We start from the raw sequence: 57,104 nt of genomic DNA, 5'->3' as shown, positions 1-57,104 counted from the left end.
GCCCTTGGCGACCTTCTCGGGTGCGATCACCGTGGTGAGTCGAGCCGCCCGCTTGACCTTGTACTCGGCGATGTGGTCGCAGATCCAGTAGTCACCGTCGTTCGCCTTGACGGTGGCGTCGACCCGCCAGACCCCGGCGACCCTGTTGCTGTCGATGTCGTCGCTGTCGGGAATCCACGCGGGGACGATGGTGATGGTGGCCCGGCACACCGAGGTGGTCGAGCTCTTCTTCGTGCAGGACGAGTCGGAGTCCCAGGCCGCGAAGGTGTAGGCGTTCGTCTTGTTGAAGGTGAGGACGTCCGTGAGTTTCTTGACGCCCGAGTTGTCCTTGACGGTGATGTCGATCGGGTAGCGGATCGTCTTCGACGTTCCCACGATGACGTTGCCGCCGCCGTTGACGACGGTCTTCACCACCCGGACGTCGCCCCGCCCCTCCGCGTGCGCTCCGGTCGCCGTCGTCACCACCAGCGCCACCGCCCCGCCGGCCGCGGCCCAGGCCGTTCTGCCTCGCATGATCCTCCCCTTGTCGTGTGCGTGCGAGGAGAGGTTATGTGATCAGCGTCCTCGCCATGCCGCACGGATCCACCGGGGCCGCTGTGAGAGGGCTGTACTCGCGTCGAGCCGGGAGAACACGTGGACGTTGCTGAACACGAACTGAACCATCCCTGGGAAGGCGTTCTTGTCACGCCCGCGCGCGGCAGTGACGTCGGCGTTCTGGTCCTGGCCGGTTCCAGCGGACGTATCGAGCACGAGAGAGCACGCATCCTCGCCCGGCAGGGCGTCATCGCTCTGTCCATCCGTTGGTTCGGCGGACCAGGACAACCCCGGGGAATCTGTGAGATCCCCTTGGAGACCTTCACCGCCGCGGTCGACCTCCTCATCGCGAACGGGGCCCGGCGCGTCGGCATCCTCGGTGTCTCCAAGGGAGCTGAAGCAGCTCTGCTGACGTCCGTGCACGATCCGCGCGTGGACGTTGTCATCGCGGTGTCACCCACCTCGCGAGTCTGGTGCAATGTGGGCCCGGGCACGGATGGGGAGCAGCGCCCGTATCGCTCTTCGTGGACTTGGCAGGGGCAGTCTCTGCCTTTTGTTCCCATGGATGATTCCTGGACCCCCGCCGGCCCGGAAAGCGGTCCGGTCGCCATCCGTGGATGGTACGAAGCCAGCGAGCGGCGTTTCGCTCACCTGCTCCCTCGGGCGCAGATCCCCGTCGACAGAGCGCGGGCCGATCTGGTGCTCGTCGCCGGCGGCGACGACGCGATGTGGCCCTCTCTCCCCTTCGCCGAACAACTGGCGGCACGCCGGCGCTCAGCCGGGACCACCGCCCATCTGATCGCCCGCCAGGACGCCGGCCACCGACCACGCTTTCCCGGCGAGAGCCCGGCGTCGGCCTCCCCGCACTTCCTGTACGGAGGCACGCCAAGAGCGGACGCGCTCCTGGGAGAGGCTGCGTGGCCGCACATCCTCGACAGGCTGGCCATGACAGCTCCCTCCGGTTGGTGACCTGCCTGGGCCTCCCCCGAGGCGGCGAAGTACTCGTCGGCGACGGTCCGGTCCAGGGGCTCGCCCTCGGCCGCGGGCCCGCAGCCCGTGCAGCGGTGTTTCCCCGCGGCCTCGATACGGCATCCGGGCGATCACTCGGGCGTGATCAGCCAGAAGTCGGCAGAGGTGAGGAAGAGTCCTCCAGGGAGGCGCTGGTGCAACACGGCGCTCCGGACCCTGGAGGAGACGATCGTATGAACGGTAGCGGTGACGCTGACGAACATGTACCCGTGCTGATCGCCGGGGGAGCGCTCGTAGGACTGTCCGCATCGTTGTTCCTCGGGCGCCTCGGCATCCGCCACCAGGTCGTCGAACGCCGTACGACGCTGTCGGAGCACCCGCGCGGCCGGCGCACCAACATGCGGACGATGGAACTCTTCCGGACCGCGGGCCTGGAGCCGGCGATCCGCCGGGCGGCGGGAAACCTGTCCCACAACCGGGGCATCCTCCGGGTGGACACGCTGCACGGCGAACACCGCGAGTGGTTGCAGGCGCCGGTCACCGGCAGCCCGCCCGAGCACGGTCTCTGTTCCGCGGTTCGCTGCGACTGCCCCCAGAGCGACCTCGAACCGGTACTGCTGCGGGGCACCAGGGAACTCGGCGGGGACGTACGGTTCGCGACGGAGCTGACGTCGTTCACACAGGACGATCGCGGTGTGACGGCTGTCGTGCGCGAGACGGGATCCGGTGAATCCCGCACGCTGCGCGCGGACTACCTGATCGCCGCCGACGGCCCGCGCAGCACCGTCCGCGAGCGGCTCGGCATCGGGCAGACGGGACCGGGAGTCCTGTTCCACCGCCTCAGCGTCGTGTTCCGCAGCCGGATGTTGCGCGAGATGGTGGGGGAGGACCATTTCGTCCTGTGCTACGTCACCGATCCTGCCGGCCAGGGTGTGCTCCAGCCCGTGGACGACAAGGAGTGCTGGATCTTCCAGCTGCCCTGGTTCCCCGAGAAGGGACAGACGGCCGAGGACTTCACCGACGAACTGTGCACCGAGCACATCCGCGCGGCGGCCGGGATGCGCGACCTGGACATCGAGATCACCAGCAAGGCGCCCTGGTGCGCGGCGGAGCGGCTGGCGGACGGCTACCGCGACGGCAGGGTGTTCCTCGTCGGCGACTCGGCACACGAAATGCCGCCGACCGGAGCCTTCGGCGCCAACGTCGGCATTCAGGACGCACACAACCTCGCGTGGAAGGTCGCCGCCGTCCTGCGTGGCTGGGCGGACCCCCGCCTGCTCGACACCTACGAGGCCGAGCGCCGCCCGCTGGCCCAGGCCATCAGCACACGGTCGACCTCCCAGGCGCGCAGCGACCAGAACTCCGGCTACACCGCCAGGAAATCGGCGGGGTACTCCGAGGTGCCGATCACGGTGGCGCTCGGATACCGCTACACGTCCGCGGCGGTGGCCGGTGCCGGCGGACCCGTCGTCCCCGATCTGCTGCGCCTGTGCGCCGACCCGGGCAGCCGCGCCCCCCACATGCGGGTCGTACGCGGTGGTGAGGCCCTCTCCACCATCGACCTGTACGAGGTCTCCTTCGTCCTGCTCTGCGGGCGCCCGGACTGGGCCGAAGCCGCGCGCGGGACGGCCGGACGGCTGGGTGTGCCGATCGAGGCCTACCTCATGGGCAGGGGAGACGCATTCGACCTCGACACCGGAGAGGGCCCCGACTGGTCGGCCGTACACGGGACGACACCCGACGGCGCGGTCCTCGTGCGCCCGGACGGCTTCGTGGCCTGGCGATCCGACGACGGACCGGCAGCCGACGGACGTGAACTGGACGACGTGATCCGGCGGCTGCTCGGACGGTGAACGACGGCCCAGGTCGGCCGCTTCACGGGAGTGGGCGGCGGCCCATGGGCTCGTCCTGGTGCACCGGCGCCGGCATGCCGGCGACCGGCCACCGCCCTGGGCACGGAAGCGTGGCAGCACCCTGTGCGGCAGGTGAAGAGGTACGGCGTGCGGTTCACGCTGGCCACCGACCTGATGATGATCGCGCTCGGCGCCGCGCCGGCCCGGGACGCCGCGGCCGAACGCGTCCGCAACCCGCTCGGCGAACCCGAGGTGCGGCGCGCGGCAATGCACCGCCGGTCGGTCGTCACCGCCGTGACCGCTCTCACAGCGCTCTCACCAGCCGCGCCGACGTACCGAAGGAGGCGACCCCATGACGCAGGGAGAGCCGACGGCCGGAGACCGTCGATCGGGGTGAGGATCCGCGGGAAGCGATCCACGAAGTCTTCCGCGTCCTCGGAGTCCTCGGACGCGCCCTCGTCTGACCGGCGACGCCTGAACCCGCCCGCCCGATCCTGATCGAACCGGTGCAGGATCTGCCCGGCGTCGGCGGAACGTTCCAGCCTCGGCGAGGCGTGTCCGTGCATAGGGAAACTGAACACAAGAGCCGGCGCGAAGCCGTCACCGGTGTCGCGGGGTTCCTGACGGCGGTACTCGGTGCGCCGGCGGGTTTCGCGGTCTGGCTCCCGCACGGCCGGAAGGGCCTTCTCGGCGCGTTCGAGGGCGAGACCAACCCGGACGTGATCCTGCTGGGCCTGCCGGTCCTGGTGTTCGGCGGGACCGCCGCCGCCCTCGCTGCTCTCCCCGCCGTACGGAGCCGGCGGCGTGCCGCGCCCGGACTGGCGACGGCCGTCGCGGGGCTCGCCGCCCTCGGTTACGGCCTCGACGTCCTGGCCGGTCCGCGGGCGACACGGGACCGCGGGCGCCTTGCCGAGCTCGCGGTGAATCCACCGATCGTTCCAGCGGGATACGAGGAGCCGCCCCCGCAGCTGAGGTGCGTTCTTGCATCGGCTAATCGAACGAACTAGTCTGTCTGATTAAGGAGGTGCGGTCATGGTGACGCAGATCAGGAAGACGAAGTCCGAGGAGCGGATCCTCGCCGCGGCGGCCGAGCTGTTCTACGCGAACGGACTGCGCGGGGTGGGGATAGAGCAGGTCATCGCGGCGTCAGGCGTCGCGAAGTCGACGCTGTACGTGCACTTCCGCACCAAGGAGGAGCTGGTCGCGGCCTACCTGCGCAGGACGGACGACTCCTGGACGGCTCAGTTGCAGGGCGCCGCCGCTCGCGCGGGGGACGACCCGCGCGAGCAGCTCGTCGGGCTGTTCGACGCACTGACGGACGCCTTCGACCGGCACGGCTTTTTCGGATGCCCGTTCGTCAGCGCGGCGGTCGAGGCCGACCTCGACTCGGAGGCCCGGGCCATCACCGTGCAGCACACGCGACGCCGTCAGGCATGGCTGACCGAGGTGAGCGAGAAGGCCGGCGCAGCCACCCCCGAATCGCTGGCCCGGCACATCGGCCTCCTGATAGACGGTGCGCTGGCTTCCGGGCGCCTGCTCCAGGACCGCACCGTCGTGGACGAGGCGAAGTCCGCGGCTCGCCTGCTTGTCGCCGGCCACCTGTGATCGCACACCCGCGCGCGGTGGGACTGCGGCCGTCGGGCACCCGCGGCTTTCCGGGCAGTCCTTTCCGCGTCGCCCCCATATTCACCTGACAAGACGGAAAGAGGCGCAGTCATGCGCGCAGTGGTCCTGCAAGAGTTCGGCACTCCGCTGATCCTGAGCGAGGTCGAAAAGCCCACCGCCGGCCCGGGCCAGGTGCTGGTCAAAGTCGAGGCCAGCGGCGTCAACCCGCTGGACACCAAGATCCGGGCGGGCAAGGCCGCCCATGCCAAGAGCGCGCTGCCCGCCGTGCTCGGCATGGACCTCGCCGGCGTGGTCGAGGAAGTCGGCGCGGGCGTCACCGACTTCGCCCCCGGCGACGAGGTCTACGGCATGACCGGTGGCGTCGGTGGTCTGCAGGGCTCGCTCGCCGAATACGCCTCCGTCGACGCCCGCCTGCTCGCCCGCAAGCCGGCCTCGCTCACCATGCGCGAGGCCGCCGCCCTGCCTCTGGTCTTCATCACGGCCTGGGAGGGACTGGTCGACCGGGCGCGGGTCCACCCGGCGCAGAAGGTCCTCATCCACGGCGGTGCCGGCGGAATCGGCCACGTGGCCGTCCAGATCGCCCGTGCCCGCGGCGCCGAGGTCTTCGCCACCGCGTCGCCCGCGCGGCTGGAGGTCGTCAGGAGCCTGGGGGCGACGCCGATCGACTACACCACCACCGGCGTGGACGAGTACGTCGCCAAGTACACCGCGGGAGAGGGCTTCGACATCGTCTTCGACACCGTCGGCGGTCCGGTGCTCGACGAGTCCTTCACGGCGGCACGCACCTACACCGGACACGTCCTGAGCGCCCTGGGCTGGGGCACCCACAGCATCGCCCCTCTCTCCTTCCGCGGAGCCACCTACTCCGGTGTCTTCACCCTGTTGCCGATGCTGACCGGCCGCGGGCGGGAGCACCATGGAGAGATCATGCGTGAGGCGGCCGCGCTCGCCGACGCGGGGACACTCAAGCCCCGGCTCGATCCCCGGCAGTTCACGCTCGCCACCGTCGCCGACGCCCACGCGGCCGTGGAGAACGGCACCGCCCAGGGCAAGATCGTGGTCGACATCGACTGACGCTCGTCCATGCGCCACCGGCCGACCTGCAGACGCGTCCGACCACGGCCGGCCGACGACGTCGGTACCAAGGGCACGTACACGGCATGCGGTTCGGTCCAGCCGGTGAGTCGGGCGGACGTTGTGGCCGACCGGCACGTCGACGCATCTCCGACGCCGCCCGATGGGCGCTCGTGGCGTACATGCCGAGTATGCAGGTGCGGGTCGCCGTCCGGACATGCAACGCGTCCCGCACACCCAGTTGCGTCCTCCGTCGACAGGCGGCATGAATCCTCTCGGACCGGCCCGCGGGGCGGCTCTGGCGGTGGTCGCCGCCGCTGCCGCCGCAGTGTTCGGCCTCGCGGTGGCCGCTCCCGGCAGCGGCTCAGCCGTGGCGGCGGTCGGCGGGCAGAGCATCCGCCGAACCCGTCGGCCGCCGGGGCCCGGTACCTGCCGTCCAAGGTGGAGTCGCTCGCCGCCAACGAAAACCTCTGGAACTCCACCGTCTTCGTCCTCCACCACCTGCGGCTCGTCGAGACGGTCGCGCGGCCGGGGGACTGTCCGGACGCGGGCCGGTGAAGTGCACGCCGATCAGCAGGTGGCGGCGCCGGACCTCCGGTGACTGCACCGGCGCCCTTCGGTTGCCCGACCGATTGCCGGCCCCGTCCGACCCGCGGTTCGAGGCCTCCACCACGGCGGCGAACCGGGCCGCCCAGACCACCGCCGCGACCCGGCCGATGCCCGGCCCGGCCCAGTCGATGCCCCGGGCAGGAGCACGAGCACGGCCACGGGAACTGCTCCACGGCCTCCGCGACCGCCGGGCGGAGCACGCTTTCGCCCGGCGTTAGGATCACGGGCACGGCATCGCGTGTCGGTCACCGGCCGGGTGAGGCATGGAGGTGCCCGTGAGATTGCCTTGCGGAGGCATTCCACACATGTCAGTCGAGTTGAATCACACCATCGTCCATGCCCGGGACAACCGGGAGTCGGCAGAGTTCCTGGCGCACCTTCTGGGGCTTGAGGTCGGGGCCGAGTGGGGCCCGTTCATTCCCGTGACCACCGGCAACGGGGTCACCCTGGACTTCGCCGCGATCCCGCGGGAGTCGATCGCCGCGCAGCACTACGCGTTCCTCGTGTCCGACGAGGAGTTCGACGCGGCCTTCGAACGCATCCAGCGGGCCGGGATCACGTACTACGCCGATCCGCGTCTGCGGCAGCCTGGAGAGATCAACCACCATCATGGTGGGCGCGGTCTGTACTTCATGGATCCGGCCGGGCACGGCATGGAGATCATCACGCGGCCCTACGGCAGCCACGAGCAGTCACCGACGGCCTCGTGAGGCGGTGGTGGGCCAGGGCGCGCCCTGGCCCACCCGCTCCGGGGCCGACCGGACGTCAGCCGGTGAAGCGGACCAGCAGCACGGCGATGTCGTCGGCGCGCGGATTGCACGACGCGTCCCCGAGCAGCCTGTCCGTGAGGACTTCGATGTCGTCGTCCGGGGACTGTGCGAACCGGACCGCGAGCGCGGTCACGGCATCCCCGATGTCGACGCCGGGCGCCTCGACGAGGCCGTCGGTGTACAGGGCCAGCGCGGTGCCCGCGACCAACGGCATTTCCACGCACGGGTAGTCGGCGTCGGGCACGATGCCCAGCAGCGGTCCGGGCGGGAGCGCGAGGGCCTCGGTACGGCCGTCCGGACGGCGCAGCAGAGGCGGAAGATGGCCGGCCGTCGCGAACAGGACACGGCGTCGGGTGAGGTCGAACTGGAGGCAGAGGCAGCTGGCGAACAGACCGGTGCCGAAGTCGCACATCACCTGGTTGGTGCGGGCCAGCAGATCGTCCGGACCCATGCCCGCGACGGCGTGGGTGTGTACGGCGGTGCGCAGCTGGCCCATGACGGCCGCGGCCTGGACGTTGTGGCCCTGGACGTCGCCGATGACCGCCGTCACGCTGTTGCCTTCGCTGCGGATCAGGTCGTAGAAGTCGCCACCGACGTCCATGCCGAGTCCGGCGGGCAGGTAGCGGGCGGCGACGCTCAGGCCGGGGACCGTGGGCAGGCGTTTCGGCAGCAGACCGGTCTGCAGGGTGCGCGCGAGGTCGTCCTTGGCCTCGTGCAGACAGGCCCGGTCCAGGGCCTGGGCGACCAACCCGGCCATGGAGACCATGAGATGACGCTCCGCGGCAGGGAAGTCCCGGGTGTGGTCGAAGGACAGGACGAGCATTCCCACCGGCCGGCCGCGGATTACCAGTGGCAGGAACGCCCAGGCGTTCCTGGTGCCGTACTGGACCGCGTCCGGGTAGGCCCGCTTGAACTCGGCGAAGCTGCCGAAGAACAGCGGAGTATGACCGGTCAGCGCCTTCGCGGGCGGGTTGTCCGAGCCGAGGGAGTGGCCGTCGAAGAGGGACAGGAAGGCCGTGGTGTAACCGCGTTGGCCGACCACGTGCAGCCGTCCCTCGGACGCCGCCATCAGGATCAGGCCCGCGGCCCCGAAGGCGGGCAGGAGCTGGTTGGCGATGGTCTCCGCGACGTCCTTGACCCGCACGGTCTCCGTGAGCGCCGCCGCGAGGTGCATCAGCTGGTGGTAGGGCCTGACCTCGGTGTGTTCCGCAGGGGAGACGTGAGGGAGCCGGGCGGCCGACTGAGGGTGGGGGAGCGGGGTCATGTGGACGCTGACACCGCTCGCGTCGGGGTAGAGCTCGAAGCGCACACGTGCGTCAGGTGTCCGCCCGGCCGTGAAACGGACGGGCCGGTGGCCGATGACCGCGGCACGGAACCGCTCCTCGAAGGCGCTGTCACCGAGCCACGGCACACGTTCCCACGGCCGCCCGGCCGCCAGGTCCGCCGCCGGTACCCCGAGCAGACCGGCGGCCGCGTCGCCGACGAAGGAGATCCTGCCGTCCAGGTCCAGGGACAGGGCTCCCGGCAGACGGACGACGTAGTCGTAGGCCGCCAGCGCCTCGGCCGCTTCGGGTGGGCCGGGGCGGTCCGAGTCCACGGCCAGCGGACGCGCCCCGGACACCAGTGGATGCCCGCTCCGGCTCGCGCGCTCCAGCAACCGCCCCGCCTCCTGGCAGTACGCCTCGATCGCCGCCGATTCTCCCGCGCTCAGATCGCCGGGGTGCGACGGCGGCCACAGCAGGCAGACCGCACCCCGCACGGTGTCCGCGGCGACCATGGGGGCCGCCGCCACCATGTGCTCCGGCACCATGAGGGCGAGCCGGGGGTAGTGCATCGCCAGCACCTGGGGGTCGCCGACCCAGACCACGCGCCGCTCCCGCGTCGCCTCGGCCGCCGGGATCGACTCCTCCACATGGATCCGCGCCCACGGCGAGGCGACGGTCCAGGACATCCCGTACAGCATCGACAAGTGGAGAACCGGTTCCTCGGTCGGGAGGAGGAACACCATGGCGCTGGACGCGGCGGCGTCCTCGGTCAGGCGCCGCAGCAGCCGGGCCATGTCCGCCCAGTCCCGTTCGGAGCCCGAGGCGGCAGCCCACACCACTACCCTCACCGCCCTTCCTGAACTCAGGCGCGTTCAGGCGTCACACCTGGCCCACCGAGACGACAACATGACGTATACGGACAATAGCCCGATACCTCCGTTCGGTCGCGAAGACTCCGCGACGGCTCGCATGGGATCATGCGGCCATGAGCGGCGACCTGGACGTGAGTGCCCTGGCGATCAACGTCACGATTCCGGAGGGACTCCGCTGGACGGACACCCGCCGCGGTGAGGCGTTCACGCTGACCACGCTCAACGTCCGGCTCCTCCCCGACGGCCGGCTCGCCGCGAAGGCCTACGGCCGCCCGGTCGCCGGCGGCCGGGGCGCGTACGTCTCGTTCCCGGTCCCGGACGAGCCCGGACTGACGGCTCTGATCGCCGAGGCCGCCACCCGGGCCGGAGCGTTGTGGGAGGCGCACCGTGGCCTCGGCTGACCGCGGTGCGCCGGGGTGGTCAGACCGTCGTCCGGGGCGCCAGCATCCTCCTGGCCTCGGCGACCACCGCCGGGTCGGTGACGAAGTGCGTGTCCTGGCCGGCGGAGGAAGTGGAGGCGCCGAGCGGGACCCACGCGGCCCCGCGCCGTGGTTCCGCGCGCTGCTTCGCCGACAGGTGGACGGCGGCCACCCCGGCGGCCGCCAGCGCCGGGATGTCGGCCGGCCGTACCCCGCCGCCCGCCATCACCTGCACACCCGGCGCGGCCTCGACCATGGCTGCCAGACGCGCCAGCCCCTGCCCGGCGGCCGGCGCGCCGCCCGAGGTGAGCACCCGGGTGAGCCCCAGCGCGGGCAGCCTCGCCGCGGTGGCGACGGGGTCCGCGGACAGGTCGACCGCGCGGTGCAGCGTCACCTCGACGGGGCGCCCCGCGTCCTGGGCCGCCGCGGCGAGGCGGGTGACGGCGTCGGTGTCGAGACCGCCGTCGGCGTCAAGCGCGCCCACGACCACTCCGGAGGCACCGGAGGCGATCACGGACCGTACCTCGGCGACCATCAGGGCGACCTCCTCGGCGTCGTAGACGAAGTCGCCCGGACGGCACCGGACCAGTACCTGGACCGGCAGGCCCACGGCGGTGACCGTCTCGACCAGGGCGGCCGACGGGGTCAGGCCGCCCAGCTCCAGGCCGGTGCAGAGCTCGACGCGATCGGCTCCGTGGTTCAGGGCGACCCGGGCGCCCGCCGGTGAGGTGACGGCGATCTCCAGTTCGGGCACGCTGCGGTCGCTCACTCGTCGTTCCCGGTGAGCGGCTGGTCGGAGGCCGGGATGAGACGGGCCGTCAGGTCCGGCGCAGCCATGTCGCGGTCGAAGGGGAACATCGGGCGGCGGATGCGGCGGTGACCGAGGCGCACCAGGTCCTGGTCGACACCGCCGGGGGTGAGGGCCATCTTCCAGCCGACCGACATGTCGAACAGCTCGGGCTCCAGGTAGCCGATCTTGACGATCACGATGTCGGCGGAGCGCGGGTCGAGGCCGAGGTCGGTGAAGTCGTGCTCGTGGTGGTACGGCTTGCGCAGCGCGGTGAGGATCGCGTGCACGCTGCCGACGCGGACGACGACCTCGGTCCCGGCGTCCCGGTCGCCGTGCCGTATCGCGTGGACCACGCCGGTCAGGGTGACGGGTCCCGCGTGCCGGTCGTCGACCTCCGCGCCGGCGGTGACGGTGACCGTCGCCCCGACGCCCGCGGCGACGGCGGTCTCGATCGCGGCGGGTGCGGGCACCGAGGCGTAGATGACGACCGGCCCGTCCTCCTTCTGGAACTCGGGGCGCTCCAGCAGGCGGGTCAGCCCCCAGGTGACGTCGCCGGCGCCGCCCGCGGTCGGGTTGTCACCGGTGTCGCTGATGAAGTAGGGCCGCTGGTCGGAGGCGAGGGCCTCGTCGAGGAGGTCGTCGTAGGTGCCGGTCGGGGCCACGAAGTCGAAGTCGTCGCGGGCGTCCCAGAAGCCGCGGGCGAGGCGCTCGGCACCGGCCGAGACCGCGGCCGTGTCGTCGCCGGTGACGACCACCACCGCGCGGTTGCGGGGTTCGTCCGCCCAGGCGTAGCCCACCCAGATCGCCGCGTCCGTCACACCCGCGGTGGCCTCGACCTCGTCGACCGCCGCGTAGACGCTCTTCGCCGGTTCGATCCGGGTGGAGGTCTGTTCGCCGGCCAGCAGTACGGGGACCGGGACCCACGCCTTGACCGGCCGGGGGCCGCCCGATACCAGGAGGTCGACCAGGTTGCGCACGGCGCGCTCCTTGGTCTCCATGTGGTCCTCGTGCGGGGCCGTCCGGTAACAGGTGATCAGGTCGCTCTGGTGGGCGAGTTCACGGGAGACGTTGCCGTGCAGGTCCATCGAGGTGGAGACGATCACGTCCGGGCCCACGGTGGCGCGGATACGTTCCAGCAGCACGGCCTCGGCGTCGTCGACCCCCTCCACGGTCATGGCGCCGTGGATGTCGTACCAGAGACCGTCCAGCGGGGGGAGCGCGGCGAGGCGTTCGATCAGTTCGCCGGTGAGCGCGGTCCACGCGGCGGCGGTGACGGTGCCGCCCGGCAGCGACTTTCCGACCAGTGCGCCGTGCCATGCGGCGGCCTCGCGCAGCTCCTCGCCCGGGGCGAGGAAGGGGTACCGGTCGAACACCTCGTCGCCGCGCGAGGGATGGAAGGCGGGCGCCTCGGTGCGGGCGGGGGAGAAGGTCGAGGACTCGATGCCGAGGCCGGCGACGGCGATGACGGGGCGGGCGACGGCGGTGCGGGTGTGCGTCATGGCTCCTCGTACGGGGTGGTGCGGAGTGGGCGGTGCTGCGAAGGGGAGGTCTGCGGTGGCCGTCAGCCCCTTCTGGGGGGTAGGGCGGTGTGGAACCGGTCCGTGACGTCGCCACCGGCGTCGCCCAGGGCACGGGCCAGGGCGCGCTGGAGGGCGAAGAGTCCGACGCCGACCAGGCCGGCATCCGCGCCGAGGAGGGCCCGCTCGATGGTGAGGTGTTCGGTGGCCAGCGGGTGGCAGCTCTCGTAGAGCTGGCTGCGCACCGCGGCGACGAACGGCTCCAGCGTGGACAGGATGCCGCCGAGGTAGACGGCGTCCGGGTTGAAGAAGTTGACGTTGGCGGCCAGCACCCGGCCGAGGTGGTCGCCGGCCCGGCGGACGGCGCGGGTGGCCTCCGGATCGGAGTCGGTGGCCAGCTGGACCACGTCCTCGGTGCTGGCCACGTCCACCCCGCGTTCGTGCAGGATGCGCACGAGCGCGGCGCCGGACGCCACGGTCTCCAGGCAGCCGGTGTTGCCGCAGGAGCAGGGGATGTCCGCGCCGCCCTCGATCCGGATGTGGGTGATGTCGCCGGCCGCCCCGGTCGCACCCCGGTAGAGGTGCCCGTCGATGATGACGCCCGCGCCGATCGCCGACCCGATCTTCACCGTGATCGTCCGCCGGTGCTCGGCGGGCCGGACGCTCTGCTCCCCGACGGCCATGCAGTTGGCGTCGTTGTCGACGACGGCCGGGACGCCGAAGCGCTCCTCCAGCCAGGCGGCCACCGGGAACCGGTTCCAGCCGGGCATCCGGGAGGGCAGCACGACGGCGCCGGCGGCCACGTCCACCGGTCCGGGCAGGGAGAGTCCGACGCCCCGGAGCCGGTCGCGTCCCCGCTGCTGGGCGAGGGACTCCAGGTGCTCGGCGAGCCTCGGCAGCGCCGCCTCGGGGCCGTCGGCGATCTCGAAGGGCACGTTGGCGACGTCGCGGACCCCGTTGCCCGGCAGCACCACACCGATCCGGGCGTGCCGCCCGCCGACGTCCGCGGCCACGGCGTACTCGTCGGTGCTGCCGGCCCTGAGCACCCGGCGGGGGCGGCCCCCGGTCGAGGACTGGGTGCCCTCCTCGGCGATGAGCCCGCGCTCGACCAGCTCGGCCACCGTGAGGGAGATGGTGGAAGGGGCCGTGCCGAGGAGCTGCGCCAGCTCGGCGCGGGACGACGCCTGCCCCGACGCGACGAGTTCGAGGACCCGCGTGGCGAGGGCCGCGCCCTTCGGCACGGCGCCCTTGGTGTTCACGCCCTTGCTGCCCTTGCGGTCCCGTGCACTTATTTCAGTCATGTACGAAGTAACTTCCGCGGTGATGGGGTGTGCCGGAGACAGTACGCCCGTTCCGGCACGTGGGGAACGGTTCCGTGAGGGAACCGCGATCATCGACGCAGTGTCAATATCCAATAAATCGGTATAAAACGGGAGTAGTACGCGTCCGATGTGAGCGATTCCGACTTTCTTCGAGATCGCAGTAACTTACTTGTTATTCATTCTTGTTTGTTTGTTCGGCACGTCCGTCGTTGACTGTCGCCATACGCAGCGCCGATCCCGCGGCGCCGGTTTGGGTCCTCCCATGACGTTTGCGGGTCCTTTCACTCTGAGGAGAGCCATGTTCCTTGCTCCCACGGCCGCCGGCCGCCGCTGGGCCCTCGTCGCGGGTGCCGCCGTCATGACCGGCGCGCTGGTCACCGGCTGCTCCGGCGGCGGCACCTCGCCGTCCGGCCCGGCGTCGTCGGACACGATCAACTACGCGCTCCCGGCCAACTTCACGCCGAACTGGATCCTCCCGATCGGCACCGCCGCGCACCTCAACACCAACAACTCCTCCATCTCCCAGGCCGTCTGGGAGCCGCTGATCGCGTACGACGGCTCCACCGGCAAGGTCGGCTGGAACAAGGACAACTCGCTGGCGACCGACGCCAAGTTCGCCGCGGACAGCAAGAGCGTGACGATCACCCTCGGCCAGCGCCACTGGAGCGACGGCAAGCCGATCACCTCCCGCGACGTGGAGTTCTGGTTCAACCTCGTCAAGGCGAACAAGGCGGACTGGGCCAGCTACAGCCCCGGCAAGGCGCCGGACAACTGGACGTCCTTCAAGACGGTCGACGACACGCACTTCACGATCACCTTCGACAAGGCCTACAACCAGCAGTGGATGCTCGCCAACGAGCTGAGCATGATCCGCACGATCCCGCAGCACGCCTGGGACAAGACCAGCGAGTCGGGTGCCGTCTCCGACCTGGACCGCACCGCCGCCGGCGCCAAGCAGGTCTGGACGTACCTCAACAACGCCGCCAAGAAGATATCCGGCTACGCGACCGACCCGCTGTGGAAGACGGTCAGCGGCCCTTACACCATCAAGTCGTTCTCCACCGCGGGCCGGGTCGAACTCACCGCCAACGCCAAGTACGACGGCGGCGGCAAGGCCAACATCAAGAACGTCAACCTGCTGCCGTTCACCACCACCGAGGCCGAGGAGAACGCCCTCCGCGCCGGCACCGTCGACTACGGCTACATCAACGCCTCCGACCTGGGCCAGGAAGCGTCCTTCAAGGCCAAGGGCTACTCCGTGAAGCCGTGGAGCGGCTGGGCGATCACCTACATGCCGTACAACTTCAACAACCCGTCCATGGGACCGGTGTTCAAGCAGCTGTACGCCCGCCAGGCGATCCAGATGTCGGTCGACCAGCCCACCCTCTCCAAGGTGGTCTTCAACGGCAGCGCCGTCTCCACCTACGGGCCGATCCCGCAGGGCCAGGAGTCGTCCTTCGTCTCGGCCGACCAGAAGAACAACCCCTACCCCTTCGACACCGCCAAGGCGAAGAAGCTGCTCACCGACCACGGTTGGACCGAGCAGGGCGGCACGATGGTGTGCAACGCCCCCGGCACCGGTGCGAACCAGTGCGGCGCGGGCGTCGACAAGGGCACCAAGTTCGAGATGCAGGTGCTGTCCCAGTCCGGCTCGACCGTGACCGACAACATGATGAGCGCGCTCCAGTCGTCGTTCGCGAAGACCGGCATCAAGTTCGGCATCAAGACCGCCCCGGTCAACTCCGTGCTGTCGCAGGCCGGTCAGTGCAAGCCCAGCGATGCGAGCTGCTCCTGGCAGCTGTCCTTCTTCGGCACCGCGGGCAGCTGGTACTTCCCCGCCTACCCGAGCGGTGACTCGCTCTTCGCCACCGGCGGCGGCTCCAACTTCGGCAACTACTCCAACGCCGAGGTCGACAAGCTGATCACCCAGACCACGACGTCCTCCTCCGACGAGGCGGTGCAGAACTACAGCGCCGCACTCGCCAAGGACCTCCCCGTGATCTGGCTGCCGGAGCCCGACTACCAGATCTCCGTGGTCCGTGACGGGCTCGGCGGCTTCGCCCAGGACTCGCTCGCCAACTTCCACCCCGCCATGTGGAAGTGGACCAAGTAGGCCCGGTCGGTGCCCGCGCGGGCCGACGGCGGCCGGCCCACGGCCGGCCGCCCGAGGCCCGCGCACACCCCTCGCGCACCCGCGCCGCACCGACGTCCACGTCGCGGTGAGGCCCCTGTCCAGGTGACGCCCCGAGCGCCACAGAGACGAAGCGACCGGAAAACACATGAGCACTTCCTCGTACCTGATCAGACGCGTCCTCCAGGCCGTCGCGGTGATCGTCATCGTGACCGTCGTCGTCTTCGGCCTGCTGCACGCGCTCCCCGGAGGCCCCGCGCGCGGGATCCTCGGTCCCCAGGCCACCGCCCAGCAGATCGCGAGCTTCAACCACGAACAGGGCCTCGACAAGTCCCTGCCCGTGCAGTACTTCCACTACCTCGGCCGGCTGCTGCACGGCGACCTCGGGACCTCCTACACCCTGAACGAGCCGGTCTCCCAGCTCATCGGCGAACGGCTGCCGAAGACCCTGGTCCTCACCCTGCTGTCCGCTCTCGTGGGCCTCGTCCTCGCGATCCCGCTGGGCATGTGGCAGGCCGTGCGCCGCAACAAGGCCACGGACTACGTCATCACCACGCTCAGCTTCATCGCGTACTCCACGCCCGTGTACTTCCTCGGGCTGATCCTGGTACTGGTCTTCAGCCAGGAGCTGGCGTGGTTCCCCTCGCAGGCACCGCAGGGGGAGACCCTGGGGCAGGTGTTCTCCGAACCGCAGGGCCTGGTCCTGCCGGTGTTCGCGGGCGCGGCCTCCATGATCGCCGTGTTCAGCAGGTACATGCGGGCGGCCACCCTGGAGAACCTCTCCGAGGACTACGTCCGCACGGCCAGAGCGGGCGGCTCCCGCTCCCGCGCCATCCTGGCGCGGCATGTGTTCCGTAACTCGCTGACCCCCGTGGTGGCCATGCTCGGCTACTACATCCCCGTGCTCTTCGGCGGCGCGCTGGTCGTCGAGCAGCTGTTCAACTACCCCGGCATGGGGCTGCTGTTCTGGACGGCGGCACAGTCCTCCGACTACCCGGTCCTGCTGGGCTGCGTGCTGGTGATCGCCGTCGCCACCGTCACCGGGACGCTGCTCGCCGACATCGTCCAGCGGATCATCGACCCCCGAGTGAAGGCAGGCCGGGCATGAGCGCCGTCATCCAGCCGGACGCGGTCCCCACGAAGGCCGCAGCTCCGCGTGAGGCCACCGGCACGTGCCTCGCCGTCCGCCGCTTCCTGCGCAACAGGCTGGCCGTCGTGGGCCTCGCCGTCGTGGTCCTCTTCTTCCTGTTCTGCTTCGCCGGTCCGCTGGTGTACTCCACCGACCAGACCCACACCATGCTCGAACAGGTCAACCTCGCCCCCAGCGGCGCCCACTGGCTCGGCACCGACGCCGTCGGCCACGACGAGCTGGGCCGGCTCATGTACGGCGGCAAGGTCTCGCTGATCGTCGGCCTCGCCGCGGGCGTCCTCGCCACCTGCATCGGCACCCTGTGGGGTGCCGCCGCCGGCTACGCGGGCGGCTGGATCGACGCCGTCATGATGCGGATCGTCGACGCCGGCATCGCGATCCCGGCGCTGTTCATCCTGCTGGTGGTCTCCGCGATCACCACACCGGGCCTCGCCGGACTCGTCCTCATCCTCGGCCTGGTGTCCTGGCTGGTGCCCTCCCGGCTGGTCCGCGCCGAGACCCTGACCCTGAAGAACCGGGACTACGTCCTGACCCTGCGCGCCATCGGCGGCACGCACGCCCGGGCGATCCTGCGGCACATCCTGCCCAACTCGGTCTCCACCGTCATCGTCGCCGCCACCTTCCAGGTCGCAGACGCCATCCTGCTGGTCGCCTACGTCTCCTACCTGGGCATGGGAGTCCGGCCGCCGCAGACCGACTGGGGCGGCATGCTCTCCGCCGGCCTCACCGCCGCCTACTCCGGCTACTGGTGGCTGATCCTGCCGCCCGGCCTGGCCATCATCCTGGTGGTGTGGGCGTTCAACGCGATCGGGGACGGACTCCGCGACGCATTCGATGTGAGGGGACGCGGATGAGCGCCACCACCGACGGCTCCGCCGCCCGCACCGCGGCGGCCGAGCCGATCCTCGAACTCGACGGCCTCGGCGTCGTCTTCACCACCGAGACCGGCGACGTACCCGCGGTCAGGGGCGTGTCCCTCCAGGTCAGGCCCGGCGAGACGCTCGCCCTCGTCGGCGAGTCCGGCTCCGGCAAGTCGACCATCGCCCTTGCCGCGATGGGCCTGCTGACCGGCAACGCCCGGGCCACCGGCAGCGCCGTCATCGCCGGCACCCAGATCGTCGGCGCCTCGGAGAACGGTCTCGCGGCGCTGCGCGGCAAGACCGTCTCCATGGTGTTCCAGGAGCCGGCCACCGCACTCGACCCGCTCACCCGCATCGGGAAGCAGATCGCCGAAGTGATCCGCAACCACCGTGAGGTGAGCGCCAAGGACGCGGCCGCCGAAGCCGTCGACCTGCTGCGCCGGGTCGGCATCCCCGAGCCGGAAAGGCGCGCCGGCGCCTACCCGTTCCAGCTCTCCGGCGGACAGCGCCAGCGCGTCGTCATCGCGATGGCCATCGCCAACGAGCCCCGACTGCTCATCGCCGACGAGCCGACCACCGCCCTCGACGTGACCGTGCAGGCCGAGATCCTCGACCTGCTGCGCCGGCTCGCCGTCGAGACCGGCACCGGCGTGCTCCTCGTCACCCACAACATGGGCGTCGTCGCGGACTTCGCGGACCGGGTCGCCGTCATGTACCAGGGCGAGATCGTGGAGACCGGGGCGGTCGAGGACGTCCTGCTGCGCCCCGCCCACGACTACACCCGGCGCCTGCTGGCCGCCGTACCGCGGCTGTCGGTCGCGGAGACGGCCGCCTCGGCGAAGACCGAGCCGGTCACGGCGACGGCTGCCCGGCCGGGCGGCGGGCCGGTGGCCGACGCGGTGGTCGAACTGCGCGACATCAGCGTGGTGTTCGGCCGGGGCAAGACCGCCGTGCACGCCCTCGACGGGGTGTCCTTCCGGGTCGGCCCGGCGCAGACCCTCGGCCTGGTCGGCGAGTCCGGCTCCGGCAAGTCGACCGCCGCACGGGTCGCGCTCGGCCTGATCGGGCCCACCTCCGGAACCGTCTCCCTGTTCGGCACCGACCTGGGCCGCACCCGCGCCCGGGCCCGCCGCGTGCTGCGGGCCGGCATCGGAGTCGTCCTCCAGGATCCGGTGGCCTCCCTCGACGCCCGCATGACCATCGGCGAGTGCATCGCCGAACCCCTGCGCATACACCGCCGCGACCTGACCGCCAAGGACCGCCAGGCCAAGATCGCCGCCGTCCTCGACCAGGTACGGCTGCCCCGCGAGGTCGCGCGCCGCGCGCCGCGCGAACTCTCCGGCGGACAGCGCCAGCGGGTCAGCCTGGCCCGCGCCCTGGTGCTCGAACCCCGGCTGCTGGTCGCGGACGAACCCACCAGCGCGCTCGACGTGAGCGTGCAGGAAGCGGTCCTGGAGGTGATCACCGAACTCCAGGGCGAACTGGGCTTCGCCTGCCTCTTCGTCTCCCACGACCTCGCCGTCGTACAGCACTTCGCCCAGCACGTCGTCGTGATGCGCGCCGGACGTATCGAGGAGCAGGGCTCCACCGGAACGACCCTGCTGCATCCGGAGACCGACTACACCCGCCGTCTGCTGGCCGCCGTGCCGGTGCCCGACCCGGTGGTGCAGCGTGGCCGCAGGACCGAGCGCCTGGCCGCCCTCGCGGCCGGCCGTACGGAGGCCCAGGCGTGACCGGACCCCTTCTCTCCCCCCACACCCCGCAGGACCTCACGATGCGCACCTCCCCCCGGCCGCTGTTCGCCGGTATCGACATCGGCGGCACCACCACCCAGGTGGTGGTCTGCTCGGACGACCTGACGGTCCTCGGCCGGGCGGAGACGGCCACCCCGGCGCGGGAGGGCGGCGCGGCCATGATCGGCGCCGCGCTCGACGCCCTCGCCCCGCTGCTGGCCCGCACGCCGGGCCGTCTGGTGGGCGCCGGAGTCGGCGCCGCCGGGGTGGTGGACTCCGCGAACGGCCGCATCCTGGTCGCCAGCGACTCCTTCCACGGCTGGGCCGGCTTCGCCGTCACCGCCGCCGTCGAGGACGCCCTCGGTGTCCCCGCCTACCTGGACAACGACGTCAACGCCTTCCTCCACGGAGAGGTGAGCGGCGGGGCGGTGCGCGGCGAGACCGACGTGCTCGGCATGACCCTGGGGACCGGCGTCGGCGGCGCCCTGTGGACCAACGGCGCCCTGTACGCGGGACCGCACGGCGCCGCCGGCGAGATCGGGCACATCCCCGGCTTCGGAGACCTGCCCTGCTCGTGCGGTGGCCGCGGCCACCTGGAGACGCTGGCCTCCGGCCGTTCCATCGCGGCCCGCTACGCCGACCGCACCGGGCGTCGGCGTACGGCCCGTGAGGTCGCCGAAGCCGCGGCGAGCGGCGACGAGGACGCCCGTGAGGTGTACCGCGCGGCGGGGGCGGGCATCGCCCGTGCGATCGTGATCACGGCGGGCGTCGCCGACATCACGACGGTGGTCGTCGGGGGCGGCGTCACCCGGGCCTGGCCCTTGCTGGAACCGTTCATCCAGTCCGCTCTCGCCGCCGACCCCCCGGTCAGCGGTCACCCCGTACGCCTGGTCCGGGCCGCACTGGCCTCCGACGCCGTCCCGGTCGGCGCCGCCGCCCGCGTGCGAGGTGAACTGGGCGCGAAGTCGGGGGCGACGACGGCGTAACCGGGCGGGCGGACGGGCCGGCGGGCCGTCACACCCGGGCGTTCGCGGGGGACGGAGGGACCCTGGTGGTCCATCGTGCCCCGGAACCTGCGACCGGTCCGTGGCCGGCCCTGGCGGACCGCGGGTCGTGCCGGAAGCCCAACCCGGCACGACCCGGCCCGGCACGCGGGCCCTGATCGGCTTCCGCACAACGACCGTGCACCAACGCTCAACTTCGGCCAGGACTGGCCTGTTTGAGCCATCGGAAGATCAATATTCTGGCGGGAGAACGCTGACTTCTACCCGAGGAGTTCCGTGTCCGCCGCCCCGCAGGTCCCCGACATCCTTTCGCCCGAGTTCGCCACGGACCCCTATCCCGCCTATGCGGTGATGCGGGAGAGGGAACCGCTCATCTGGCACGAGGCGACCCGGAGTTACGTCATCTCCCGTTACGAGGACGTCGAGCGCGTCTTCAAGGACAAGAACGCGCAGTTCACGACCGACAACTACAACTGGCAGCTGGAGCCGGTCCACGGCAAGACCATCCTGCAGCTCAGCGGCCGCGAGCACGCCACGCGCCGGGCACTCGTCGCACCCGCCTTCCGCGGCAGCGACCTGCAGGAGAAGTTCCTTCCGGTCATCGAGCGCAACTCGCGTGAACTCATCGACACCTTCCGGCACTCCGGCTCCGCCGACATCGTCGGCGACTACGCGACCCGGTTCCCGGTCAACGTCATCGCGGACATGCTGGGCCTGGACAAGGCCGACCACGCCCGGTTCCACAGCTGGTACACCGCAGTGATCGCCTTCCTCGGCAACCTCTCCGGCGACCCCGACGTGACCGCGGCGGGCGAGCGGACCCGGGTGGAGTTCGCCGCATACATGATCCCGGTCATCCGCGAACGGCGCGGCAACCCGGGGGACGACCTGCTGTCCTCCCTGTGCGCCGCCGAGGTCGACGGCGTCCGGATGAGCGACGAGGACATCAAGGCCTTCTGCAGTCTGCTGCTCGCGGCCGGCGGTGAGACCACCGACAAGGCGATCGCCGGCATCCTGGCCAACCTCCTGATGCACCCGGCCCAGTTGGCCGCTGTCCGCGAGGACCGGAGCCTGGTACCCGCGGCCTTCGCGGAGACGCTGCGCTACACCCCGCCGGTGCACATGATCATGCGGCAGGCGGCGACGGACGTCGAGGTCAGTGGTGGCACCATCCCGGCCGGGGCCACCGTGACGTGCCTGATCGGTGCCGCCAACCGGGACGAGCGGCGCTACCGCGAACCCGGCCGGTTCGACATCTTCCGCGACGACCTCACCACGACGTCGGCGTTCTCGGCCGCCGCCGACCACCTGGCCTTCGCGCTCGGCCGCCACTTCTGCGTCGGCGCGCTGCTCGCCAAGGCGGAGGTCGAGACCGGGGTGAACCAGCTGCTGGACGCGATGCCCGACCTCCGTCTCGCCGACGGCTTCGACCCGGTCGAGCAGGGGGTGTTCACCCGCGGACCGCAGTCACTTCCGGTCCGTTTCACCCCGGACGGCGGCTGAGGGCCACGGCCCTCGGCCCGTCCGAGGCGACAGGTCAAGGGCCACCCGGCCGGGGAACGAGGCCGGACTGGACGGCCCTTGCGCCTAGGGGGCGTGCCGGCGCCTGCGGAGTCGCAGCGGTCAGGAAGCGGGACGCCCCGGGGACGGCAGCCCGGCCGCCGAGGTGCGCCCGCTCCCACCGGCGGCCGGCCCCGTGCGCAGTGCCTTCGGATCGCATGCGGCGCACGGCGCGACCGTGCCGGTGTCGCAGGCGTCTGAGGAGGCGTCATGGTGTGTGACGAACACGCCGACCCGTTGACCGGCACCGTCACGGTGACCGTCGGCCGCCCGCGCCGCGAACTCGGCGCTCCCCGGATCATCGTCACCACACCCGGCGTGAGGTACCGGATCGTCGACCCGGCCGCACCACCCGACCGATCTTCGACCACCAGCGGACGAACCTCCACCACGCCGCCGTCGCCGCTCGGGCAGGCCGGTCAGGCGGAGGCTCCGCTGTCGATCACCAGGTCGGAGCCGACGACCGGGCCGGCGAGCGGAGAGGCGAGGTAGAGCACGGCTGCCGCCACCTCCTCGGCCTCGGCGACCCGGCCGAGCGGGTTCTCCTTCTTCACCCGCCTGGCGCGGTCGGCCGGGCTCTCGCCGGGGCGCAGGGACATGGGGGCGTCGGAGGCCCCGGGGCTGACCGCGTTGATGCGGATGTTCTGGTCGATGTGGTCGAGGGCGGCGGCACGGGTGAGCGCGGAGACCGCGGCTTTGGAGGTGATGTAGGCGGCCGCGTTGCGAATGCGGTGGTGTGCGCCCAGGTTCGCGGACACGTTGACGATCGTTCCGCCGCCGTGTTCCTTCATGTAGGCCACCTCGTGCTTCATGGCCAGCCACACGCCGGTCACGTTGGTCCGCAGGACCGCGTCCCAGTCCGCTTCCTCGATGTCAGCGGCGGGTACGCCGCCCCGGAACAGGCCGGCGTTGTTGACCGCGATGTCCAGTCCTCCGGAGCGGGCGACGCTCTCCTGCACGAGGTGTGCGAGCTGCCCCGAGTCGGTGACGTCCGCGGTGACGGCGGCGGCCGAACCGCCGGCGGCTTCGACGAGGGCGACGGTCTCGTCCAGGGAGGCCGCGGTGCGCCCCGCGGCGACCACGTACGCGCCCTCGGCGGCGAAGGCGAGCGCGATCGCGCGGCCCAGACCCGAGCCGGCGCCGGTGACGAGGACGGACTTGCCGTTGAAGCGGTTCATTGCGTGATTCCTTCGGGTGAGGGACGACCCCGTCGTGGAAGAGCGCGTGGGTCGTCGTGCGTGTGACTACTTGGTGCGTGGGTGGTGCAGGAGGGCGAGGGCGGCGAGGGCGACCGCAGTGACGGTCAGGGACGTGGCGTCGCCGCCGACGGTGAGCAGGACGGCGAACAGGACGGTGGGGCCAAGCTCCATCGCGGTGTTGAGGACCCCGCCGGCGAGGCCGCCCTGCTCGGGAGGAACACCTTCGGTGGTGAGGACGGCAGCGCCGGCGAAGGACGCGGCGGCTCCGGCCGGAAGGACCACCAGGCCGGGAAGCAGGCCCAAGACGTAGGGAGTGCGCACGTCGAACCCGGTGACCGCGAGCAGGACCAGCCCGGCGGCGGCCGTGACGAGACCCCAGGCGCCGACGGACCCGGCCCCGTACCGGTGGACGAGCGGTCCGGCCGCGCGTCCCGAGCCGATCAGCGCGAGGGCGAACGGCAGGAAGGCGGCTGAGGTCTCCAGCTGCGACCAGTCCCGGTCCTGCTGCAGGTGCAGCGAGAGGACCACGAACGTCATTCCGGTCCCGCAGGCGCTGAGCGCGGTGGCGGCGAGTCCCAGCGCCCGCGGCCGGTCGCCCAGGAAGCCCGGCGGCAGCAACGGGTCGCGGGATCGGCGCTCGGCGTACCGGAACGTCGCCGTCAGCGCGGCCCCTCCGAGCAGCGGCACCAGGACGTCCGCCGACAGCCAGGACCGGCCGTCGGTGACGAGAAACCCGTAGCCGGCCAGGGTGATCCCGGCGGTGGCGAGTACCGCGCCCGGCAGGTCCAGCGACCTGCCGCGGTTCGGAGCGGTGCCCGGCAGCAGCCTGGGGGCCAGGACGAGGGCGGCCACCGCCACCATGAGCGGTACGGCCAGGGCCCACCGCCACGAGAGCAGCGACGTGAGGACACCCGAGAGCAGGTTGCCCGCGGCCGCGCCGAGTACCGACAGGCCGCCCCACGTCGCCATCGCCCTGCCGTACGCGGCCGGGGTGGGGAAGACCGTCCGCAGGACCGCCATCGCGGCGGGCGCCACGACGGCCGCACCGGCTCCCTGGACGAATCGGGCCGCGAGCAGGACGCCGAGGCCCTGGGCGAGCGGAGCCACGGCGGAGGCCGCGGCGAACAGCAGGAGGCCGGCGGTGAGGGAGCGCCGGCCGCCGAAGCGGTCGGCGAGACGGCCACCGAAGAGTACGAGCCCGGCGAACGACAGCCCGTACGCGGCGCTGAGCAGGATCAGATCCGCCCGGGCCAGGGTGAACTCACGGCCGATCTCGGGCAGCGGCACGGCGATGGCCGAGAGGGTGTAGATCAGCGTCGTCTGGGCGCTGCCGAGAAGAGCGAAGGCACGTCGGTCGCGTACCGCGGAGACGCAGGCGGTGCTGGTGAGGGTCACGACCCCTCCTTGATATTAGACCGAACGGTTCATTATGCGGATGTGCTGACACCTCGATCCGATCCGATCCGGTCCGGCCCCTCCGGTCGCGCGGTCGCCTTTCCCTGGGCCTGGTCTGTGGGCCTGGTCTAGGGCAGGAGGGCCAGCGCCTGTTCGGCCGCGTCCCGCACCCGCGCGGGATCGCTCGACACCTTGCCGACGACCCGCATCCCCTGCATCACGACGAGCAGCAGGTGGGCCAGGGAGCGCGGATCGCGGTCCTCGGGAAGCTCCCCCTGCGCCTGGGCTCGCACGAGCGCGGAGTACAGCACGGTCTCGACGTGGTCCCAGCTGCTCTCCACGCGGCGGGCGGCCGCGGGATCGTGCGGGCCCAGCTCGGCCGCCGTGTTGGTGACCAGGCAGCCGGCCTGCCGGACTTCGGGTGCGGTGGCCTCCGCCGCGAAGCGACGCACCACCGCCCGCACCGCGGGCAGGACGGGGCCCGGCTGGGACAGCTCCTGGAGGATGGCCGGGTCGCGCATCTCGATGTACCGGTCCACCGCCCTGAGGTACAGCTCGTGTTTGCTTCCGAAGGTCGCGTAGATGCTGGCGCGGCCGATCCCGAGGTGCTCGATCAGATCCGTCATCGAGGTCGCCTCGTAGCCGCGCCGCCAGAACAGCTCGAGGGCCGACTGCAGTACGGCGTCCGGATCGAATGCTTTGGTCCTGGCCACGTTCCCAACGTAAGTCAAAATAGATCGATCGGTCAAATATGAGGGACGCCCAGCCGCTGTCTTCCTGGTGATTCCGTACGAATCGGGGCAGTCTTATCAATGTTAATTAAAAAAACCACAACAGTGATAAATTGGGCGGATGCAAGAGCGGGCCGTACGCACCCGGCAACGGGTTCTGAACGCCGCCGCGGAGCTCCTGAGTTCGCAAGGACGTGCGGGGATCTCCACGCGGGCCGTGAGCGCGGCCGCCGGCGTGCAGCCGCCGACCCTGTACCGCCTGTTCGGGGACAAGGACGGGCTCCTCGACGCCCTCGCGGCCTACGGGTTCGCGCAGTACCTGCGGGAGAAGCAGGCACTTGAGGAGACCGACGACCCCGTCGCGGACCTGTGCCGCTCCTGGGACCTGCACGTGGGGTTCGGCCTGTCGCGCCCCGGCTTCTACGTGCTGATGTACGGCGAGGGCCGCTATCGCGGGGGCATGCCGGGCGGGCTCGAGACCGTCGCCATCCTGCGCCGGACCCTCGCCAGGGTGGCCGCGGCCGGCCGGCTCCGCATGAGCGTGGAGCGGGCCACGCAGCTCGTCCATGCCATGGGCCTGGGTGTCGTGCTGTCCCTCATCGCCACGCCGCCTGCCGAACGGGACGAGAGCCTGCCGGCCCGGGCCCGGGAACACGCACTGCGCATGATCACCACCACGGGCACCGTCGGCGAGGAGAGCACCGACGAGGAGCCGGGCTCGGACGTGGCATGCCGGGCCGCGGCGCTGCGCGAGGCGTTGTCCCGGGGCGGCACCACCGCGATGACACCGTCCGAGGGCGCGCTCCTGACGGACTGGCTCGACCGCCTCGCCGACACGGGCCCCGCCGCCCGGTCGGCATTCTGAAGGAGGGAGGGCGCCGATGGCCGGAGCCAGGAACACGATGCCCGGGGCCGGACGGGAAGCCGGGCACTCGGTCGGCACGGCCGTGTCGGTGGTGGACGCGCACGGAGTGGTGGTCGCGTGGAGCCCGGAGACGGAGCGGCTCACCGGCGTCGTCGCCGACGACGCGATCGGGCGATGCGTCGGACGGCTCCTGGCGCACCCGGAGGTGATCCTCGGTTCGCCCGTCTTCACCGACCCGGGCCGCCGGGAGGAGGGGTGGTCCGGGATCGTGGGCCTCCGCCGCGGCGACGGACCGCCGCGGGACGTGTACCTGCGGGTACGCCCCCTCACCGAGCGCGGCGGAGTGGTGCGCTGGCTGGTCACCGCGACCGAGATGACGGCCGTTCCCTCCTGGCCGATGAACGGCGCCGGGGTGCAGGCGCTCCTCACCGGGGCACCGATCGGCATCGCCGTGCGCGACACCGACCTGCGGTGCACCTGGGTCAACGACGCGCTGGCACTGCAGGACGGCATCCCGCGCGAGAAGAGACTCGGACGCCGGCTGACGGAGGTGCTGCCGGGCCCCGAGGCCGAGTCGGTCGAGTCGGTGATGCGGCTGGTCCTGCGGAGCGGGAAGCCGCAGGTCGACCACGAGTACCGCGCGTGGATACCGACGAGGCCACAGCAGGAACACGCGTTCTCGACCTCGTTCTTCCGCCTCGACGACGCCGACGGGCGCACGTTGGGGGTGTGCGCCATGAGCGTCGACGTGACCGACCGGCAGCGGGCCCGCGAACGCCTTGCCGTCCTCAGCGAGGCCAGCACCCGGATCGGCACCACGCTGGAGGTGATGAGAACCGGTCAGGAACTCGCCGACCTCGCGGTGGCCCGCATCGCCGACTACGTCTCCGTGGACCTCGCGGAGTCCATAGCGGAGGGGGAGGACTCCCTGGCCCGGCTCGGCTCGACGAACGGCCGTGTGCCCGCGTTCCGCCGGGCGGGGGTCGCCTCCGTCCACGACGGCGCACCGGAGTCGATCTGGTCGCGCGGGGAAACCGTGTCCGTGCCGTCCCCTTCCCCCTTCACGGAGGTCCTGGCCTCGGGCGAATCACACCTCGAACCGGTGCTGAACACCGCACGGGGCGCCTGGCTCGACGGGGACCAGGAGCGGTTGGACAAAATCGGCAGGTACGGCATGCACTCGCTGATGATCGTGCCGATCCACGCGCGCGGCGCGGTGCTGGGCGTCGCGGTCTTCGTCCGCATGGCCGACTCCGTGCCCTTCGAGAAGGAGGACCTGCGGCTGGCCGAGGAACTCGTCGCCCGTGCCGCCCTGTCCCTCGACAACGCCCGCCGCTACGTCCGCGAACGCACCGCGGCCCTCGCCCTCCAGCGCAACCTGCTGCCGGGCAGGCTGGTCGGCGGGGTGGCCGTCGAGGTGGCGTCCCGCTACGTTCCCGCCGACACGGAACACGGCGTGGGCGGCGACTGGTTCGACGTCATCCCGCTGTCCGGTGCCCGGGTGGCCCTGGTCGTGGGCGACGTGGTAGGCCACGGCATCAACGCCGCGGCGACCATGGGCCGGCTCCGGGCCGCGGTGCACACCCTCGCCAACATGGAGCTGTGCCCGGACGAGTTGCTGGCCCACCTCGACGACACCATTTCCCGCCTCGGCGTGGAGGACGGCGGCATCCCGGACCGCGCCGCCGCGGAGTCCGGAGCCACCTGCCTGTACGCCGTGTACGACCCCGCCACCCGGCGCTGCACGATGGCCCGGGCAGGTCACCCGCCGCCCGTGGTGGTCTCGCCCCAGGGCGGCGTGTCCATCCCCGACCTGCCCGCCGGTCTGCCGCTCGGTGTCGGACCGGCCTCCTTCGAGTCCGTGGAGGTGGAACTGCCCGAGGGCTGCGTCGTCGCGTTCTACACCGACGGGCTGGTGGAGACCCGGGACCAGGACATCGACGCCGGGATACGCCGGCTGGGCACCGCCCTCGCCCGGCCGGACCGCCCGCTGGACGAACTCTGCACCGCCGCGTTCGACACCCTGCCGTCCAGGGCGCTGGACGACGACGCCACGCTGCTCCTGGCGCGGCCCCGTTCGCTCCCGCCGTCGCAGATCGCCATCTGGGACCTGCCGAGCGACCCGGCCGTGGTCGGGCAGGCCCGGGCCCTGGCCACCGCCCAGTTGACCGAATGGGGACTGGAGGGGCTGGTCGCCGCCACGGAACTCATCGTCAGTGAGCTGGTCACCAACGCCGTACGCCACGGCGCCGGTCCCATCACCCTTCGCCTCATACGGCACGAGGTGCTGGTGTGCGAGGTGACGGACACCAGCGACTCGGTCCCCCGGCTGCGCCATGCCCGTCCGACGGACGAGGGCGGCCGGGGTCTCTTCCTCGTCGCGCAGCTCGCCAGCCGGCGGGGCACCCGCAACTCGCCCGCGGGCAAGACGGTCTGGGCCGAACAGGAGATCAACCCGCCCGCCTCCTGAGGGGGTCAGCATCGAACCGCCCCGACCGCCGCGGTCCGGGGCGCCTGGTCTCTCTCCGGCCGGGACACCAGCGCTTGAAGCCCTCCAGCCCGATGACCCGCTGACAGATGCGCTGTTCTGCTAAGGTCCTGGCCATCAGGTGAGCCTTCTCGCTGCGGATGCAGATCCGCCGGGGAGGCTTTTCCCATGTTCGGGGCCCGTCCGCCTCGACGCCGGCGGTCCCGTTGCGGGGTTGTCGCCCTGCCGGATGGCCTCAACGCGCCGCGCACCCCGCACATCGGTACACGTCGGTTCCTTGTTTCTGACCGTGAGAGGAGACCCATGCCATGAGCCAACGCACGAATGCCGCGTCTGCCGCGGGTACTTGGCAGCTCGGTGACCGGACCGTCAACCGCATCGGGTTCGGCGCGATGCGCCTGACCGGTACCGCCCCCTTCGACCGCGGCGTGCCGCGTGACCGTGATCGGTCGATTGGCGTGCTCCGCCGGGCGGTCGAACTCGGGGTGAACCACATCGACACCGCCGCGTTCTACTTCTCGGCGACGCGTTCCGCCAACGAGCTGGTCAACCGGGCGCTGGCGCCGTATCCGGAGGACCTGGTCATCACCACCAAGGTCTGGCCGGGCCGTGATCCCTCGGGCGCCTGGTGGTGGGCCGCCCCGGACCAGTTGCGCGGCCAGGTCGAGGAGAACCTGCGCCAACTCGGCCGAGACCACCTGGACGTGGTGAACCTGCGCGTGCCTCCGAGCCTGCGGACCGGCTCGATCGGCGAGCACTTCGGCGCACTGGCCGAACTGCGGGACGCCGGGCTGGTACGCCACCTCGGCGTCTCCAACGTCACGTCCGGGCAGCTGGCCGAGGCCCGGGCCATCGCCCCGGTCGTCTGCGTGCAGAATCCCTACGGCATCGATGCGCCGGACGAGGACCGGGCACTCCTGCGGCTGTGCGGTGAACTCGGCCTCGCCTTCGTCCCGTTCTTCGCGATCGCGGGCGCCGGGCGCGAGGCGGGTCCGGGTGCCGTCGACCACGAGACGGTGTGCGCCGTCGCACGGGCGCACGGTGTGTCAGCGGCGCAGGTCCGGCTGGCCTGGACCCTGCAGCAGGGTCCGCACGTGCTGGCGATCCCGGGAACCGGTGATCCCGACCACCTCGCACAGAACGTGGCGGCCGGCACGCTTCGGCTCTCGGAAGACGAGATGGCAGGCCTTGCCTCGCTGCGGCCGGCCGGAACGCAGGTGCCGCCCCGCTGATGCCGCCGGGAGGACTTCGCAGCCGCCGTCACTCCGCGGACCACACTCTCCATCACTCTTAGTGAAGCTTTGGGGCGCGCGCCGAGAGCGGCGTGCGCCGATGTGCGCCGGGCGCGCGCGGGCGGCGACCTGGTGTGATGTAGAACACGTCACGGATACGCAGAACTGTTCGCTCGTTCACTCTCACGGGTCCGGCCTGGTCAGAGCGCTACCGAGTGTGACTAGCACTGCTTGTTGAACGTTGCAGCACGCTGACCGGCAGGGACGCTCGGTGATTTTTTCCATGGGCGGTGAGTGATCCGCCCCGCGAATCACTTAGGTGGGTCTCAAGCCCAACGGCCCGTCGGCGCGCACGAGTTGGCGCCGGTCCCAGCCGACCCCGATGGAGAGGAAAAGCCTGCCCATGTGCCGTGCCGCCGGGAGGCCTGCGTGAATCATGACGAGACCCCAGAGGACAGCCCAGCCCCAGACCAGGGTGTGAGGCTGTCACAGGACATGTACCAGCCGCTCGACCTGGCGATCGACTTCGAGGCGTTCTACCTCGGGCACCAGGAGCCGTTCCACGCCTACGCGGAAGTCCACTTCGGGACCCGCGAGCTGGCCGAAGAGGTCATACACGAGGTGTTCCTGCAGATCCACGCCGGCTGGACACAGCTGCTCAGCTCGGGCTCCCTGGAACAGGGCGCCTGGGCGATCATGCGGCGGGCCGTCCACGACCGCCTCGAACGCGAAGGCCGTGCACCCGCGTTCGTCATCAACGGACCCATCGCCCAGGCGCTGGCCCCGGCACTCGCCACGGCCCGGGACAAGCTGCACAAGATGGAGTCGACCAGTGGCCTGTACGAGGCGATCGCGGAACTGCCCAACCGCCAGTTCGAGGTGATCGTACTGCGTTACATCCTCGGCTACCCCACCGCCAAGGTCGCCTGGTACGTCGGCATCGACGAACGCACCGTCGGCCACCACCTGCGCCGCGGCAAGGAACGCCTGCGCCTGAAGCTCGGCCTGCCCGACGAACGCAAAAGGCCCCATCAGAAAGGGGAACGGCCGTGACCACCACTCTCGACGCCCTGCTGAACGAAGTCCGGCTGCCCGTCGCAGCCCCGAGCCGGTTCGACGTCGCCGCAGGCCTGCGCCGGCTCGCCGCCGACGCCCGCCGCCGCACCCCGACCACGGATATCGCCCGCGCCGCACAGGCCAGCCAGCGGTTGGGCGTGGTGTGCCGGTGGGTCCTCAACGAACCGGCTGTCGCCGACCACGTCGCCAAGATCGCCGAAGGTCCCGAGCGCGGACCGCTGACGGAGGAACACCTGGACGTCGACGGCGCCCTCGCCTTCGCCTGCCTGCTGTACCTCACCCGCCACCCCGAGTCCGCCCAGTTCTGGTGGCAGCTGGCCGCGGGCGCCGGCAGCCGCGCCGCCGCCTACTGCCTGCACCTGCACCACCTGGCCCTGGGCGAGTCCAAGCGGGCCCGGCACTGGTTCCACCAACTCACCCACTCCATGGCCGACACGGCACCACCCGACGCGGCCTTCCTCGAAGGACTCGAACTCTTCGCCCGCTACGTCCGCGCCAACGGCTCCACCGCCCTGGGCCCCACCGGCAGCCTGGAGAACGAGATCGACCGGCTCGCCGCCCGGGCACCCGGCCGCTCCGTCATCGTCGCCCGTCCCGACCGGCAACTGGTCGACCAACTGCAGGTATTCGCCGCCAGCCGCTGAACCGGGCCCGAGCACCAGGAAGAGAAAAGAAGAAAAGAAGGAGGGGAGCCCCGCTCCGGCCACCGGTTCCGAGGCCACCGGCCGGGCGGGCTCCCCGCCAACGACGCCCTACACAAGGAGACGTCCCCCATGCACCTTAGCCCCCGCCGGCCCGTGCCAGACCCGACTCCGCCGACCAGTCCCACGCCCTGGCCCACCCCCGTCCAGTGCGCCGGTCTGGCATACCTCCGGTACTGTGCCCGCCACGGCGTCATCGGCGTGGTCGTCCTGCACTGCGACAACCCCTGCTGCAGCCCACGACCGACGGCCTCGCCCGGCCACGAAGCCGCCGCACCGATCCGGGTGGCGAGCGGCACGGCCGAGGCCGAGCAGGCCGCCCGCCCCCGCAGCCTCCCGCTGACGCGCTTCCCGCTCCGCTAGCCCGACACCCCGTGTTCGTGGCCGCCACCGTCGCCGGGAGACGGCGGCGGCCACGGCCCCATCGCCACCCGCCCACGCCACGCGCCGGCTGTCACGCCGGTGCTTCTGCCGTCGTGGTGACCGGTGGGCCGGGGGCGAAGCGGGTGAAGTGTGCGGGCGAGTGGTCGATGGGCAGGTCGGGACGCCATGCGGTGAGGATCTGAGCGCTGCACACGAACAGGCCGTCGGGAAGGTGATCGAGGGGGTGCCACGCCCAGTCGCCGACGCTCTCGTCCGGCTGCGTGGCCGGTTCTCCCCGCCACGCGTGGACGAGGGCGCCGACGGTGACCCGCAGGACACCGTCGACGTGGTCGACGAGTGTGCCCAGGAGCCGGACGTCGGTGGGCCGTGCCACCAGACCGGTCTCCTCCGCGAGTTCGCGGGTCACCGCGGCTTCCAAGGACTCGCCGGCCTCGACGGCTCCGCCGGGCAGTTCCAGGGTGCCGTGCCGGTGCCGGCCCAACAGGATCCCCCGTTCGCCGAGGAGGATCGCTCCGACCCCGACGGCCGCGTGCGGCGTCGGCGCCTTGGTGGTGCGGGGGCGGCTGGAGATCCGTTTCGGCCGGCCGGGCAGGCGGCGGGCGCGGATGAGCTGCTGGACGACAGCGGTGCTCTCGTCGGGGTGCGGCAGGAGGTCGATGGCCTCGACTCGGAAGCCGTACCCGGTGAGGAGGTCCTCCCACACCTGGGGTGCCAGGACCCACATCCGGGTTGGCAGGGGCGGGTCGTCGCGCAGCAGGATCAGCTGCTCGCGCGGTGCCACTTCCACGGACGGACCGCGGCCGTGCAGGTCGGTGTGCAGGAGCGAGAGAACCAGCGGGGCGCCGGGACGCAGGCCGTCGCGCAGCGCGGGCAGCGAACGGTGCGGGTCGATGAACCCCAGGGTCCCGATCGCGTACGCGGCGTCGAACGGCTCGGCCCCGGCCAGGTACTCGGCCACATCTCCCTGGGCGAAGTCCACACCCCGCACGCTCGCGTGGGCGGTGACGGCGCGTTCGTGCTGGGTCGGGGACAGCTCGATTCCGGTGACGTGAGCGCCGTGCGCCCGTACGAGATGGACGGCGATGTGGCCGGCCCCGGAGCCGATGTCCAGGACGCGGCGGCCGGTGATGTCACCGAGGATCTCAGCTCCCGGTCCGTCGCTCTGCCAGGACGTCCAGGACATCCGGTCGGGGACCGGCGGCGTGTAGGCGCGGGCCAGTTGGCGCTGGCCGTAGATCTTCCAGGCTCGGGTGTTGATGTCCTCGACGGTCACGATGCCTCCTCGGTGGGTGAGCTGCGGATCAGTGGTGCGAGATGAGGTAGGCGGGGCCCTCCCCGCGCCGGGCTCGTTCGACGGCTGCGAGACGGGTGAAGTCGCGCGGCGCCATCAGCTCCCGCCAGGCGCCGAGATCGTGGACGGCCCACATGTCGTGTTCGGCGGGATCGAGTCGGATCCGGCCGAGCTGGTCCGCGGTCAGCCGGCCGCCGTCGAAGACAAGACCCACCCTGTTCAGCGGCTGGCGGGGCCCGGCGTGCAGGAAGTACGTCACGAGCAGCCTCGGAGTCCCGAGGGCCGGCTCCAGGCCGGTCTCTTCGACCGCTTCGCGCCGGGCGGTCTGGAGCGGGTCCTCTCCTTGGGCGTCCAGGTTTCCGCCGGGGAACTGCCAGGGCCGCGAGTGGTAGACCGAGCGCAGCTGGACGGGCCGGTCCTGCTCGTCACGGACGTACAGACAGCCGTACACCGTGTGGTGCGGGATGGTCCGCGCGTACTGCGTGGGTGTCATCGGCATGAGGCGGCCGGGCCTGGCCGGGCGGTGGTCGAACTCGAAGGCGAGGGCGCCGAGCGCCTCCTTGGCCGGCGGGTAGATGCCGCGCAGGCCGCGCAGCAGGTCCCCGCGGGTTCCGTCCGGGTCGATCCGGACGGCATCCTCCGAACCGAGCAGGTCCTCGAAGGAGGCGTACGCAGTGATCCGCTTCACGATGATGTCGAGTTCCCGGTCGCTGTCCCGGTCGTGGAAGACGAGGGCGTCACCCACCTGCACGGCTTGCTTCTCCGGGGTGGCGGCGCGGACCTCGATCGTCTTGCGCCCCGACTCGACCTGCGCGTAGTGGCGGCCCATGAGCCGGAAGTGATGCTGCCGGGGCGCGGCCTGATCCTCGTCCTGCGTGGTGTACATGAAGACGCGTCCTTCCTGGTGGCGGGGGTCGTGGTGGCGGGGGCAGGAGCGGGTCGGCTGGGAGTGGTGCCGCGGGAGATGGGTCATGCCTGGTCCCGGGCGGTGGGAGCGGCAGGGTTCGGGACGGTCACGGCCGGGGCGTACTGGGCGGCCTGGGCGTCGAACATGGCGGCGTACCGGCCGCGGGCGGCGATGAGTCGGTCGTGGGTGCCGTGCTCGGCGAGGTGGCCGTTGTCGAGGACGTAGATGTGGTCGGCGCGGCGGACGCCGGACATGCGGTGGGTGACCAGGACGACGGCCCGGTTCGGCGCGGCCAGGCGCCGGATGCGGTCGAAGGCTTCGATCTCTGCTTCGGGATCAAGGGCGGACGTCGGCTCGTCCACGATGAGGACCCCGTCCGCCTGCGATGTTGAACTACGCCAGTGCGTGCGGGCCAGACCCACTTTCTGCCATTCGCCGCCGGACAGTTCGATGGCACCGCGGAACATACGGGCGAGCAGACTGCGCAGGCCCTCGGGGAGTTTGGCGATCACGGGACCGGCTACCGCGTAGTCGACCGACGCCTCCAGATCCCCGTCGGGCGCGGGGTGAGCGGGGCGGCCGAGGCGGATGTTCATCGCGGCGGTCACGGGCCAGCGCTGGAAGTCCTGGGTGAGCAGGGAGACACGCTCGAAGACCTGGGCGCGGTCGAGACCGGTGAGGTCGGCCTCGCCCCACCGCAGTGTGCCGGTATCGGGCAGCAGCATGCCCGAGAGGATCTTCATCAGGGTGCTCTTGCCGGAGCCGTTCTCGCCCACCACCGCGGTGACCGACCCCATCGGCAGCGTCAGGGACACCCCGTCCAGGGCCGGGGTGTCCCGGTCGGGATAGCGGTAGGCGACCTGGTCCAGGACGATCTCCCGGACCCGCTCCGGCACAGGTGCCCCGCCGGCGGGCAGCGTCCGCTGGGCGGCCTGAGTGAGGAACCGGCCGTGATCGCGGACGTAGAGACTCTCCTCGTGCAGCTGGTTGATGTTCATGACCAGGGCGCCCAGGCTCGCCGAGCCGGTACGCACGGCGACGACGGCGGTCCCGGCGACGGCGAGACTCATGTGACCGGCCAGGATCAGCCAGAACATGGCCCCGTACGTGGCGGCCGTCGCCAGACCGGACAGCGCGGAGGCGACCCACTCGGTCAGGGCCTTGCTGGAGGCGAGGCGTTCGTGTTCGGCTTCGGCGCTCTCCGCCATGCGCTCGTAACGGCTGAGGAGGAACGCGCCGACGGCGTGCAGGCGGACCTCCTGGGCGGCGGTACGTTCGGTGAGCAGTTGGCCGATGAGACGGCTGGCCCGTACGTGCTCGATCCAGCTCATCACCGACACATACCGTTCCTGGGCGACCCGCATGGCGCCCCAGCCGCGCGGGGCGGCGATGAGAACCAGCAGGGGCAGCAGAACGGGGTGCAGAACGAGAAGGACGCCGGCGGTGGTGACCAGGGAGATGAGTCCGTTCAGCGTGGCGACGCAGGCGCTGATCATCCGGCGGGCCGCGCCGGGGCCGTGCTGGGCGATGTCCAAGAGCCGCCGGAAGTCGGGGTCGTCGATGGCCTCCAGTTCGACGCCCACGGCGGCGGCCAGGTACTGGGTGGTGGCGGTCCGCTCGACCTTTGGTTCCAGTCGCCCGGCCAGGGAGGTGGACCAGGCCGACAGGGCGGAGTTGACGACGGCGATGGCGGCGGCGGCCAGCAGGCCGGGTAAGAGGGCATGCAGCCGTTCGGCAGCGCTGCCGGTCCCGGCGAGCAGCGCGTGCATGACGGCGTTGACGGCGAGCAGGCCGGCCGCCGCGGCGATGCCCTGGCCGATCTCGCTGACTCCGACGGAGAGCAGGGCACGCCGGTCCGCCTGCCATGCCATGCGCAGGGTGGCGCCGATGAGCGCGGGCATGGAGCGCAGCGCGGACATCATGGTCAGGTCCAGGGGCGCGTGCTCGTGCCGGGACCAACCCATGTCGTAGCGCAGGGGCCCGCCGAACAGTTCCTGCTCGGCGTCGGAGACCTGCGGGTCGACCATCGTGACCGGGCCGAAGAACCTCTTCACCGGGCGCCTCCAGGGGGCCAGTTCGGTGCCCGACAGGTCGGGCCGTGGGTGAGCGTGCGGAAGGCCGCGGCCGGGTGGGGGTGGCAGTCCGGCGGGGGTTCTTCCATCGGTACCCAGATTTCCACCGGCACCTGGAGCAGGGTCTTGCGCTTGTCCGGATCGGTGTTCCGCGTGACTTGGGACTCCGCCGTTGCCTCACGGGCAGGGGTGTTGTCACGACGCGTGCCAGAGTGTCCGTCGCCGGTGGCGAAGAGCGGTGCGGATCAGGGGGTGGGGACGCGGTGCTGGAGATCAGCGCCTTGCCTTCGCCGGTGGGCGGAGCTGTTCGACGGGAGCCGGATGAGGGAGTCGTCGCTGCACGTCTTCCCGTCGGCACTCGCGTACGCGTTCGGAGTTGGCCTCCAGGCCGGACATCTCTCCGTCGGTCTTCGCTGTCCGATCGACGGCACCCTGGACCTCTTTCCCGGCAACGCACTCGTGGTACCGCAGTTGTCGGGAAAGAGGTCGGCGAGCCGGTTCGGCGCGCTCTTCGTGGCGACGTTCTGCCGTCAGAACGTGCTCGGCGCCGGATTCGCCACCGTGACGGTCACCGCCACCGGCGCATCGCGGCTTGCCTCCGGGCGACCGGTTGACCAGGCGGGCGGTCGTCGGAGGTGTCGCGGGCCTGGCGCTGCCGGCCTTTCATCTCGCCTACCTGAACAGGGAAGTTCGAGGTGACGGACATCGCGGAGTGGTGCTCGAAGACCGTCCGCGACACCGCCTCCCCGAGCAGCCCGCCGGTCAGCGTGAGCCCCCAGATCATCAGAAGGATCGTCCGCTTCGGCCACGCATCCAGTCGTTCACGCGTCCGTCTCCCATCTCACCCGTTCCGGGCTGTGCCGCGATCACACCGCGGCGCTAGGCTGAATCGCTCTTCGCCCGACCGTTCGTCGTAGTCTCACCCCGAAACAGGGGGCGCCGTGCAGGATAAGGGTGTCGTCGCGGATCCGACTGACCGGAGTCCTGCGACCGAGTGGGGTTGGTTCCTGGCATGGCTTGCGGTCGGGGGGTGTCTGGCCTTCGGGATTGCGGCCCTGCTGACGGTGGGCACCGCCCTGATCGTCCTGGCCGTCACAGCCGCGGTGTTCCTGCTCCGGAAGGGGCCCAGGGCCGCGGTCGTCGGAGGTGTCGCGGGCCTGGCGCTGCCGGCCTTTCATCTCGCCTACCTGAACAGGGAAGGCCCCGGAAACGTGTGTCACGCGACGGCCGGTGGGAGCACATGCGTCGACGAGTACGCGCCGCTGCCGTTCCTGGTAGTCGGAGCACTTCTGTTCGTCGCGGGCTTCCTCCTCTTCCTGATGCGGAAACGCCCGCACCAGGGCAACGGCTGACCGACGTGTGCCGGGTTCCGCGGGCGGGTCAAGGGCGCCTGGAGCGCGGAGCAGCTGGTGAAGGGATGCCCGGATCGGCTGCGTGCTGCCCAGCCTGATGGGGCGGGAAATGTGGTGCCCGACTGTTCCTGTGGCATCGGTACGCAGGCCATCGGCCTGGCGTCGCGCGGGCATCGGGTCATCGGCACGGACCTCAGCGTCCGTGCCGCCGCCCGCGCTGCCCAGGAAGCCGTTCACCGCGATGTGCCCGTGTACACGGCCGCCGCCGGCATGCGACGCCTGCCGTTCTCCGACGGCGGGTTCGACACCGTCGTCTGCGCCGACAACGCCCTGCCCCATCTGCCGAGGGAGCAGGACGTCCACGCCGCCCTGGCGGAGATGCGCCGTGTGCTGCGTCCCGCCGGTCTGCTGCCGCTCAGCACGCGCCCCTAGGCCGACCTGCTGCGTGACCGACCCGCTTCGGCGCCCCCACAGGCCCACCAGCCCGCTGACGGGGGAGCGCGGTCACGTTCCAGCTCTGGCACTGGCACGAGGACGGCGAGCACTACGGCGTGGAGCACTTCCAACTGCCGCCGGCCGTCCACTGGGCGCTCGGCCGGGACCGGCTGGCCGGACTCGTGACCGGTGCGGATTTCGTGGACCCCGAGTGGCGGCCGCCGCACGGGACAGGCTTATTCCCAGCCGCTCCTCACGGCGCGCCCCGGCACGGGTGCCGGCGGCGCCCGGTGAACGCGCCGCGCCGGACGAGTGCGTCAGACGGCGTGTTCTGCCGGGGCCGGCCAGGCCCCCCGGCCGGCGAGGTGAAGCACGAGGGCCGCGATGTTCCAGGCGTCGTCCTCACCCCGGTGGTGACGGCCTTCGAGCCGAAGCCCGGCGACCCGCAGGGCCTCGGCCATGCCGGGGCGTTTGCGCAGACCGTACGCCTCGGTGAAGACAGCCTTGGCGTTGGTGTGGTGGCGCCCGAAGGGGTAGGGCGTCCGAGTGGTCCGGCACTGCCGTGTGAACTGGTTGCGGTCGTAGTCGCCCCAGCTGATCCACGGCCGGGCGCCCGCGCCGTGCTCGGCCGCCAGCAGCCGGCACGCCTCGGCGAAGGTGACCCCCCGGTCGGCCTCGTGCTGAGTGAGGCCGGTCAGTTCCGTACAGAACTCGCTGACCGTGGACCGGGCGGCCCTCACCACGATCCGGTGCCGGGCGAGGCGCTCGCCGGCGGCCAGGTCGACGACGGTCAGCCCGATCTCGATGATCTCGCTGACCTCGCCGGGAGGCGGGGAACCAGCCCAGCACGTCGCCTCCACGTCCACGACGTTGACGAGGCTCTCGGCCCGTGCGCTGTCCATGACGGGAAGCGTAGGGAGGCGCGGCGGTGGGGTCACCTGAGTTTCGGGACCGGCACGGCGGTGCCGGATGGAGCCTGTCCGGCCACCGGGAACACGACGGCGCCCCTGTGCGCGTCACGTGTCCGTGCCGGCGGCCGGCCGGCCGTCAGTCCTCGACGGGCCCCAGGTCGTGGTCGGACACGAATCCGACCACGGTGCCCGGGGCGGTGTCGAGTTCGAGCACCACGAGGGTGTTCTCGCCGCCGGGATCGAGTACGGGGCCCGGGACGAACAGGGTTCGCTGCGGTCCGCGCGACCAGTACCTCCCGGGACAGAACCCGTTGATCCAGGCGACGCCCTTGCCCAGCGCGGAGACGTCCAGGAACCGGTCGCGCGCGTCCTCGGCACAGGGGGTGTCGGCGGGGGGAGGGCACGGCGTGCGGCGCGCTCGGAGGCCATGCAGAGGTAGACCGAGGCGGTCCACGTCATGCTGCGGTCGCGCCGACCGGCCCCGGTCATCGCGTCGAAGTTCTCGGCGAGGTCGGGCCGCCCGCGGACGGTTGATCCCGCCGGCCCGGCACGACCGGCCGCCTCCGGCCACCCGCCGTCGTGGCCGGCCGGCGCACGCGTCTCAGATCCAGCCCCTCTTGGCGGCCTCGACGCCCACCTGAAAGCGGGTTTCGAGGCCGAGCCCGGCTGCGATCGTCGCGATCCGGCGGGTCACGGTACGGGCGCTCGTCCCCAGCTGCCGGGCGATCGCCTGGTCCTTGTAGCCCGCCTGCATCATCTTCAGCAGCAGGAGGTCCTGTGCGTTCGGCCCGTCGGGCGCCGCCGGAACGGTCGCGCCGAGGGGCCGCGCCCGCTGCCAGTAGGAGTCGAACAGCTCGAGCAGCGCGTCGAGCAGGCCCGACTGGTGGACGACGGCGATCCTGTCGTAGCGGCCCGGGACGAGCGCGACCAGCGCGACGCGTCGGTCCATGATGCGCAGTCTGAACGGCAGGGCCGGCAGGATGCGCGCCTGCTCGCCGATCTGGGCGAGATGCGTGATCAGCTCGAACCGGTCCGGCTGCGCCAGTGCCTCCGGGGTGTAGACCGACCGTATGTCGACGCCGCGGCCCAGCAGGTCCATCGTCAGGGCCTCCTCCAACTCGGTGCTGTAGGGCCCGAGATAGGGGGGCCGGTCGAGCACCCAGAAATGAGTGCGGACCGACTGCATCAGTTCGGCGACGCGCAGCGTGATCTCCGCTTCACCGATGATCACTTCCACCAGTCCGGTCGGGTCCTCCTGCAGCCGGCCGGCGCGGTACTCGTCCGCCAGGTCGTCGACGGTGCCCCACACCGCGGAGAACGCCGCCTCCGTCTCGGCCCGGCGCCTGGCCAGCAGTGCCCGCAGCGCGGTGTGCGGGCTGACCGGCCGGTACCGGCCGTGTCCCTCCCGTCTCAGCATGCCCAGGTCCACCAGCCGGGAGACGGTGCGCCTGATCCGGCTGGGCGTGGTGCCCAGGGCCTCGGCGATCTCGGCAGCAGTCCGGTCCGACCTGGTCAGGTAGATGCGGTAGACCCGTTCGTCGAACTCGCTGATCCCCAGGGTGCTCAGCACCGGCCGCCCTCCCCGTGATCACCGTCCGGCCGGCCGTCGGGACGACCGTGACGCGAATCGCCAACTGGCGATGTACGACAGAAGTTTGATCTAGACATCAGTCATTCACAAGCTTTGACTCTGAACGTTCACGCCACCTGTGGAAGGGCTCCGAGCACCCTCGGCGCCCACGACCGGTCAGGCGGCGCCACTTGGACGGCAGCGGACGAACGTGCCCTGCCCGACAGCAGAGCCGGGAGAGACCTTGTGAAAGCACACCGCCGCAGACGCTGGAGTGTGCCGGTTGCCGCCGGCGCTCTGGTACTCGCGCTGGCCGGCCCCTACGAGGCGACGGCCCTCGCGTCCTCGGCAGCCCGTCCCGACGCCGTCGGCTCCCCGTCCACCGCAGCCACGTCCGACCGGGTCCCCGCCGGCGACCACTCCGTCACACTGATCACCGGTGACGTGGTCACCACCCGCGCGAGCTCCGGCACCGGCGGCATCGTCAGTGTCCGCGGTGCCGACGGGCGTCCGGTGCAGACCCACATCCTCACGTCGGACGACGACCTGTACGTGTTCCCCGAGTCCGTGCTGCCCTACGTGGCCGAGGGCATCCTGGACCGGCAGTTGTTCGACATCACGGCCATGATCGCCGACGGGTACGACGACGCGCACCGTGACCGGCTGCCGCTCATCGTCTCCTACACGCGGTCCGCCGACGCCCGCGCCAAGGCCGCCGCCCTGCCCGACGGGACCACCCGGGTCCGTACCCTCGACGGCATCAACGGCGCCGCCCTCACCGCGGACCGCTCGCACGCCGCGGACTTCTGGAAGTCCGTGGCCGGGACTGCGGCGACAGCGGGAGCCCGCAAGCGGTCCGCCGCACCCGCCTTCGCCGACGGGATCGCGCACATCTGGCTGGACGGCCTCGTCCACGCCGACCTCGCCGACAGCACGGCGCAGATCGGTGCCCCCCAGGTCTGGGCGGACGGCGACACCGGACAGGGCGTGGACGTGGCCGTCCTGGACACCGGCGTCGACGCGGGACACCCCGATCTCGCGGACCGGGTCGCGAGCCGGCAGAGCTTCGTACCGGACGAGAACACGGACGACCACTTCGGCCACGGCACGCATGTCGCGTCCATCATCGCCGGCAGCGGCGCGGCCTCCGACGGCAAGGAGAAGGGCGTCGCCCCCGGTGCCCGCCTCGACATCGGCAAGGTGCTGGACGACACCGGGTCCGGTCAGACATCATGGGTCCTGGCCGGTATGGAATGGGCCGCGGTCGACCAGCACGCCAAGGTCGTCAACATGAGCCTCGGCGACGGTCAGCCCTCCGACGGGACCGACCCCCTCAGCCAGGCCGTCGACACGCTCAGCGCCGAGACCGGCGCGCTGTTCGTCGTCGCCGCCGGCAACGCGGGCGCACCCGACACCGTCAGCGCGCCGGGCGCGGCGAGCGACGCGCTGACCGTGGGAGCCGTCGGGTCCGACGACACCCTGGCCGGGTTCTCCAGCCAGGGTCCCCGCGTGGACGGCGCACTGAAGCCGGAGATCACGGCCCCCGGCGTCGACATCCTCGCGGCCAACTCCCAGTTCGACGGCAACGGCGAGGGTGCCTACCAGACCATGAGCGGCACCTCCATGGCCACGCCCCACGTGGCGGGCGCCGCCGCGCTGATGGCCGCCGCTCATCCGGACCTCACCGGGAGCCAGCTGAAGGATCTGCTGACCAGCAGCTCGCAGCAGACCCCGCAGTACGACGCCTTCCAGGCGGGCAGCGGCCGCCTCGACGTCGCCGCGGCCTCGCACGCCGGAGTCTTCGCCACGGCGACCGCGTACGCCGCGCAGGTTCAGCAGGGCCCCGCCGACGGCGTGCGGCGCCCGGTGACGTACACCAACACCACCGGCACGCCCGTCACGCTCGCGCTGAGCGTCGAGGCGGCACACGCCCCCGCCGGGGTGTTCCGGCTCTCCGCCTCCCAGGTGACCGTGCCGGCCCACGGTACCGCCGGTGTCACCGTGACCATCGACGGTTCGGGCGTCACCACCGGCGGCCGGTACACCGGCCAGGTGGTCGCGAAGAGCGCGGACGGGAAGACCGCGGCGCACACCGCCGTCTCCCTCGGCGATGTCCAGCACAAGCTGACCATGGTGTTCAAGGACGCCCAGGGGCAGCCCATGTCCGGCGTGGTCGAACTGCTCAGGTCAGGTGACGACGTCCCGCAGTTCGTGGTGATCGACGGCTCCGGCACGGCGCAGATGTACCTGCCGAACGACGTCTACTCGGTGCTGTCCTTCAAGACGGTGCAGGGCGTTCACGGACCCCACTCCTGGGGCATGGCGCTGCTCGGCGACCCCGACGTCCGCGTGGACCGCGACACGACCGTCACGCTCGACGCGTCCAGGATCGACCGAGTCGACATGACGACCCCTCAGCGGACCGAGACGACCTACCAGCGACTGGACTACACCCGCCTGATGGGCGGCCAGAACTGGCGGGACTACATGGAGACCCAGACCAACTACGACAGCCTCTGGGCCCAGCCGACCACCCACAAGGTCACCCACGGCGACTTCTACCTGGCGGCCCGCTGGCGCAAGGAGCAGCCCGCCCTGGCCGTCTCCACCAGGACGACCGACTTCACCGACGTGCTGCGCCAGGACGGGGTCACCCCCCTGCCCAAGGGCACCGCCAAGCTCCCGCTGGTCTTCGCCGGTCAGGGCGCGACCACCGACTACGCCCACCTGGACGTGCGCGGCAAGGCCGTGGTGGTACGCCGTAACGACGACGTGTCCGACATGGACCAGGCATCCGCCGCGGTGGCCGCGGGCGCGAAGCTCATGCTGGTCGTGAACAACGTGGACGGCCGCGGCTTCCGCTCCTACAACGCGCCGTTCAGCTCGACGCCCGTCCGGCTCGACGTGGGCCTGCTCAGCACCGACGAGGGCGAGAAGCTCGTCCGGCAGGCCCAGGCCCGAGGCGCCTCGGTCACGGTCGGCTCCACGCCCGTGAGCCCGTACGTCTACGACCTCGACCAGACCTGGCACAACGAGATCCCCGGCCACATGGTGGTGCAGGGCGGTTCCAAGAACCTCGCCCGGGTCGACGAGACCTTCGACAGCCCGGCCCCCGGGAGCACCGGCGGCGAGTTCCGGTTCGACTGGCCCACCTACAACAACTGGGCCATCGGGTCGATGATGCCGGAGCCGGTGCGCGGCGAGCGCACCGACTGGGTCTCCACCGGAGCCTTCAACACCTGGAGCCAGAGCGCGTACGCGGACGGCCTGGTCTTCGAGGCCGGTGCCAAGACCTCCTACCGGGCGGGCAGTACGCAGTCCGAGGAGTGGTTCAAGCCGATCGAACGGCCCTACCTGAACGACGACTACAGCCTGCCCACGCGCAGGGGTGACCACCTGTACATCGACACCCCGGGCTGGGGCAGCCGCAACCACGTCGGCATGAACCAGATCGACGGCGGAGCGGAGCAGCGGCAGACCCTCTACCAGGGCACCACGGAACTGGGCACGGGAACCTTCACGAACGTCTCGGGCGACGCACCCGGCGCCGGCAGGCTGCCGTACCGGCTGGTCGTCACCGGCAAGCGCGACGTGCCGTTCACCCCGTACTCCACCAGCACCCGTACCGAGTGGGACTTCACCTCGAAGGCGACGGCTGACGGCTCCGAGGCGGTGCTTCCGCTGCTGCAGATCGACTACGAGGTCGGCACAGACTCGGCCGGGCGGGCCGGACGGCACGACACCCTGTCCGCCACCGCCGCGCACCTGCCGGGTGCCGCCGGCACCGGCCGGGTCGGCGCGGTCGCCCTGGAGATGTCCTACGACGACGGCACGACGTGGCACAGGGTCACCCGTGATCACGACGGGCTCTACCACCTCGATGCCCCGAAGAGGGCGTCCTACGTGTCGCTCAGGGCGAGCGCCGAGGACTCGGCGGCCAACGCGGTCCACCAGAGGGTGATCCGGGCCTTCGGTCTGCGCTGACACGCAGTCGAAGACCAGGCGCGGACGACGAACGGTCCGTCCGGGGTCGCACGACCCCGGACGGACCGTTCGCCACGCCGCGCGGCTCGCCGGCCAAGTGCCCTGTTGATCATGGCGAGTGTGCCCCGCAGGTCATCGAAGCGGAGGGACGCGATGGCCGGCAGGGCAGGCGCGCGCGCCGATCGTGCACATGTGTGATGCATATGTCGCGAGCAGATGTACGTGGTGGAGACACTGTGTTCGCCATCATGATCACGCGGGGTGCCTGTGCGGGGGGCATGAACGTCGCGTGTTCCCGGACCGGCACCGCAACGGCAGAGATTCGTCGGCACAGGTCCGCACCACCCGGTAACAAGAGAGGCCGCCCCGTGAATCGACCGCCGTTCCTGCCCGCCGTCGCCCTGTCGGCCAGGCAGAGTCTGGGCATGTCACCTCAGCAGGTGACGGAGCAGATGAACGCGTGCGGGGTCCCCGTCGACATCTCACAGGTCCACGGATGGGAGGTCGGGGAGTACCGACCCACGGAACGCGAGCTGTTCGCCCTCGCGGACGTGCTGTGGTGCCGCACCGCGGATCTGATGGGGGTCGAGGATCCGCGCACGCTGATGGAACTCCGCCTGATACGTCAGTTCACCACGGCCAAGCTGGCTGAGCTGATCGGAATGGAGCCGGCTCGGTACGAGCGGGCCGAGGAACGCAACGCATGGACCGGCGACGCAGAGCAGACGGCCGCCCTGCTGCGGGTGCTGAACCTCACCCCGCTCCAGCTCAGGGCCGCCGCGCAGCCCGGTACACCGCGGCTGCCGGAGAGGGCCCCGAGCCGCACGCGGTCACGGTGAGTCCTGCCGGCTACTCGGGGCGGCGGCGGGCGAGCAGCGTCGAGTCCTCGACGTCGACGTCCACGCCGTCCCGGACGAGCGTCCGGGGCCGCTGCTGCGCCGCGAGCACCTCGAACCCGTCGGGCAGCCCCGGCAGCAGCTCCTCCGCCAGGAACATGGCCCGCAGGTGCATCTGGGTGAGCTGGGTGAAGTGCGCGGTGGGGGAGTGCCCGACCACCAGGAGACGCCCGCCGGGAGCGACGGCCTGGGCGAGCTGCCGCACCACGTCCACCATCGCGCCGTTCGCCGGGTGCAGGTAGTGCGTCGTCACCAGGTCGTACGTCCGTCCGCCCGCCGCGAAGTTCCGCGCGTCGGTACGCCACCAGTCGGTCCGCTCGGCCACGCCGGCCTCCTCGGCGTGCCGGGCGGCCCGCGCGAGACCCTCGGCCGAGAAGTCCGCGCCGGTGACCGTCCAGCCCTGGCGTGCCAGCCAGATCACGTCACCCCCCTCACCGCAGCCGACGTCGAGCGCGCGCCCGGCGTGCAGCCCCTCGGCCACGGCGACGAGCTGCGGGTTGGGTGTTCCCCGCCAGACGGACTCCTTCCCGGCGTACCGCGCGTCCCAGCCCGCCGGTTCGAACATCGCGGCCTGCCCGTCGGCCGGTGAGGTCTTCTCTGTGCCCATGAGGCGTCGTCCTTCCACGGTGCGGAGCGGGGGCGCCGGTGTGCCCGGCGTCCCCCGCCGCACCCGCCGCCGGTCCCGGTACGGGACCCCACCCGGCGGTCGATGCCGACCCGGGCGCCCAGACCGGAAATCCTGCCCGGCAACGTCGGGCGCGGCCACAAACGTTGCCGGGTCGGCAAAAGCGCTGGTCCCACCGTGCGGAGGTCGCCGAAACGGTCATGCGTGGGCTCGGATGCGGGGGACCCTCCCATCGAGTCCGGCCGTCGGTCAGGTCACGCCGCGGGAGCCGTGACCGCCCAGTCGCCGGCGGGCAGGGTCTCGGTGCCGTCGGACTGCACGGCCGTCACCCAGTAGTAGCTGGTCGTGCCACGACGGGCGCCCGTGTCGACGTACTCGAACGTCCCGGCGGACGCCTCGTCGATCTTCTCGTAGGCGGAGGTGGCCGCGTTCCACCGGTAGACGCGGAAGCCCCGTGCGGACGCGGAGGCGCCTTCTCCGCCCGCACCGGGTCCGGACCACGTCAGACGGTTTCCTACGGAGCCCTCCGCCGCGGACACCTCCAGGTGCAGAGGCGAGCCCTCGGGCGTCGCGACGCTCGGCGTCATGTCGAGCTCCGTCGCGGTCACGATCTGGGCCTCGCCGGTCCACTGGAAGTGGGAGTTCCCGGCATCGTCGACGGCGTCGACGACGAAGCAGCTCTCCTCGCCGTCGGGGAGGGTGGTGTACGCGTACGAGGTGGTGTCGGCCGGCAGGTAGTAGCCCGGGGAGAGGGAGCACACCTTCTCGTCGTCGTCTCCCCAGAGTTCGCCGCGGCGGACCACGTAACGCGCCAGGTCCGGGGTGGGGTTGGCGTCCCAGTTCACCGCGAAGCCGTATTCGGTCGGGACGACGGTGACCCCGGTGACGGCGGAGGGCGGGGTGAGGTCCCTGCGGGTGCCGCCGACGGGGACGGAACGCGCCGACTCGTTGCCCGCCGCGTCGAGGGCGGTCACGCGGTAGGAGTAGTCCACGTCCTCGGCGGCCGAGGTGTCCACGTACGACACCTGGCCGGTACCGCCGAGGAGGGCGTACGTCCCCTGGGCGCCGGTCGCCCGGTAGACCCGGTACGAGGACGCTCCCTCGACCGCGCTCCACCCGATCCGCAGACCGTCGGCCTCGGGGGCCGAGGCCGGTGCGGTGGGGACGGCGGGTGCGGTGCGGTCGGCGCTCACCACGGCCTGGTCGGCGGAGCCCGCGGAGACGTTGCCGGCCCTGTCGTAGGCGCGGACCTCGTAGTAGTACGTGTCGCCGCTGGCCGGAGGGGTGTCGGTGTACGAGGTGGAGGTGGTGGTGGCCAGGGGAGTGCTGCCGAAGGCCGCGCCCTTCAGGCGGCGGTAGACGCGGTACCCGGCGAGGTCCATCTCGCTGTTCTTCGTCCAGGTGAGCTTCGCCTTGCCCGCGGTCCTGTCGTACGAACCCGAGGCGCCCGCCGGTGCGAGCGGCCTGACCTTGTCGGCGGTCGTCGAGGTGTCGGGCGCGTAGCCGAACGTGACGTTCGCCGAGCCCGTCCAGTTGGCGTAGTCCACGCGCAGGGTGTGCCGGCCCGCCGGGATCGTGACGTTGACGGTCTTCTTGACCGTCGTCGAGCCGTTCTTCCACAGGTCGACCTTGCGGGAGGTGTCGACGTAGACGCGGATGCCGTCCTGGACGGCGAGCGAGAGGGTGAAGGGGCCACCGGAGCCGAAGTCGCGGGTGACACTCCAGCGGACCGCGAAGTCGTTCGTCGGCAGGCCGGAGGCGGGCGCCTTGGCGCCCCACTTCTCGTCGATGGCGCTGTCGCAGTCGGTCCGCTTCGCAGCGCCCGAGAAGGTGGTGTTCGCGAAGAACTGCCGTTTGTACACCGGTGAGGTGCAGGCCGCCACGGCGGACGCGGGGACGGCGGCGACGGTGAGCAGCCCGCCGGCGGTGGCGAGCACGACGGCGGTTGCGGACGCCGTGAACGTGCATCGTCGAGTTGAGTTCATTCGGCCCTCTGGTCCTGATCGGGACGGGCGTTCCGGCCCGTGATGATCACGACTCGCAAGGTGGGGGGTTGGTTGTACGAATCTTTACTCCCACCAGGACTCCGCTTGGCGGAAGTGTCCGCCAGAAGCGTCTCCGCGCCGCTGCCGGGGCACGAGGCGCGCGTCCTGCCCGCCGGCGTCGGGGGCCGCGTCGGAGCCGGGCCGGTGCACCCGCCCCGAGGCGCCCGCGATCCGTGGGGGGATGATCGTATGACTGAACCCCGACCGGGGTAGGACGGACACCGAGCGCCTTCCCGCAGCGGAAGACGCCTACCCGCACCCCGGCCGGCGACGCCGGCAAGACAGAAGGACGAGGCAGTATGGCCAGCGGCACCGTGAAGTGGTTCAACGCCGAAAAGGGCTTCGGTTTCATCGCCCAGGACGGCGGCGGACCGGACGTCTTCGCCCACTACTCCAACATCTCCGGCAACGGGTACCGCGAGTTGGTCGAGGGCGAACCCGTCACGTTCGACGTCACCCAGGGCCAGAAGGGCCCCCAGGCGGAGAACATCGTCCGCGGCTGACGCCCGCCCCCGTCTCCGGGGTCCCGTGCGCCGTCGGCCCGGGACACCGGTGCGGGGGTGCTTCGAACCGTTCTCACCGGTCCCGGAGAGAATCCGGGCATGGTGATGGCACGGCACTGGTACTCCTCCTCGCCCGTCGTGGACGGGCATCCGCTCCTGCGGGAGCCGGGCTTCTGGCCGGCGCACCTGGCGGACTTGTCCCGGGGCGCGGCCCCCGAGGACTTCGGCTCCGACGCGGGGGACGCCGGCGCCATGCTGGAGCGGCTCCACGATCCTTCGGCGTGGCCGGTGTTCACGGTGCCTCTGGTCGGCGGCTTCGCGATCGTGCTGCACTACAACAGCGGTGAGGAATGCACGACCACCGACTACTTCCTGACGCATCCCGACTGGAGCCGGGATCTCGTCCTGGCCAGCGACGACCAGGAGCGTATCGGTCCCGGACTGTGCTGGCCCGAACTCGCCGCGCTGCTGAACGCACCGCCAGGCGCCACGGGTGTCACCGACCCCGACGCCCGGCTTCTCCTCCTTCTGCCGGTTCTCGGGGACGCCGCGGTTCCGGAGGAGGCCGTGACGGCCGTGGGCCGGGCGCTCGTCGCCCACGGGGCTCCCGAGGGGAGCCGGGCGTTGGCGGGACGTCTGCTCCAAGGGCACCCCATGTGGGGCGCGGAGGCCTGGTCGTTCGACGAGGACGAACGAAGCTGGATCTGCGAAGGCGAGCGCAGCCCCCGCAGGACTCCCCTGGGTGACCATCTGCCCGCCCGGCAGCGGACGGCCCTCGAGGCGTGTCTCGAGCCCGGCTGACCGTCTCGGGCCGCGCTCGCCCTGATCCCGGGACCCGCTCAGGGCACGTGCGGTCCGGAGACGTAGCGGCCGTTGCGGTCGTACGGCCAGGCGTTGGCGACGCATCCGTGCAGCCCCTTGATCTGCTGCATCATGACCGGTGCGAGTTGTCCGGGACCCCCGCAGGTCATGTGGGTGAGGCCCAGGGCGTGACCCATCTCGTGGTTGATGATCAGTGCACGGTACTCGTGGATGGGGCCGTCGAACGTGGGCGAGCCCCTGACCCAGCGCTTGAGGTTCACCACCACACCGCCGGGGATCTCGCAGTTGTACTCGCCGTGGGTGCTCTGGTGGATCCCCGCCCAGCACAGGGCGTCGGCCGTCCCCGGTGTCGCGATCTTTATCATCAGGTCGTACGGCTCACCCGTCCCCACCAGCCGGAACGAGTTGTTGCCGCTGTGGGTCCAGCCCCGGGGGGCGGCGAGTATGCCGGCGATCTCCTCGGCAGCCTGTCCCGGTGAGACGTCGAGTCCGCTCTCGACCTGCACCGCGTAGCGGATCAGATGCGCGCCACGGCCGACCTTCGCGCCACCGGCACGCGCGGTGACGAAGGCGCCGCTGCCCGTCGGAGGGACGTCGATCTCGGTAGGAGTCGGGGGAGGCGTGGGGGAGGGCGTGGGAGTGTGCCTGGGCGAGGGGGTGACGTGCTTCGCGATGCGCGCGGGCGCCGAACCGCTCGGCGCTCCGCTTTGCCCGCCGTTCACGAAGAACGCCGCGGAGCCGAACAGGCCGGCGGCCGCCAGCGCCAAGATCAGGGAACGCCGGCCGAGGCGGCGTGGACCGCTCCGGCGGCGTGACGACTGGTGACGCCCACGACGCCGGCTCCCCTTGGGAGGACGGTTGCGGTGGGAGGCGGCGCCATCGGTGGGCGGTGCGGATTCCCGCTCTCGTGCCGAATACATGGCAGCTCAAACTGGTCATTCCAGATGATCGCCATAGGTTCGGATGATCACGAAGGGATAACGGTCGATTCTGTTTATGACCGTTCTGCCACAAGCCCGCAGGGGGCCCCTTTTCCGGAGCGGCCGTCGAAAACGATCCGCCTACACTGTCGAGGTGTCGCGAGTCCTTATTGTCGAAGACGACCCGGATGTCCGTAACGCCGTCACCTTGGCGCTTCGGCATCAGGGTCACGACGTCATGGCCGCCGGGACGGGCGAAGAGGGTCTGGAACAGCTCCATCCCTTCCGCCCGGACGTCGTGGTGCTGGACCTCATGCTGCCCGGCATGTCCGGCCTCGACGTCTGCCGCCGGATCAGGGGCCGCGACCAGGTGCCGATCATCATGGTGACGGCCAAGGGCGACGACATCGACGTGGTCGTGGGGCTGGAGGCCGGTGCCGACGACTACGTCGTCAAGCCCGTACGGGCCCGGGTGCTCGACGCGCGCATACGGGCCGTACTGCGCAGACAGGGCCAGCCGCTCGCCGACGGTGTCCGTCCCAGGGCGGAGTCGCACGGCACGCTGGTCATCGACCGGGCCGGACTCGTGGTGACGAACCACGGCTCACCCGTCGCGCTCGCCCCCTCGGAGCTTCGGCTGCTGCTGACCCTGTCGGCCTCGCCCGGCCGGACCTTCAGTCGCCAGCACCTGCTGGAAGCGGTCTGGGAGCACAGCTACCACGGCGACATACGACTCGTGGACGCCTGTGTGAAGCGGCTCCGCAACAAGCTGGGTGAGCTGAGCGGAGATCCCCAGTACATACAGACCGTACGCGGCTTCGGCTACCGGTTCGTCTCCCCGTGAACGGCGAGAGGGGCGCACAGGCGCGAAGGACCGAAGTCGCGGGCCCGGCCGTGGGTGAGCACGATTCCGCGCCGGCCGAACGGGGCACGAGGCCCGTGCGGCTCTTCCGGGCGCTCCTGGCCCGCATCCCGCTTCCGCTGCGCGGACTGCGCGCCCGCCTGGTGGCCGCCTTCGTCCTGGTGGCCGTCGTCAGCGCCCTGAGCACCGGGGCCCTGGCCTTCCGCGAGGCGCGCACGGGCGTGCTCCAGCAGAGCCAGGACTCGGTGATCAAGCAGTTCCGCAAGAGCGTCGAGAGCGCGGCTCCGAACATCTCCGCCACACCTGACCAGAGTGAACTCCAGGCGGCGGTGAACCGCGTGCTCTACGACAACCCGTCGCAGGGCTGGCGGGTGATGGCCACCTACGGCAGCCTCCGCACCTGGGCGCCGAGCGCCGAATTCCAGGAGCTGAGCCCGGACCTGCGCCGGACCGTGGCCACCACCAGCGCCACCGTCTTCCAGCGGGTCAACGTCGACGGCCGTCCCTGGCTCGTCGTCGGCACGCCGATCACCTACGACAGCGCCAAAGGCAAGTCCCGGCTCTCGGGAACGGCGATGTACCTGGTGGTGTCGCAGGACGCCGAGGAGGGCTACGTCCAGGCGATGGTCAGCGGCATCGAGCGTGCCACCGTCGTCGCGCTGGCCCTCGCCGTCGTCCTGGCGCTGCTGGCCGCCGGCGGTGTGCTCCGTCCCGTGCGGGCGCTGGGCCGGGCGACGCGCCGGATGGCCGAGGGGCATCTCGACGTCCGCCTGGCCGTCAACGGTTCCGACGAACTGGCGGAGCTCTCGCAGTCCTTCAACGACACGGCGGCCGCGCTGGAGCGTTCGGTCGCCGAACTGCGCCGCATGGAAGCCCGGGCGCGCCGCTTCGCCGCGGACGTCTCCCACGAACTGCGGACGCCGCTCACCGCGATGGCGGCGCTCACCGACGTGCTGGACGAGAACGCGCTGCGGCACGACCGGGAGACCGGTGACGCCCTGCGGCTCATCAGCGAGGGGACCACACGACTGAGCGCACTGGTGGAGGACCTGATGGAGATCTCACGCTTCGACGCGGGTGTGATCAGGCTCAACCTGGACGAGGTCGACCTGGCGGAGTCCGTACGGCGCACCCTCGCCGCCCGCGGCTGGCAGGACCAGGTGGAGACCCACCTGCCCGCACCCGGTGCCGTCCGGACACGGGTGGACCCGCGCCGCCTCGATGTCGTCATGGCCAATCTGGTCGGCAACGCGTTGCGGCACGGGGCGCCACCGGTGCGGCTGACCATGAGGGTGCGCGAGGAAGGGGCGGACGTGGCGTGGGCCGTCATCGAGGTGACCGACAGCGGACCCGGGATCGCCGAGGGGGCGATGCCGCACATCTTCGAGCGCTTCTACAAGGCCGGGGCCTCGCGGGCCAGGAGTGAGAGCAGCGGGCTCGGCCTGGCCATCACGGCGGAGAACGTGCACCTGCACGGCGGACGGATCAGCGCGTCGAACCTCCCCGGGGGCGGGGCGGCGTTCACGGTCGAACTCCCCCTGCGCCGCGAGTCCCCGGCCCCCGACCACAACGCGTTCGCGGGTGCCCGGTGAGGCGCTCGCGCGTGACGGCGCTGCTGACCGGGCTCGTGGCCGGGCTGACGCTGGCGGGGTGCGGGGTCCCCCCGTCCGGCGTCATCCAGGCAGGCCCGGCGGCGAGCGGCATCTTCCCGCCCGGCGGCGCGGAGCCCACGACGGCCACCGTCATCCCCCTCTATTTCGTCCACGACGGTGCGCTGAAGCCCTATCCGCGCAAGACCGTGACCCCCACGGATGTCCAGTCCGTCCTGGACATGCTGTTCGCCGGGCCCATCGGGCAGGAGTCCTCGTCGGCCACCACCAACCTGCCCCGCCTGGCCGGCGCGCCGGAGGTGACGATCGACGGCAGCAGAGTCCTGACCGTTCGACTGCCCGAAGAGGCAGGCCACCTGGGCAAGCTGGCCCTGATGCAGTTGACATGCACCCTGGCCGCGGTCGCCGGCCCGCTGGTCGCGAAGCCCGTGGGCAGCCCGAGCGGGGGCGCCTCCGCGGCTGTCCCTTCCGACAACGGCCAGGATTCCCTGGCCCGCACGAAAGTCAGGGTGAGCGGGAGCGGATGGACGACAAACCTGTCCGGAAGCTCGTGCCCCCACCTGCTCCCGTCGTAGCGGCAGCAGCGACCGTTCTCCTCCCGGACCTCGTGCGGGGGTCCTGGCGGTCGGGTGCGACGCGCTGTCAGCGCACCGATGACCCGCCGCTACGCCCGCACCCCTCTGCGGACCCCTTGTCCGGGCCGGTGTCGGCGGTCGCGGTCAGCTGGACGCCGAGGAGACGCCCGGCCGGATTCACCGTCACCGCGAGTGAGGTCACGGCCCGCATGCGGTCGTCGCGGTAGGGGTACGACACGGTCCACGTCCCGCCCGCGCCGTCGTCGGTCCGGTCCACCGAGGGCTGCTTCGTGTCGGCGGTGGGGTAGTGCGCGGCCACGTACTCGCCCGCGGCCAGCTCGGCGGTGGCCGTGTCGCGGACGTGCCCGGGAGAGCCCGGGATGGGTATTCCGCTCGCTGCGGCGTCGGACCCGAGCCTGGTCATCACGTCGATGCGGAACCGGTCCGGGGCGGGCCAGTTCATGACGGCGACCGCACTGGGTTCCAGCTCCGCCCACACCTCTTCGTTCAGGCCGTCGATCCCGCACGGTGTGTCGTCCATGACGCGGCCGATCCTCACGCCGTCGCCCAGTGCCTGGCGGATCGCCTGCCCCACCACCGCCCGCTGGCCCGCGGAGGCCTGTCTGCTCGGCTCGGCGTGGTCGACGACCCGTACGTCGACGACCGTGCTCAGCACGACGGCGACGGCGAGGAATCCCAGCCCGGTCGTGACCTGGAGCGTGCGGTGACGCCTGGGCCAGGGCGGCGGCGTCGAGCCGGCGAGACGGAGGGAGACCACCGCGGCGGCCGCGCCCACGACCGCGCCGGCCACGTTGGTGATGAGGTCGCCGGCGTCGCAGTAACGGCCGATCACGGGGACACAGGCCTGGACGGTCTCGATCCCGCAGGCCAGGAGGACCGACAGCAGCAACGGCGGGAGCGGACGCCGGGCCGCTCGGACGCCGAGGAAGCCGATGGGCACGAACAGGGCGACGTTCATCCACCCTTGGGTCGTCCCGAACGACTCCCACACGTCCTTGCTCACGGTGCAGCGCACATAGCCCGTCCCGACGGGTCTGAACCAGAGCGTCAGGAGCAGGGTTGCCGTCGTGGTGGCCGCCCATGCCGCGTAGGTCCAGGGCCGGTCGGACCGGCCACGCAGCGCGAACGCGACGCTCCCCAGTACCGCGGCGGAGACCAGGGCGACGAGGAGGAGGTAGAGAAGGTGGCCTCCGAAAACGAGAGCGAGCAAGGCCGTGCCTTTCGAAAGCGGGAGGGGATCGGTCGAGGGCGCGCGATCGGGCGCGTCGGAGATCACCCTGGCTCCCGCAGGTGATGGCTTCGGGCTCAGTTCACGACCAAGCTGTAACAGCGTCGGTGGTATCGAACCCGTCCGGGCGGCCGGTCCGGTGTGCGTTCTGGGCGGCGGAGAGCAGGGGCCGGCCGGCGGCGAGCACACCGTTGGTGGGGCACTCCTGGGGAGGGGGCCGCTGTCATCGCCGCGGCGGCCGAGGCAACCGGCGTCCGCGCGGTCGCCACGATCGGGGCACCGGTGGACCCCAGGCACGTCGAGAGACAGCACGACGCCGTCCTGGACCGTGTTCTGGGCCAAGGGACGCACGAGTGGTTCGTCGGCGGGAGAAGGCCGGTCCTCGAGCGTGCGTCCGTCGACAACGTCCGACACGCTCGTCTGCACGACCGGACAAGGGAGTTGCACCTGCCTCTCCTTGTCCTGCATTCACCGGCCGGCGCCACCGTCGACATCGTCAACGCAGGGGAGATCTTCCGCAGGGCACGGCATCCCAAGAGCTTCGTCGCACTCGACGTACCTCAGGGGGCAGCGGCCGCGCCGGGCGACACGGGTGGCTCCGACGCCGACGCAGGTGGCACCGCGGATCCTGTGGTTCCGTCAGCCTGCCGCTGACGGGCTCCACCGCACCGCGGCCCGGCACCTCACGGCCCCGTGCCACACCCTTCGGCTCACCGGCATGGGCGTTCCGCGGCGAGGCGGGTGGGTCCGCCGTGAACGCATGGGGCGGCGGCCGACAAGTACAGGGTGAGATGACGCTCGGCAGCCGGGGACGGAGATGCCGTGAAACCAGATGACGAGGAACACGGCGATCGTGCCGGTGACGCCCAGCTGTCCAGGGCCGCCGACGATCCCCGCCGCCTTCACGCCGCTTGTCGAGAACTACTCGGCCGCTCTGCACGGCTGTTTCGCGCGGCGCATGCCGGGCGCGGCGGACGATCTGCCCGCGGGTACGCGCTGCCCCGCACACCCGCCGACCGCTGCGACCGCAGCCGGGCGGCCGGAGGTTGTGCGGGGACGGGCGCACGGAGCAGCCCGGACGTCAGACGGTCGCGTCCGCCTTGCCGGGGTCGCTCGGGTGTGACTCCAGAGGGGTGACGACGGACGTCATCCAGGACCACAGCGGCAAGGTGCTCAGGATCTCGTCACGCAACTCGGCCTCGTCGTTGGCCCGCCACAGGGCGATGCTGCGCATCTCACCCACCGGACGCCAGATCCGGACCAGGTGGCCCGAGGCGATCAACTCGACGGCCCGGGCGGCCTCCGCGGCGCGACGGCGGTCGACTTCGGCCGCCTCGGTTCCCTCGGGAATGTTGGTGGTGACCTCGATCAGGAACTCTTTCACAAGCCAGCCTCTCTGTAGTGCTGCGACAAGACACCGCGGCCTAAGCCGTGGTGGGTGCGGTGCGGTAGAAATCCGCCGCGGTGAACGTGGCGGGCACGCCCAGCTCGGCGGCGACCGCTTGGACGGCCTTCTCGGCGGTGACGAGGTCCGCCTGCCCGTCGATGCCGAACGACGGCGCGATGAACCTCTCGTAATGCGCCCGGACTTCCTCTTGCGTGTGTCCGTTGAGGAAGGCCTGGAGATACCTGACCGTGGTGTCGGGTTCGTCCCGGATCACCCGTAGCGCGCGCCGGTGGGCCAGCACGACGGCCTGGACCGCGGGGTCCTCCGGATCGGTGTGGGTCGGGTCGACGGACACACCGACGGTGGGGATCTGGAAGAGGTCACCGGCGAAGGCCAGCACCTTCCAGACGTTCTCGGCCGCCACGGCTTCCGGCGCCAGGGCGTCACCCACCACCGCGGCGTCGATCGTGCCCTCGCGCAGCCGGCGCAGGTCCATGCCGTAGTCGCCGGGGGCACGGACGACGGTCTCGACATCGCGGTCCGGGTCCAGTCCGGCCTGGCGCAGCATGATGCGGGTGAAGCAGCCGGGCCCGGTGTGGGGCGGATGCACGGCCAGACGCTTCCCGGCCAGGTCGGCCAACGAGTCCAGGCCGGGACGGGCGAGGAACCAGAACTGGGGCCGCTGGGTGTTCACATTGAGCGCGACCCAGGGGATGCCGCCGACCAGCCGGGACAGCAGAGTCCGGCCCAGCCCGATGACGGCCCCGCGGCGCAGCCGTTCCGGGTCCCAGACCGAGCCGTCCCGCACGGCGACGTGGACACCGGCGTCGGCGTAGAAGTCCTGCTGGTCCGCGATGTAGGTGACCAGCTCTTCATGGGGTCCGCGCCCCACGTAGGCGAGATCGATCGTGTGCATGAGCGCCTTCCTCGGAGGTGGCTGTGTTCTGGACGCGGTCCG

49 protein-coding genes (1 of these 49 only partly in view) are annotated in these 57,104 nt (G+C 71.4%); 28 read left to right on the top strand and 21 right to left on the bottom strand.

Annotated features, from left to right (window positions below):
* Positions 1 to 513, bottom strand: the 5' portion of a protein-coding gene (locus tag ACFXI4_RS14050) for a hypothetical protein (protein WP_384990241.1). The gene continues 267 nt to the left of window position 1, outside the view; the window shows 513 of its 780 coding nt (coding positions 1-513); it begins with the start codon at positions 511 to 513; its stop codon lies off the left edge, out of view.
* Positions 514 to 633: 120 nt separating this feature from the next.
* On the opposite strand from ACFXI4_RS14050, the gene ACFXI4_RS14045 reads away from it, so the two are divergent.
* The 6 genes from ACFXI4_RS14045 to ACFXI4_RS14020 all read left to right on the top strand — a co-directional run bounded on the left by ACFXI4_RS14045 (position 634) and on the right by ACFXI4_RS14020 (position 7,375).
* Entirely contained in the window at positions 634 to 1,503 is an 870-nt protein-coding gene (locus ACFXI4_RS14045; protein ID WP_384990239.1) for an acyl-CoA thioester hydrolase/BAAT C-terminal domain-containing protein, read from the top strand.
* 233 nt (positions 1,504 to 1,736) lie between these two features.
* The gene (locus ACFXI4_RS14040) at positions 1,737 to 3,356 is read left to right on the top strand and encodes an FAD-dependent oxidoreductase (RefSeq protein WP_384990237.1); all 1,620 of its coding nucleotides are present in this window, start codon (positions 1,737 to 1,739) and stop codon (positions 3,354 to 3,356) included.
* Between the two features lie 560 nt (positions 3,357 to 3,916).
* Entirely contained in the window at positions 3,917 to 4,363 is a 447-nt protein-coding gene (locus tag ACFXI4_RS14035) for a hypothetical protein (RefSeq protein ID WP_384990235.1), read from the top strand.
* 25 nt (positions 4,364 to 4,388) lie between these two features.
* Positions 4,389 to 4,961 (top strand): TetR/AcrR family transcriptional regulator, encoded by a 573-nt coding sequence (locus tag ACFXI4_RS14030; protein ID WP_362721664.1) that lies wholly within the window; start codon positions 4,389 to 4,391, stop codon positions 4,959 to 4,961.
* Positions 4,962 to 5,072: 111 nt separating this feature from the next.
* Positions 5,073 to 6,056 carry a zinc-dependent alcohol dehydrogenase family protein gene (locus tag ACFXI4_RS14025; protein ID WP_384990234.1) on the top strand — a complete coding sequence of 328 codons (984 nt, stop codon included), beginning with the start codon at positions 5,073 to 5,075 and terminating at the stop codon, positions 6,054 to 6,056.
* A 914-nt stretch (positions 6,057 to 6,970) separates the two neighbouring features.
* Complete coding sequence (locus ACFXI4_RS14020) at positions 6,971 to 7,375, top strand: VOC family protein (RefSeq protein WP_362721672.1); 405 nt, start codon at positions 6,971 to 6,973, stop codon at positions 7,373 to 7,375.
* A 55-nt stretch (positions 7,376 to 7,430) separates the two neighbouring features.
* On the opposite strand, the gene ACFXI4_RS14015 is transcribed toward ACFXI4_RS14020, so the two are convergent.
* The gene (locus tag ACFXI4_RS14015; RefSeq protein WP_384990231.1) at positions 7,431 to 9,548 is read right to left on the bottom strand and encodes a SpoIIE family protein phosphatase; all 2,118 of its coding nucleotides are present in this window, start codon (positions 9,546 to 9,548) and stop codon (positions 7,431 to 7,433) included.
* Positions 9,549 to 9,685: 137 nt separating this feature from the next.
* Here ACFXI4_RS14015 and ACFXI4_RS14010 point away from each other — a divergent pair, with 137 nt between their 5' ends.
* A complete protein-coding gene (locus ACFXI4_RS14010; RefSeq protein WP_384990229.1) occupies positions 9,686 to 9,973 on the top strand; it encodes a hypothetical protein in 288 nt (95 codons plus the stop codon).
* Between the two features lie 19 nt (positions 9,974 to 9,992).
* Here the strand turns inward: ACFXI4_RS14010 and ACFXI4_RS14005 are convergent, their stop codons facing one another.
* The 3 genes from ACFXI4_RS14005 to ACFXI4_RS13995 all read right to left on the bottom strand — a co-directional run bounded on the left by ACFXI4_RS14005 (position 9,993) and on the right by ACFXI4_RS13995 (position 13,599).
* Positions 9,993 to 10,760, bottom strand: coding sequence for a copper homeostasis protein CutC (locus ACFXI4_RS14005; protein WP_384990227.1), 768 nt, complete (start codon positions 10,758 to 10,760; stop codon positions 9,993 to 9,995).
* A complete protein-coding gene (locus tag ACFXI4_RS14000) occupies positions 10,757 to 12,280 on the bottom strand; it encodes a M81 family metallopeptidase (protein ID WP_384990225.1) in 1,524 nt (507 codons plus the stop codon). The genes ACFXI4_RS14005 and ACFXI4_RS14000 overlap by 4 nt, the downstream gene beginning before the upstream one ends.
* A 62-nt stretch (positions 12,281 to 12,342) precedes the next feature.
* A complete protein-coding gene (locus tag ACFXI4_RS13995; protein WP_384990223.1) occupies positions 12,343 to 13,599 on the bottom strand; it encodes an ROK family protein in 1,257 nt (418 codons plus the stop codon).
* 319 nt (positions 13,600 to 13,918) lie between these two features.
* Here ACFXI4_RS13995 and ACFXI4_RS13990 point away from each other — a divergent pair, with 319 nt between their 5' ends.
* From ACFXI4_RS13990 to ACFXI4_RS13965, 6 genes are all read left to right on the top strand, one after another.
* The gene (locus ACFXI4_RS13990; RefSeq protein ID WP_384990221.1) at positions 13,919 to 15,733 is read left to right on the top strand and encodes a peptide ABC transporter substrate-binding protein; all 1,815 of its coding nucleotides are present in this window, start codon (positions 13,919 to 13,921) and stop codon (positions 15,731 to 15,733) included.
* Positions 15,734 to 15,899: 166 nt separating this feature from the next.
* Positions 15,900 to 16,859, top strand: coding sequence for an ABC transporter permease (locus ACFXI4_RS13985; RefSeq protein ID WP_362730242.1), 960 nt, complete (start codon positions 15,900 to 15,902; stop codon positions 16,857 to 16,859).
* Complete coding sequence (locus tag ACFXI4_RS13980) at positions 16,856 to 17,755, top strand: ABC transporter permease (protein ID WP_384990218.1); 900 nt, start codon at positions 16,856 to 16,858, stop codon at positions 17,753 to 17,755. Before ACFXI4_RS13985 ends, ACFXI4_RS13980 begins: the two co-directional genes overlap by 4 nt.
* Positions 17,752 to 19,494: a dipeptide ABC transporter ATP-binding protein gene (locus tag ACFXI4_RS13975; RefSeq protein WP_384990216.1), complete on the top strand. Its 1,743-nt coding sequence runs from the start codon at positions 17,752 to 17,754 to the stop codon at positions 19,492 to 19,494. The genes ACFXI4_RS13980 and ACFXI4_RS13975 overlap by 4 nt, the downstream gene beginning before the upstream one ends.
* Positions 19,495 to 19,535: 41 nt before the next feature.
* Positions 19,536 to 20,480, top strand: coding sequence for an ROK family protein (locus ACFXI4_RS13970; RefSeq protein WP_384990329.1), 945 nt, complete (start codon positions 19,536 to 19,538; stop codon positions 20,478 to 20,480).
* 294 nt (positions 20,481 to 20,774) lie between these two features.
* Entirely contained in the window at positions 20,775 to 22,001 is a 1,227-nt protein-coding gene (locus ACFXI4_RS13965; RefSeq protein WP_384990214.1) for a cytochrome P450, read from the top strand.
* A 476-nt stretch (positions 22,002 to 22,477) separates the two neighbouring features.
* Here ACFXI4_RS13965 and ACFXI4_RS13960 read toward each other — a convergent pair whose 3' ends face one another.
* From ACFXI4_RS13960 to ACFXI4_RS13950, 3 genes are all read right to left on the bottom strand, one after another.
* On the bottom strand, positions 22,478 to 23,236 hold the full coding sequence (locus tag ACFXI4_RS13960; RefSeq protein WP_384990212.1) for an SDR family NAD(P)-dependent oxidoreductase: 759 nt from the start codon (positions 23,234 to 23,236) through the stop codon (positions 22,478 to 22,480).
* A 66-nt stretch (positions 23,237 to 23,302) separates the two neighbouring features.
* Complete coding sequence (locus ACFXI4_RS13955) at positions 23,303 to 24,652, bottom strand: MFS transporter (RefSeq protein ID WP_384990210.1); 1,350 nt, start codon at positions 24,650 to 24,652, stop codon at positions 23,303 to 23,305.
* 128 nt (positions 24,653 to 24,780) lie between these two features.
* Positions 24,781 to 25,365: a TetR/AcrR family transcriptional regulator gene (locus tag ACFXI4_RS13950; protein WP_384990208.1), complete on the bottom strand. Its 585-nt coding sequence runs from the start codon at positions 25,363 to 25,365 to the stop codon at positions 24,781 to 24,783.
* Positions 25,366 to 25,504: 139 nt separating this feature from the next.
* On the opposite strand from ACFXI4_RS13950, the gene ACFXI4_RS13945 reads away from it, so the two are divergent.
* From ACFXI4_RS13945 to ACFXI4_RS13920, 6 genes are all read left to right on the top strand, one after another.
* Positions 25,505 to 26,248 carry a TetR/AcrR family transcriptional regulator gene (locus ACFXI4_RS13945; RefSeq protein ID WP_384990207.1) on the top strand — a complete coding sequence of 248 codons (744 nt, stop codon included), beginning with the start codon at positions 25,505 to 25,507 and terminating at the stop codon, positions 26,246 to 26,248.
* Positions 26,249 to 26,264: 16 nt separating this feature from the next.
* Positions 26,265 to 28,718 carry a SpoIIE family protein phosphatase gene (locus ACFXI4_RS13940; protein WP_384990206.1) on the top strand — a complete coding sequence of 818 codons (2,454 nt, stop codon included), beginning with the start codon at positions 26,265 to 26,267 and terminating at the stop codon, positions 28,716 to 28,718.
* Positions 28,719 to 29,044: 326 nt separating this feature from the next.
* On the top strand, positions 29,045 to 29,968 hold the full coding sequence (locus ACFXI4_RS13935; RefSeq protein WP_384990204.1) for an aldo/keto reductase: 924 nt from the start codon (positions 29,045 to 29,047) through the stop codon (positions 29,966 to 29,968).
* Between the two features lie 495 nt (positions 29,969 to 30,463).
* A complete protein-coding gene (locus ACFXI4_RS13930; RefSeq protein ID WP_362725354.1) occupies positions 30,464 to 31,021 on the top strand; it encodes a sigma-70 family RNA polymerase sigma factor in 558 nt (185 codons plus the stop codon).
* Positions 31,018 to 31,689, top strand: a complete 672-nt coding sequence (locus ACFXI4_RS13925) for a hypothetical protein (protein WP_384990203.1) — start codon at positions 31,018 to 31,020, stop codon at positions 31,687 to 31,689. Before ACFXI4_RS13930 ends, ACFXI4_RS13925 begins: the two co-directional genes overlap by 4 nt.
* A 129-nt stretch (positions 31,690 to 31,818) precedes the next feature.
* Complete coding sequence (locus tag ACFXI4_RS13920; protein WP_384990201.1) at positions 31,819 to 32,109, top strand: hypothetical protein; 291 nt, start codon at positions 31,819 to 31,821, stop codon at positions 32,107 to 32,109.
* Between the two features lie 91 nt (positions 32,110 to 32,200).
* On the opposite strand, the gene ACFXI4_RS13915 is transcribed toward ACFXI4_RS13920, so the two are convergent.
* The 4 genes from ACFXI4_RS13915 to ACFXI4_RS13900 form a co-directional block, all read right to left on the bottom strand.
* On the bottom strand, positions 32,201 to 33,403 hold the full coding sequence (locus ACFXI4_RS13915) for an NUDIX domain-containing protein (RefSeq protein WP_384990200.1): 1,203 nt from the start codon (positions 33,401 to 33,403) through the stop codon (positions 32,201 to 32,203).
* A 28-nt stretch (positions 33,404 to 33,431) separates the two neighbouring features.
* Entirely contained in the window at positions 33,432 to 34,394 is a 963-nt protein-coding gene (locus ACFXI4_RS13910) for an NUDIX domain-containing protein (RefSeq protein WP_384990198.1), read from the bottom strand.
* Positions 34,391 to 36,382 carry an ATP-binding cassette domain-containing protein gene (locus ACFXI4_RS13905; protein WP_384990197.1) on the bottom strand — a complete coding sequence of 664 codons (1,992 nt, stop codon included), beginning with the start codon at positions 36,380 to 36,382 and terminating at the stop codon, positions 34,391 to 34,393. The genes ACFXI4_RS13910 and ACFXI4_RS13905 overlap by 4 nt, the downstream gene beginning before the upstream one ends.
* 586 nt (positions 36,383 to 36,968) lie before the next feature.
* On the bottom strand, positions 36,969 to 37,184 hold the full coding sequence (locus ACFXI4_RS13900) for a hypothetical protein (protein ID WP_384990196.1): 216 nt from the start codon (positions 37,182 to 37,184) through the stop codon (positions 36,969 to 36,971).
* Positions 37,185 to 37,464: 280 nt separating this feature from the next.
* On the opposite strand from ACFXI4_RS13900, the gene ACFXI4_RS13895 reads away from it, so the two are divergent.
* Together ACFXI4_RS13895 and ACFXI4_RS13890 are read left to right on the top strand one after the other, a co-directional pair.
* A complete protein-coding gene (locus ACFXI4_RS13895) occupies positions 37,465 to 37,752 on the top strand; it encodes a hypothetical protein (protein ID WP_384990194.1) in 288 nt (95 codons plus the stop codon).
* 57 nt (positions 37,753 to 37,809) lie between these two features.
* A complete protein-coding gene (locus ACFXI4_RS13890) occupies positions 37,810 to 38,184 on the top strand; it encodes a class I SAM-dependent methyltransferase (RefSeq protein ID WP_384990193.1) in 375 nt (124 codons plus the stop codon).
* Positions 38,185 to 38,504: 320 nt separating this feature from the next.
* Here ACFXI4_RS13890 and ACFXI4_RS13885 read toward each other — a convergent pair whose 3' ends face one another.
* From ACFXI4_RS13885 to ACFXI4_RS13875, 3 genes are all read right to left on the bottom strand, one after another.
* Positions 38,505 to 39,089, bottom strand: a complete 585-nt coding sequence (locus ACFXI4_RS13885) for an exonuclease domain-containing protein (protein WP_384990191.1) — start codon at positions 39,087 to 39,089, stop codon at positions 38,505 to 38,507.
* A gap of 145 nt (positions 39,090 to 39,234) precedes the next feature.
* Complete coding sequence (locus ACFXI4_RS13880) at positions 39,235 to 39,552, bottom strand: hypothetical protein (protein ID WP_384990189.1); 318 nt, start codon at positions 39,550 to 39,552, stop codon at positions 39,235 to 39,237.
* A gap of 147 nt (positions 39,553 to 39,699) precedes the next feature.
* The gene (locus ACFXI4_RS13875) at positions 39,700 to 40,668 is read right to left on the bottom strand and encodes a helix-turn-helix domain-containing protein (RefSeq protein WP_384990187.1); all 969 of its coding nucleotides are present in this window, start codon (positions 40,666 to 40,668) and stop codon (positions 39,700 to 39,702) included.
* 246 nt (positions 40,669 to 40,914) lie between these two features.
* Here ACFXI4_RS13875 and ACFXI4_RS13870 point away from each other — a divergent pair, with 246 nt between their 5' ends.
* Together ACFXI4_RS13870 and ACFXI4_RS13865 are read left to right on the top strand one after the other, a co-directional pair.
* Positions 40,915 to 44,652 (top strand): S8 family serine peptidase, encoded by a 3,738-nt coding sequence (locus ACFXI4_RS13870; RefSeq protein WP_384990185.1) that lies wholly within the window; start codon positions 40,915 to 40,917, stop codon positions 44,650 to 44,652.
* A gap of 425 nt (positions 44,653 to 45,077) precedes the next feature.
* Complete coding sequence (locus tag ACFXI4_RS13865) at positions 45,078 to 45,491, top strand: XRE family transcriptional regulator (protein ID WP_384990184.1); 414 nt, start codon at positions 45,078 to 45,080, stop codon at positions 45,489 to 45,491.
* A 10-nt stretch (positions 45,492 to 45,501) separates the two neighbouring features.
* Here ACFXI4_RS13865 and ACFXI4_RS13860 read toward each other — a convergent pair whose 3' ends face one another.
* Both ACFXI4_RS13860 and ACFXI4_RS13855 read right to left on the bottom strand, forming a co-directional pair.
* Entirely contained in the window at positions 45,502 to 46,155 is a 654-nt protein-coding gene (locus tag ACFXI4_RS13860; protein WP_384990182.1) for a class I SAM-dependent methyltransferase, read from the bottom strand.
* 272 nt (positions 46,156 to 46,427) lie between these two features.
* A complete protein-coding gene (locus ACFXI4_RS13855; RefSeq protein WP_384990181.1) occupies positions 46,428 to 48,158 on the bottom strand; it encodes a PA14 domain-containing protein in 1,731 nt (576 codons plus the stop codon).
* A 359-nt stretch (positions 48,159 to 48,517) separates the two neighbouring features.
* Here ACFXI4_RS13855 and ACFXI4_RS13850 point away from each other — a divergent pair, with 359 nt between their 5' ends.
* Together ACFXI4_RS13850 and ACFXI4_RS13845 are read left to right on the top strand one after the other, a co-directional pair.
* Positions 48,518 to 48,721, top strand: a complete 204-nt coding sequence (locus tag ACFXI4_RS13850) for a cold-shock protein (RefSeq protein ID WP_190192812.1) — start codon at positions 48,518 to 48,520, stop codon at positions 48,719 to 48,721.
* Positions 48,722 to 48,820: 99 nt separating this feature from the next.
* Positions 48,821 to 49,522 carry a hypothetical protein gene (locus ACFXI4_RS13845; protein WP_384990180.1) on the top strand — a complete coding sequence of 234 codons (702 nt, stop codon included), beginning with the start codon at positions 48,821 to 48,823 and terminating at the stop codon, positions 49,520 to 49,522.
* Positions 49,523 to 49,560: 38 nt separating this feature from the next.
* On the opposite strand, the gene ACFXI4_RS13840 is transcribed toward ACFXI4_RS13845, so the two are convergent.
* The gene (locus ACFXI4_RS13840; protein WP_384990179.1) at positions 49,561 to 50,463 is read right to left on the bottom strand and encodes a DUF3152 domain-containing protein; all 903 of its coding nucleotides are present in this window, start codon (positions 50,461 to 50,463) and stop codon (positions 49,561 to 49,563) included.
* Positions 50,464 to 50,617: 154 nt separating this feature from the next.
* Here ACFXI4_RS13840 and ACFXI4_RS13835 point away from each other — a divergent pair, with 154 nt between their 5' ends.
* From ACFXI4_RS13835 to ACFXI4_RS13825, 3 genes are all read left to right on the top strand, one after another.
* Complete coding sequence (locus tag ACFXI4_RS13835; RefSeq protein ID WP_362714599.1) at positions 50,618 to 51,307, top strand: response regulator transcription factor; 690 nt, start codon at positions 50,618 to 50,620, stop codon at positions 51,305 to 51,307.
* Between the two features lie 116 nt (positions 51,308 to 51,423).
* Positions 51,424 to 52,917 carry a sensor histidine kinase gene (locus ACFXI4_RS13830; protein ID WP_384990328.1) on the top strand — a complete coding sequence of 498 codons (1,494 nt, stop codon included), beginning with the start codon at positions 51,424 to 51,426 and terminating at the stop codon, positions 52,915 to 52,917.
* Between the two features lie 11 nt (positions 52,918 to 52,928).
* On the top strand, positions 52,929 to 53,510 hold the full coding sequence (locus ACFXI4_RS13825; RefSeq protein ID WP_384990177.1) for a hypothetical protein: 582 nt from the start codon (positions 52,929 to 52,931) through the stop codon (positions 53,508 to 53,510).
* Positions 53,511 to 53,577: 67 nt separating this feature from the next.
* Here ACFXI4_RS13825 and ACFXI4_RS13820 read toward each other — a convergent pair whose 3' ends face one another.
* The 3 genes from ACFXI4_RS13820 to ACFXI4_RS13810 all read right to left on the bottom strand — a co-directional run bounded on the left by ACFXI4_RS13820 (position 53,578) and on the right by ACFXI4_RS13810 (position 57,062).
* Positions 53,578 to 54,741: a VanZ family protein gene (locus tag ACFXI4_RS13820; RefSeq protein ID WP_384990176.1), complete on the bottom strand. Its 1,164-nt coding sequence runs from the start codon at positions 54,739 to 54,741 to the stop codon at positions 53,578 to 53,580.
* 1,099 nt (positions 54,742 to 55,840) lie between these two features.
* The gene (locus tag ACFXI4_RS13815; RefSeq protein ID WP_362714587.1) at positions 55,841 to 56,143 is read right to left on the bottom strand and encodes a muconolactone Delta-isomerase family protein; all 303 of its coding nucleotides are present in this window, start codon (positions 56,141 to 56,143) and stop codon (positions 55,841 to 55,843) included.
* 40 nt (positions 56,144 to 56,183) lie between these two features.
* Positions 56,184 to 57,062 (bottom strand): ABC transporter substrate-binding protein, encoded by an 879-nt coding sequence (locus ACFXI4_RS13810; RefSeq protein ID WP_384990174.1) that lies wholly within the window; start codon positions 57,060 to 57,062, stop codon positions 56,184 to 56,186.
* Positions 57,063 to 57,104: the final 42 nt, after the last annotated feature.

Origin of the sequence: Streptomyces sp. NPDC059224, assembly GCF_042754285.1 — a bacterium.
Taxonomy (GTDB): Bacteria; Actinomycetota; Actinomycetes; order Streptomycetales; family Streptomycetaceae; genus Streptomyces.
The sequence above is the reverse complement of the archived record's forward strand: the minus strand, read 5'-3'. Positions and strand labels throughout refer to the sequence as shown.

Coding starts and splice junctions, on each gene's coding strand:
- ACFXI4_RS14040 (WP_384990237.1), top strand. CDS start 1,737: ATGAACGGTAGCGGTGACGCTGACGAACATGTACCCGTGCTGATCGCC.
- ACFXI4_RS14030 (WP_362721664.1), top strand. CDS start 4,389: ATGGTGACGCAGATCAGGAAGACGAAGTCCGAGGAGCGGATCCTCGCC.
- ACFXI4_RS14025 (WP_384990234.1), top strand. CDS start 5,073: ATGCGCGCAGTGGTCCTGCAAGAGTTCGGCACTCCGCTGATCCTGAGC.
- ACFXI4_RS14020 (WP_362721672.1), top strand. CDS start 6,971: ATGTCAGTCGAGTTGAATCACACCATCGTCCATGCCCGGGACAACCGG.
- ACFXI4_RS14010 (WP_384990229.1), top strand. CDS start 9,686: ATGAGCGGCGACCTGGACGTGAGTGCCCTGGCGATCAACGTCACGATT.
- ACFXI4_RS14000 (WP_384990225.1), bottom strand. CDS start 12,280: ATGACGCACACCCGCACCGCCGTCGCCCGCCCCGTCATCGCCGTCGCC.
- ACFXI4_RS13995 (WP_384990223.1), bottom strand. CDS start 13,599: ATGACTGAAATAAGTGCACGGGACCGCAAGGGCAGCAAGGGCGTGAAC.
- ACFXI4_RS13990 (WP_384990221.1), top strand. CDS start 13,919: ATGTTCCTTGCTCCCACGGCCGCCGGCCGCCGCTGGGCCCTCGTCGCG.
- ACFXI4_RS13985 (WP_362730242.1), top strand. CDS start 15,900: ATGAGCACTTCCTCGTACCTGATCAGACGCGTCCTCCAGGCCGTCGCG.
- ACFXI4_RS13980 (WP_384990218.1), top strand. CDS start 16,856: ATGAGCGCCGTCATCCAGCCGGACGCGGTCCCCACGAAGGCCGCAGCT.
- ACFXI4_RS13975 (WP_384990216.1), top strand. CDS start 17,752: ATGAGCGCCACCACCGACGGCTCCGCCGCCCGCACCGCGGCGGCCGAG.
- ACFXI4_RS13970 (WP_384990329.1), top strand. CDS start 19,536: ATGCGCACCTCCCCCCGGCCGCTGTTCGCCGGTATCGACATCGGCGGC.
- ACFXI4_RS13960 (WP_384990212.1), bottom strand. CDS start 23,236: ATGAACCGCTTCAACGGCAAGTCCGTCCTCGTCACCGGCGCCGGCTCG.
- ACFXI4_RS13945 (WP_384990207.1), top strand. CDS start 25,505: ATGCAAGAGCGGGCCGTACGCACCCGGCAACGGGTTCTGAACGCCGCC.
- ACFXI4_RS13940 (WP_384990206.1), top strand. CDS start 26,265: ATGGCCGGAGCCAGGAACACGATGCCCGGGGCCGGACGGGAAGCCGGG.
- ACFXI4_RS13935 (WP_384990204.1), top strand. CDS start 29,045: ATGAGCCAACGCACGAATGCCGCGTCTGCCGCGGGTACTTGGCAGCTC.
- ACFXI4_RS13930 (WP_362725354.1), top strand. CDS start 30,464: ATGTACCAGCCGCTCGACCTGGCGATCGACTTCGAGGCGTTCTACCTC.
- ACFXI4_RS13920 (WP_384990201.1), top strand. CDS start 31,819: ATGCACCTTAGCCCCCGCCGGCCCGTGCCAGACCCGACTCCGCCGACC.
- ACFXI4_RS13910 (WP_384990198.1), bottom strand. CDS start 34,394: ATGACCCATCTCCCGCGGCACCACTCCCAGCCGACCCGCTCCTGCCCC.
- ACFXI4_RS13900 (WP_384990196.1), bottom strand. CDS start 37,184: ATGATCTGGGGGCTCACGCTGACCGGCGGGCTGCTCGGGGAGGCGGTG.
- ACFXI4_RS13885 (WP_384990191.1), bottom strand. CDS start 39,089: ATGGACAGCGCACGGGCCGAGAGCCTCGTCAACGTCGTGGACGTGGAG.
- ACFXI4_RS13865 (WP_384990184.1), top strand. CDS start 45,078: ATGTCACCTCAGCAGGTGACGGAGCAGATGAACGCGTGCGGGGTCCCC.
- ACFXI4_RS13860 (WP_384990182.1), bottom strand. CDS start 46,155: ATGGGCACAGAGAAGACCTCACCGGCCGACGGGCAGGCCGCGATGTTC.
- ACFXI4_RS13855 (WP_384990181.1), bottom strand. CDS start 48,158: ATGAACTCAACTCGACGATGCACGTTCACGGCGTCCGCAACCGCCGTC.
- ACFXI4_RS13850 (WP_190192812.1), top strand. CDS start 48,518: ATGGCCAGCGGCACCGTGAAGTGGTTCAACGCCGAAAAGGGCTTCGGT.
- ACFXI4_RS13845 (WP_384990180.1), top strand. CDS start 48,821: ATGGTGATGGCACGGCACTGGTACTCCTCCTCGCCCGTCGTGGACGGG.
- ACFXI4_RS13840 (WP_384990179.1), bottom strand. CDS start 50,463: ATGTATTCGGCACGAGAGCGGGAATCCGCACCGCCCACCGATGGCGCC.
- ACFXI4_RS13810 (WP_384990174.1), bottom strand. CDS start 57,062: ATGCACACGATCGATCTCGCCTACGTGGGGCGCGGACCCCATGAAGAG.